The organism is Bacillus mojavensis (genome assembly GCF_012648005.1).
Lineage (GTDB): Bacteria > Bacillota > Bacilli > Bacillales > Bacillaceae > Bacillus > Bacillus mojavensis.
Genome location: NZ_CP051464.1, coordinates 115343 through 170000 on the forward strand (window position 1 = coordinate 115343; position 54658 = coordinate 170000).

General features: G+C 43.9%; 62 protein-coding genes, 6 tRNA genes, 5 rRNA genes, 1 pseudogene and 1 other annotated feature (2 of these 75 cut by a window edge). Of the genes and pseudogenes, 72 read left to right on the forward strand and 2 right to left on the reverse strand.

Annotated elements, in window-relative coordinates; translation table 11 throughout:
• The 60 genes and pseudogenes from rlmB to salA form a co-directional block, all read left to right on the forward strand.
• Positions 1–381, forward strand: the 3' portion of a protein-coding gene (gene rlmB, locus HC660_RS00625) for a 23S rRNA (guanosine(2251)-2'-O)-methyltransferase RlmB (RefSeq protein ID WP_168746775.1). Its footprint begins 369 nt before the window's first position; only the last 381 of its 750 coding nucleotides appear in the window; its start codon lies off the left edge, out of view; its stop codon occupies positions 379–381.
• A gap of 6 nt (positions 382–387) precedes the next feature.
• Complete coding sequence (gene rae1, locus HC660_RS00630; protein WP_010332760.1) at positions 388–900, forward strand: ribosome-dependent mRNA decay endonuclease Rae1/YacP; 513 nt, start codon at positions 388–390, stop codon at positions 898–900.
• Positions 901–962: 62 nt separating this feature from the next.
• Positions 963–1619: an RNA polymerase sporulation sigma factor SigH gene (gene sigH / locus HC660_RS00635; protein ID WP_003225758.1), complete on the forward strand. Its 657-nt coding sequence runs from the start codon at positions 963–965 to the stop codon at positions 1617–1619.
• Positions 1620–1711: 92 nt separating this feature from the next.
• Positions 1712–1861 carry a 50S ribosomal protein L33 gene (rpmG, locus tag HC660_RS00640; RefSeq protein ID WP_003156421.1) on the forward strand — a complete coding sequence of 50 codons (150 nt, stop codon included), beginning with the start codon at positions 1712–1714 and terminating at the stop codon, positions 1859–1861.
• Positions 1862–1894: 33 nt separating this feature from the next.
• A complete protein-coding gene (gene secE, locus HC660_RS00645; protein ID WP_010327716.1) occupies positions 1895–2074 on the forward strand; it encodes a preprotein translocase subunit SecE in 180 nt (59 codons plus the stop codon).
• Positions 2075–2257: 183 nt separating this feature from the next.
• Entirely contained in the window at positions 2258–2791 is a 534-nt protein-coding gene (nusG, locus tag HC660_RS00650; RefSeq protein WP_010332761.1) for a transcription termination/antitermination protein NusG, read from the forward strand.
• Between the two features lie 167 nt (positions 2792–2958).
• The gene (rplK, locus tag HC660_RS00655; protein ID WP_003156430.1) at positions 2959–3384 is read left to right on the forward strand and encodes a 50S ribosomal protein L11; all 426 of its coding nucleotides are present in this window, start codon (positions 2959–2961) and stop codon (positions 3382–3384) included.
• Between the two features lie 94 nt (positions 3385–3478).
• On the forward strand, positions 3479–4177 hold the full coding sequence (gene rplA / locus HC660_RS00660; protein WP_003225765.1) for a 50S ribosomal protein L1: 699 nt from the start codon (positions 3479–3481) through the stop codon (positions 4175–4177).
• Positions 4178–4225: 48 nt separating this feature from the next.
• Positions 4226–4365: a sequence feature (ribosomal protein L10 leader region), on the forward strand.
• 64 nt (positions 4366–4429) lie between these two features.
• Complete coding sequence (gene rplJ / locus HC660_RS00665; RefSeq protein ID WP_010332762.1) at positions 4430–4930, forward strand: 50S ribosomal protein L10; 501 nt, start codon at positions 4430–4432, stop codon at positions 4928–4930.
• Between the two features lie 44 nt (positions 4931–4974).
• A complete protein-coding gene (gene rplL, locus HC660_RS00670; RefSeq protein WP_003156436.1) occupies positions 4975–5346 on the forward strand; it encodes a 50S ribosomal protein L7/L12 in 372 nt (123 codons plus the stop codon).
• Positions 5347–5436: 90 nt separating this feature from the next.
• Positions 5437–6042 carry a class I SAM-dependent methyltransferase gene (locus tag HC660_RS00675; protein WP_244956479.1) on the forward strand — a complete coding sequence of 202 codons (606 nt, stop codon included), beginning with the start codon at positions 5437–5439 and terminating at the stop codon, positions 6040–6042.
• A gap of 245 nt (positions 6043–6287) precedes the next feature.
• Positions 6288–9869 (forward strand): DNA-directed RNA polymerase subunit beta, encoded by a 3582-nt coding sequence (gene rpoB, locus HC660_RS00680; protein WP_010332764.1) that lies wholly within the window; start codon positions 6288–6290, stop codon positions 9867–9869.
• 61 nt (positions 9870–9930) lie between these two features.
• Positions 9931–13530 carry a DNA-directed RNA polymerase subunit beta' gene (gene rpoC, locus HC660_RS00685; protein WP_010332765.1) on the forward strand — a complete coding sequence of 1200 codons (3600 nt, stop codon included), beginning with the start codon at positions 9931–9933 and terminating at the stop codon, positions 13528–13530.
• Between the two features lie 178 nt (positions 13531–13708).
• The gene (locus HC660_RS00690) at positions 13709–13957 is read left to right on the forward strand and encodes a 50S ribosomal protein L7ae-like protein (RefSeq protein WP_010332766.1); all 249 of its coding nucleotides are present in this window, start codon (positions 13709–13711) and stop codon (positions 13955–13957) included.
• A gap of 114 nt (positions 13958–14071) precedes the next feature.
• Entirely contained in the window at positions 14072–14488 is a 417-nt protein-coding gene (gene rpsL, locus HC660_RS00695; RefSeq protein ID WP_003156445.1) for a 30S ribosomal protein S12, read from the forward strand.
• 41 nt (positions 14489–14529) lie between these two features.
• Complete coding sequence (gene rpsG, locus HC660_RS00700) at positions 14530–15000, forward strand: 30S ribosomal protein S7 (RefSeq protein WP_003225784.1); 471 nt, start codon at positions 14530–14532, stop codon at positions 14998–15000.
• A 52-nt stretch (positions 15001–15052) separates the two neighbouring features.
• On the forward strand, positions 15053–17131 hold the full coding sequence (fusA, locus tag HC660_RS00705) for an elongation factor G (RefSeq protein WP_010332767.1): 2079 nt from the start codon (positions 15053–15055) through the stop codon (positions 17129–17131).
• A 119-nt stretch (positions 17132–17250) separates the two neighbouring features.
• A complete protein-coding gene (gene tuf, locus HC660_RS00710) occupies positions 17251–18441 on the forward strand; it encodes an elongation factor Tu (protein ID WP_010332768.1) in 1191 nt (396 codons plus the stop codon).
• 83 nt (positions 18442–18524) lie between these two features.
• Positions 18525–19463 (forward strand): alpha/beta fold hydrolase, encoded by a 939-nt coding sequence (locus HC660_RS00715; protein WP_168746776.1) that lies wholly within the window; start codon positions 18525–18527, stop codon positions 19461–19463.
• A 259-nt stretch (positions 19464–19722) separates the two neighbouring features.
• Positions 19723–20031 carry a 30S ribosomal protein S10 gene (gene rpsJ, locus HC660_RS00720; protein WP_003156464.1) on the forward strand — a complete coding sequence of 103 codons (309 nt, stop codon included), beginning with the start codon at positions 19723–19725 and terminating at the stop codon, positions 20029–20031.
• A gap of 39 nt (positions 20032–20070) precedes the next feature.
• A complete protein-coding gene (rplC, locus tag HC660_RS00725) occupies positions 20071–20700 on the forward strand; it encodes a 50S ribosomal protein L3 (protein WP_168746777.1) in 630 nt (209 codons plus the stop codon).
• A gap of 27 nt (positions 20701–20727) precedes the next feature.
• Entirely contained in the window at positions 20728–21351 is a 624-nt protein-coding gene (gene rplD / locus HC660_RS00730) for a 50S ribosomal protein L4 (protein ID WP_168746778.1), read from the forward strand.
• Complete coding sequence (rplW, locus tag HC660_RS00735; protein ID WP_003225793.1) at positions 21351–21638, forward strand: 50S ribosomal protein L23; 288 nt, start codon at positions 21351–21353, stop codon at positions 21636–21638. Before rplD ends, rplW begins: the two co-directional genes overlap by 1 nt.
• A 31-nt stretch (positions 21639–21669) precedes the next feature.
• On the forward strand, positions 21670–22503 hold the full coding sequence (rplB, locus tag HC660_RS00740; RefSeq protein ID WP_010332771.1) for a 50S ribosomal protein L2: 834 nt from the start codon (positions 21670–21672) through the stop codon (positions 22501–22503).
• Positions 22504–22560: 57 nt separating this feature from the next.
• Positions 22561–22839: a 30S ribosomal protein S19 gene (gene rpsS, locus HC660_RS00745; RefSeq protein WP_003156472.1), complete on the forward strand. Its 279-nt coding sequence runs from the start codon at positions 22561–22563 to the stop codon at positions 22837–22839.
• Between the two features lie 16 nt (positions 22840–22855).
• On the forward strand, positions 22856–23197 hold the full coding sequence (gene rplV, locus HC660_RS00750) for a 50S ribosomal protein L22 (RefSeq protein WP_168746779.1): 342 nt from the start codon (positions 22856–22858) through the stop codon (positions 23195–23197).
• Between the two features lie 3 nt (positions 23198–23200).
• Positions 23201–23857, forward strand: coding sequence for a 30S ribosomal protein S3 (rpsC, locus tag HC660_RS00755; RefSeq protein WP_010332773.1), 657 nt, complete (start codon positions 23201–23203; stop codon positions 23855–23857).
• A 1-nt stretch (position 23858) separates the two neighbouring features.
• The gene (gene rplP, locus HC660_RS00760) at positions 23859–24293 is read left to right on the forward strand and encodes a 50S ribosomal protein L16 (protein ID WP_003225801.1); all 435 of its coding nucleotides are present in this window, start codon (positions 23859–23861) and stop codon (positions 24291–24293) included.
• Positions 24283–24483, forward strand: coding sequence for a 50S ribosomal protein L29 (gene rpmC, locus HC660_RS00765; RefSeq protein ID WP_003156482.1), 201 nt, complete (start codon positions 24283–24285; stop codon positions 24481–24483). The genes rplP and rpmC overlap by 11 nt, the downstream gene beginning before the upstream one ends.
• 22 nt (positions 24484–24505) lie before the next feature.
• Complete coding sequence (gene rpsQ / locus HC660_RS00770) at positions 24506–24769, forward strand: 30S ribosomal protein S17 (RefSeq protein WP_003178345.1); 264 nt, start codon at positions 24506–24508, stop codon at positions 24767–24769.
• Between the two features lie 41 nt (positions 24770–24810).
• Positions 24811–25179 (forward strand): 50S ribosomal protein L14, encoded by a 369-nt coding sequence (gene rplN, locus HC660_RS00775; RefSeq protein WP_003225805.1) that lies wholly within the window; start codon positions 24811–24813, stop codon positions 25177–25179.
• 36 nt (positions 25180–25215) lie between these two features.
• Complete coding sequence (rplX, locus tag HC660_RS00780; RefSeq protein WP_003156486.1) at positions 25216–25527, forward strand: 50S ribosomal protein L24; 312 nt, start codon at positions 25216–25218, stop codon at positions 25525–25527.
• Between the two features lie 25 nt (positions 25528–25552).
• The gene (gene rplE / locus HC660_RS00785) at positions 25553–26092 is read left to right on the forward strand and encodes a 50S ribosomal protein L5 (RefSeq protein WP_010332775.1); all 540 of its coding nucleotides are present in this window, start codon (positions 25553–25555) and stop codon (positions 26090–26092) included.
• A gap of 22 nt (positions 26093–26114) precedes the next feature.
• The gene (rpsN, locus tag HC660_RS00790) at positions 26115–26300 is read left to right on the forward strand and encodes a 30S ribosomal protein S14 (RefSeq protein ID WP_003156488.1); all 186 of its coding nucleotides are present in this window, start codon (positions 26115–26117) and stop codon (positions 26298–26300) included.
• Positions 26301–26331: 31 nt separating this feature from the next.
• Positions 26332–26730 (forward strand): 30S ribosomal protein S8, encoded by a 399-nt coding sequence (gene rpsH / locus HC660_RS00795; RefSeq protein WP_010332776.1) that lies wholly within the window; start codon positions 26332–26334, stop codon positions 26728–26730.
• Positions 26731–26760: 30 nt separating this feature from the next.
• A complete protein-coding gene (rplF, locus tag HC660_RS00800) occupies positions 26761–27300 on the forward strand; it encodes a 50S ribosomal protein L6 (protein WP_010332777.1) in 540 nt (179 codons plus the stop codon).
• A 32-nt stretch (positions 27301–27332) separates the two neighbouring features.
• Entirely contained in the window at positions 27333–27695 is a 363-nt protein-coding gene (rplR, locus tag HC660_RS00805; protein WP_010332778.1) for a 50S ribosomal protein L18, read from the forward strand.
• 24 nt (positions 27696–27719) lie between these two features.
• The gene (gene rpsE / locus HC660_RS00810; RefSeq protein WP_003156493.1) at positions 27720–28220 is read left to right on the forward strand and encodes a 30S ribosomal protein S5; all 501 of its coding nucleotides are present in this window, start codon (positions 27720–27722) and stop codon (positions 28218–28220) included.
• Positions 28221–28233: 13 nt separating this feature from the next.
• Positions 28234–28413 carry a 50S ribosomal protein L30 gene (gene rpmD, locus HC660_RS00815; RefSeq protein WP_003156497.1) on the forward strand — a complete coding sequence of 60 codons (180 nt, stop codon included), beginning with the start codon at positions 28234–28236 and terminating at the stop codon, positions 28411–28413.
• A 30-nt stretch (positions 28414–28443) separates the two neighbouring features.
• Positions 28444–28884 (forward strand): 50S ribosomal protein L15, encoded by a 441-nt coding sequence (gene rplO / locus HC660_RS00820; RefSeq protein WP_003225819.1) that lies wholly within the window; start codon positions 28444–28446, stop codon positions 28882–28884.
• A 1-nt stretch (position 28885) separates the two neighbouring features.
• Positions 28886–30181, forward strand: coding sequence for a preprotein translocase subunit SecY (gene secY, locus HC660_RS00825; protein ID WP_010332779.1), 1296 nt, complete (start codon positions 28886–28888; stop codon positions 30179–30181).
• A 54-nt stretch (positions 30182–30235) separates the two neighbouring features.
• Entirely contained in the window at positions 30236–30889 is a 654-nt protein-coding gene (locus tag HC660_RS00830) for an adenylate kinase (protein WP_010332780.1), read from the forward strand.
• Entirely contained in the window at positions 30886–31632 is a 747-nt protein-coding gene (map, locus tag HC660_RS00835) for a type I methionyl aminopeptidase (RefSeq protein ID WP_168746780.1), read from the forward strand. The genes HC660_RS00830 and map overlap by 4 nt, the downstream gene beginning before the upstream one ends.
• Positions 31633–31696: 64 nt before the next feature.
• A pseudogene (locus HC660_RS20940) lies at positions 31697–31977 on the forward strand (KOW domain-containing RNA-binding protein).
• Positions 31955–32173 (forward strand): translation initiation factor IF-1, encoded by a 219-nt coding sequence (gene infA, locus HC660_RS00845; protein WP_003156508.1) that lies wholly within the window; start codon positions 31955–31957, stop codon positions 32171–32173. Before HC660_RS20940 ends, infA begins: the two are co-directional and overlap by 23 nt.
• A gap of 32 nt (positions 32174–32205) precedes the next feature.
• Complete coding sequence (gene rpmJ / locus HC660_RS00850; RefSeq protein WP_003156543.1) at positions 32206–32319, forward strand: 50S ribosomal protein L36; 114 nt, start codon at positions 32206–32208, stop codon at positions 32317–32319.
• Between the two features lie 22 nt (positions 32320–32341).
• On the forward strand, positions 32342–32707 hold the full coding sequence (gene rpsM / locus HC660_RS00855) for a 30S ribosomal protein S13 (RefSeq protein ID WP_003156545.1): 366 nt from the start codon (positions 32342–32344) through the stop codon (positions 32705–32707).
• Positions 32708–32727: 20 nt separating this feature from the next.
• A complete protein-coding gene (rpsK, locus tag HC660_RS00860) occupies positions 32728–33123 on the forward strand; it encodes a 30S ribosomal protein S11 (protein ID WP_010332782.1) in 396 nt (131 codons plus the stop codon).
• Positions 33124–33299: 176 nt separating this feature from the next.
• A complete protein-coding gene (locus HC660_RS00865) occupies positions 33300–34244 on the forward strand; it encodes a DNA-directed RNA polymerase subunit alpha (protein WP_010332783.1) in 945 nt (314 codons plus the stop codon).
• A 77-nt stretch (positions 34245–34321) separates the two neighbouring features.
• On the forward strand, positions 34322–34684 hold the full coding sequence (gene rplQ, locus HC660_RS00870; RefSeq protein WP_003225836.1) for a 50S ribosomal protein L17: 363 nt from the start codon (positions 34322–34324) through the stop codon (positions 34682–34684).
• 129 nt (positions 34685–34813) lie between these two features.
• Positions 34814–35659, forward strand: a complete 846-nt coding sequence (locus HC660_RS00875) for an energy-coupling factor ABC transporter ATP-binding protein (protein ID WP_010332784.1) — start codon at positions 34814–34816, stop codon at positions 35657–35659.
• Positions 35635–36504: an energy-coupling factor ABC transporter ATP-binding protein gene (locus tag HC660_RS00880; protein WP_168746781.1), complete on the forward strand. Its 870-nt coding sequence runs from the start codon at positions 35635–35637 to the stop codon at positions 36502–36504. The genes HC660_RS00875 and HC660_RS00880 overlap by 25 nt, the downstream gene beginning before the upstream one ends.
• Complete coding sequence (locus tag HC660_RS00885; RefSeq protein ID WP_168746782.1) at positions 36501–37298, forward strand: energy-coupling factor transporter transmembrane component T family protein; 798 nt, start codon at positions 36501–36503, stop codon at positions 37296–37298. Before HC660_RS00880 ends, HC660_RS00885 begins: the two co-directional genes overlap by 4 nt.
• Before the next feature lie 9 nt (positions 37299–37307).
• Positions 37308–38051 (forward strand): tRNA pseudouridine(38-40) synthase TruA, encoded by a 744-nt coding sequence (gene truA / locus HC660_RS00890; protein ID WP_168746783.1) that lies wholly within the window; start codon positions 37308–37310, stop codon positions 38049–38051.
• A 161-nt stretch (positions 38052–38212) separates the two neighbouring features.
• On the forward strand, positions 38213–38650 hold the full coding sequence (gene rplM, locus HC660_RS00895; RefSeq protein WP_003241966.1) for a 50S ribosomal protein L13: 438 nt from the start codon (positions 38213–38215) through the stop codon (positions 38648–38650).
• 20 nt (positions 38651–38670) lie between these two features.
• Positions 38671–39063, forward strand: a complete 393-nt coding sequence (rpsI, locus tag HC660_RS00900; protein ID WP_003225846.1) for a 30S ribosomal protein S9 — start codon at positions 38671–38673, stop codon at positions 39061–39063.
• A gap of 610 nt (positions 39064–39673) precedes the next feature.
• Positions 39674–40441 (forward strand): class I SAM-dependent methyltransferase, encoded by a 768-nt coding sequence (locus tag HC660_RS00905; protein WP_168746784.1) that lies wholly within the window; start codon positions 39674–39676, stop codon positions 40439–40441.
• Between the two features lie 208 nt (positions 40442–40649).
• On the forward strand, positions 40650–41093 hold the full coding sequence (locus HC660_RS00910) for a YbaK family protein (RefSeq protein WP_168746785.1): 444 nt from the start codon (positions 40650–40652) through the stop codon (positions 41091–41093).
• Between the two features lie 59 nt (positions 41094–41152).
• Positions 41153–41866: an N-acetylmuramoyl-L-alanine amidase CwlD gene (cwlD, locus tag HC660_RS00915; RefSeq protein ID WP_168746786.1), complete on the forward strand. Its 714-nt coding sequence runs from the start codon at positions 41153–41155 to the stop codon at positions 41864–41866.
• A gap of 95 nt (positions 41867–41961) precedes the next feature.
• Complete coding sequence (gene salA, locus HC660_RS00920; protein ID WP_168746787.1) at positions 41962–43020, forward strand: iron-sulfur carrier protein/transcriptional regulator SalA; 1059 nt, start codon at positions 41962–41964, stop codon at positions 43018–43020.
• A 36-nt stretch (positions 43021–43056) separates the two neighbouring features.
• On the opposite strand, the gene gerD is transcribed toward salA, so the two are convergent.
• On the reverse strand, positions 43057–43614 hold the full coding sequence (gene gerD / locus HC660_RS00925) for a spore germination lipoprotein GerD (protein ID WP_010332792.1): 558 nt from the start codon (positions 43612–43614) through the stop codon (positions 43057–43059).
• 109 nt (positions 43615–43723) lie between these two features.
• Here gerD and kbaA point away from each other — a divergent pair, with 109 nt between their 5' ends.
• Positions 43724–44320: a KinB-signaling pathway activation protein gene (gene kbaA / locus HC660_RS00930; protein WP_168746788.1), complete on the forward strand. Its 597-nt coding sequence runs from the start codon at positions 43724–43726 to the stop codon at positions 44318–44320.
• Position 44321: 1 nt separating this feature from the next.
• Here kbaA and pdaB read toward each other — a convergent pair whose 3' ends face one another.
• On the reverse strand, positions 44322–45086 hold the full coding sequence (gene pdaB, locus HC660_RS00935; RefSeq protein ID WP_168746789.1) for a polysaccharide deacetylase family sporulation protein PdaB: 765 nt from the start codon (positions 45084–45086) through the stop codon (positions 44322–44324).
• Between the two features lie 351 nt (positions 45087–45437).
• On the opposite strand from pdaB, the gene HC660_RS00940 reads away from it, so the two are divergent.
• From HC660_RS00940 to HC660_RS00990, 11 genes are all read left to right on the forward strand, one after another.
• Positions 45438–46987, forward strand: a 16S ribosomal RNA gene (locus HC660_RS00940).
• A 169-nt stretch (positions 46988–47156) separates the two neighbouring features.
• A 23S ribosomal RNA gene (locus HC660_RS00945) occupies positions 47157–50084 on the forward strand.
• A gap of 53 nt (positions 50085–50137) precedes the next feature.
• Positions 50138–50253, forward strand: a 5S ribosomal RNA gene (gene rrf / locus HC660_RS00950).
• Positions 50254–50298: 45 nt separating this feature from the next.
• Positions 50299–50373 (forward strand) — tRNA-Asn (locus HC660_RS00955).
• Positions 50374–50375: 2 nt separating this feature from the next.
• Positions 50376–50448: transfer RNA gene (locus tag HC660_RS00960), tRNA-Thr, on the forward strand.
• A gap of 65 nt (positions 50449–50513) precedes the next feature.
• Positions 50514–50588, forward strand: a tRNA-Gly gene (locus tag HC660_RS00965).
• Between the two features lie 37 nt (positions 50589–50625).
• Positions 50626–50702 (forward strand) — tRNA-Arg (locus tag HC660_RS00970).
• Positions 50703–50725: 23 nt separating this feature from the next.
• Positions 50726–50802: transfer RNA gene (locus HC660_RS00975), tRNA-Pro, on the forward strand.
• 7 nt (positions 50803–50809) lie between these two features.
• Positions 50810–50885 (forward strand) — tRNA-Ala (locus tag HC660_RS00980).
• Positions 50886–51059: 174 nt separating this feature from the next.
• A 16S ribosomal RNA gene (locus tag HC660_RS00985) occupies positions 51060–52609 on the forward strand.
• A 169-nt stretch (positions 52610–52778) separates the two neighbouring features.
• Positions 52779–54658: ribosomal RNA gene (locus tag HC660_RS00990) — 23S ribosomal RNA — on the forward strand; it runs 1048 nt beyond the window's last position.
• Together the 16S, 23S and 5S rRNA genes with 6 tRNA genes alongside form the textbook arrangement of a ribosomal RNA operon.

The window sequence follows — 54658 nt, forward strand, 5'->3', positions numbered from 1 at the left end:
CATGGCATTGTGATTCCAAAACGCAGAGCTGTCGGTCTGACAACTACGGTGGCGAAGGCTTCAACAGGCGCAATTGAGCATATTCCAGTGGCAAAGGTCACTAATTTGGCGCGAACACTAGAGGAAATGAAAGAGCGGGGAATCTGGGTTGTCGGAACGGATGCATCCGCGCGGGAGGATTACCGCACAATGGACGGCGGCATGCCTTTAGCTCTCGTCATCGGAAGTGAAGGAAAAGGAATGGGACGCCTGATTAAAGAAAAATGTGATTTTCTTATTAAACTCCCGATGGCCGGTAAAGTTACTTCACTCAATGCGTCTGTAGCGGCGGGGCTTTTGATGTATGAAGTCTACCGGAAACGAAATCCTCTGGGAGAATAATGATTAATGGATATCCTGTTAGTAGACGGATACAACATGATTGGAGCCTGGCCGCAGCTGAAGGATCTAAAAGCGAACAGTTTTGAAGAGGCGAGAGACGTACTGATTCAGAAAATGGCTGAATATCAATCGTATACAGGAAACAGGGTTATTGTCGTATTTGACGCACATCTTGTGAAGGGGCTTGAGAAAAAACAGACCAATCACAGAGTTGAAGTGATTTTCACAAAAGAGAATGAGACTGCGGATGAGCGGATAGAAAAGCTGGCACAGGCTCTGAATAACATTTCGACTCAAATTCATGTTGCGACCTCTGACTACACTGAGCAGTGGGCGATTTTCGGACAGGGGGCATTGCGAAAATCAGCCCGTGAGCTCTTGAGAGAGGTAGAAGCAATCGAAAGGCGAATCGAAAGGCGGGTAAGAAAGATCACTTCCGAAAAGCCAGCGGGTAAAATTGCTTTATCGGAAGAGGTTTTGAAAACGTTTGAAAAATGGCGGAGGGGCGACTTAGATTAAGTTGACGCTTTTTTGTCCAATAATGTATAATATTTCTATCTACGTGCGCCGGGGGGATCGGAGTGAATCTACAGAACAACAAGGGAAAATTCAACAAAGAGCAGTTTTGCCAGTTGGAGGACGAGCAGGTCATTGAAAAGGTTCATGTTGGGGACAGTGATGCGTTAGATTACTTGATTACGAAGTACCGAAACTTTGTTCGTGCAAAAGCGAGATCCTATTTTTTAATAGGTGCGGATAGAGAAGATATTGTTCAGGAAGGAATGATAGGCCTCTATAAGTCTATTCGTGACTTCAAAGAGGACAAGCTTACCTCTTTCAAAGCTTTCGCAGAATTATGTATTACCCGCCAAATTATTACCGCAATAAAGACAGCTACTCGCCAGAAACACATTCCTTTGAATTCCTACGTCTCATTAGATAAACCGATTTTTGATGAAGAATCAGACCGAACGCTGCTTGATGTTATTTCGGGAGCGAAAACATTAAACCCAGAAGAAATGATTATCAATCAGGAAGAATTTGATGATATAGAAATGAAAATGGGAGAACTTTTAAGTGATTTAGAGAGAAAAGTACTTGTATTATATCTAGACGGAAGAAGCTATCAAGAGATTTCAGATGAGCTGAACCGCCATGTGAAATCGATCGATAACGCTCTTCAGCGAGTGAAACGCAAGCTGGAGAAGTACCTGGAAATTCGTGAGATCAGTTTGTAATAGGTATTTATGGTATATTGACAGTATTTTTCCGACTATGATATGTTACTTAAGATAAGAACTAATGTCTATTTAGAAAAAGGTGTAATGACATGAGAAAAAAGATTACGTTAGCATGCAAGACATGCGGAAACCGTAATTATACGACAATGAAGAGCTCTGCATCAGCGGCTGAGCGATTAGAAGTAAAGAAATACTGCAGTACTTGCAATTCACATACAGCTCATCTTGAAACAAAATAGTGTTTGCGCTTTTAAATTGTGGAGGTCTTTTACATGCGTATTATGAGATTCTTTAAAGATGTTGGGAAAGAAATGAAAAAGGTAAGCTGGCCTAAAGGAAAAGAGTTAACTCGCTATACCATCACGGTTATTTCAACAGTTATCTTTTTTATTATCTTTTTTGCCCTCCTTGACACAGGAATTTCTCAATTAATTCGTTTAATAGTTGAATAATGATCAGCAATACGTGCTATAATAGATCATAATATCACTTGCCAAAACCCGTTCAGCGGGTTTTTTATTGTGGGTTAAAAATGAAAGTTATCATAGGCTTACCGCCTATTTTTTGCATGAAGCGTTATGGTAGTACACTAAAACCAAATGCGGGGAGGGAAGGACTGGACAGTCCTGAAGAGAATGGAAAAGAATTGGTATGTTGTTCACACGTACTCTGGTTATGAGAACAAAGTAAAAGCCAACTTGGAAAAACGTGTTGAATCAATGGGGATGCAGGATAAGATTTTTCGTGTAGTCGTACCTGAAGAAGAAGAGACGGATATCAAAAACGGCAAGAAAAAAGTCGTCAAAAAGAAAGTATTCCCTGGCTATGTCCTTGTTGAAATCGTCATGACGGATGATTCTTGGTATGTTGTCCGCAACACACCTGGTGTTACTGGATTCGTAGGTTCTGCCGGCTCTGGTTCAAAACCGACGGCGCTTCTTCCTGGCGAAGCAGAAACCATTCTGAAGAGAATGGGTATGGACGAACGCAAAACTGACATTGACTTTGAATTAAAAGAGACAGTGAAAGTGATAGACGGACCTTTTGCCAACTTTACTGGATCAATTGAAGAGATTGACTACGATAAAAGCAAGGTTAAAGTTTTCGTTAATATGTTCGGCCGTGAAACGCCGGTTGAGCTGGAATTTACCCAGATCGACAAATTGTAATGTGAAAAAACTTGAAATTGCTATATATAAATGATAATATAGCAAAGGTACGTCTTGGACTTATCCAAGGCAGCTAGCTTGATATTTCATCATTCATATAAAGAATGAAACCTTGAGTGGGAGGGTTTACCCTATTACCACATCACGGACTTAAGGAGGTGTGTCTCGTGGCTAAAAAAGTAGTAAAAGTTGTAAAATTGCAAATTCCTGCTGGAAAAGCTAACCCAGCGCCGCCAGTTGGACCTGCACTAGGTCAAGCCGGTGTTAATATCATGGGATTCTGTAAGGAGTTTAACGCTCGTACAGCTGACCAAGCTGGTTTAATCATTCCTGTTGAAATTTCGGTTTACGAAGACCGTTCATTTACATTTATTACAAAAACTCCACCTGCTGCAGTATTGCTTAAAAAAGCAGCTGGAATTGAGTCTGGTTCTGGTGAACCAAACCGTAATAAAGTGGCAACCGTTAAGCGCGATAAAGTACGCGAAATCGCTGAAACGAAAATGCCTGACTTAAACGCAGCAGACGTTGAAGCGGCAATGCGCATGGTTGAAGGTACTGCACGCAGTATGGGTATTGTAATCGAGGATTAATTTGTTTCTTGTCGGGTTGCGAGTTTTCACAAGTTCGCAACCCTTATTCGTGGGAGGTTATTCCGCTATAACCACATAAGGAGGAAATTTTAAAATGGCTAAAAAAGGTAAAAAGTACGCAGAAGCTGCTAAGCTTGTAGATCGTGCGAAAGCTTACGATGTTTCTGAAGCAGTAGCTCTCGTTAAAAAAACAAACACAGCTAAATTCGACGCTACAGTTGAAGTTGCATTCCGTCTAGGGGTTGACCCTCGTAAAAACGACCAGCAAATCCGCGGAGCAGTTGTGCTTCCAAACGGAACTGGTAAAACTCAGCGCGTTCTCGTTTTCGCAAAAGGCGAAAAAGCGAAAGAAGCTGAAGCTGCTGGTGCAGATTACGTTGGAGATACTGACTACATCAACAAAATTCAACAAGGCTGGTTCGATTTCGATGTAATCGTAGCTACACCTGACATGATGGGTGAAGTTGGTAAAATCGGTCGTGTGCTTGGACCAAAAGGTTTAATGCCAAACCCTAAAACTGGTACAGTTACTTTCGAAGTTGAAAAAGCAATCGGCGAAATCAAAGCTGGTAAAGTTGAATACCGCGTAGATAAAGCTGGAAATATCCATGTTCCTATCGGTAAAGTTTCTTTCGAGGATGAAAAACTTGTTGAGAACTTTACAACAATGTATGATACAATCCTGAAAGCAAAACCTGCTGCAGCAAAAGGTGTTTACGTGAAAAACGTTGCTGTAACTTCTACTATGGGACCTGGTGTCAAAGTAGACGCTTCAACTTTCAACGTAAAATAATATTTGACATGACATCAACATTCTGATATGATTCAAAATGTTGTAAAATATAATATATCATTTATACCGTAGACAGTAGGGGCTTAACAGCTTAATATCCTACCGAGGTGTATATTATCACAGCTATTACGTTACGTATGCTTGTATATACAGCCTCCATGTCTCATGGAGGCTTTTTATATGGAATCCGTTTCTCAGTCGTGATCACCTGACGGTATAAGTGTTACACAAGAATCTACAGGAGGTGTAACCATGAGCAGCGCAATTGAAACAAAAAAAGTTGTTGTTGAAGAAATTACTTCTAAATTAAAAGAAAGCAAATCAACGATCATCGTTGATTACCGCGGACTTAACGTTTCTGAAGTAACAGAACTTCGTAAACAGCTTCGTGAAGCTAACGTTGAGTTCAAAGTTTACAAAAACACAATGACTCGCCGTGCGGTTGAACAAGCTGAACTTGATGGTTTGAATGATGTCTTAACTGGACCGAATGCAATTGCATTCAGTACTGAGGATGTTGTCGCTCCAGCTAAAGTTATTAACGAGTTTGCTAAACAGCATGAAGCTCTTGAAATCAAAGCTGGCGTTATCGAAGGTAAAGTTTCTACTGTTGAAGAAGTGAAAGCTCTTGCTGAACTTCCATCACGCGAAGGCTTGCTTTCTATGTTGCTTAGCGTACTTCAAGCTCCAGTTCGTAACCTTGCTCTTGCTGCAAAAGCTGTGGCAGATCAAAAGGAAGAACAAGGCGCTTAATCTAATCAGTTTTTAAAAATCAAAACAAAATGGAGGAATTACAAATGGCTTTAAATATCGAAGAAATCATTGCTTCCGTTAAAGAAGCAACTGTACTTGAATTGAACGACCTAGTAAAAGCAATCGAAGAAGAATTTGGCGTAACTGCTGCTGCTCCTGTAGCTGTAGCTGGCGGAGCTGCTGCTGGCGGAGCTGCTGAAGAGCAAAGCGAATTCGACCTTATCCTTGCTGGTGCAGGTTCACAAAAAATCAAAGTTATCAAAGTTGTACGTGAAATCACTGGTCTTGGCTTGAAAGAAGCTAAAGAACTTGTTGACAACACTCCAAAACCTCTTAAAGAAGGTATTGCTAAAGAAGAAGCTGAAGAGCTTAAAGCTAAACTTGAAGAAGTTGGCGCTTCTGTAGAAGTTAAGTAATCTTCAATTGCCTGTAGGGGAAGCTCGCTTTTATGAGGCGGGCTTTTTCTTTGCCATTCTTTAAGTAATGAAAAAAAGGAGGTTCTAATAATGAGTGAGCACTATTATTCAGAAAAACCTTCAGTGAAAAGCAACAAACAAACATGGTCTTTTAGGCTTCGAAACAAGGAATTTACGTTTACCAGCGACAGCGGTGTTTTTTCTAAAAAAGAAGTCGATTTTGGCTCACGCCTGCTGGTCGAATCTTTTGAAGAGCCTGAAGTTAAGGGCAGCTTTTTAGATGTAGGCTGCGGCTATGGCCCGATTGGATTATCGCTGGCTAGTGACTTTAAAGACCGGACCATCCACATGATTGATGTTAATGAAAGAGCCGTAGAGTTATCAAATGAAAATGCAGAACAAAACGGGATAACAAACGTTGAGATTTACCAAAGCGATTTGTTTTCAAACGTAGACTCTGCTCAAACATTTGCTTCTATTCTTACAAATCCCCCAATCCGAGCCGGAAAAAAAGTTGTCCATGCTATCTTTGAGAAAAGCGCTGAACACTTAAAAGCTTCAGGTGAATTGTGGATCGTCATACAGAAAAAACAAGGTGCGCCTTCTGCCATTGAAAAGCTTGAGGAACTGTTCGAAGAAGTTTCTGTCGTTCAAAAAAAGAAAGGCTATTATATCATAAAAGCAAAAAAAGTTTGACTCGGTATTTTGGCTATGTTAATATTATAAAATGCCAATGTATATATTTAGATTGATATGATGAAATGTCAATATCTATGTATAAATTATACAAGTATGGAAATGCTAATAAAATCGGTATTTGTTTTTGGATGTGGTTTTCTTAATTAGAAACCCTTTTTTCTTTTGTCTTGTAAAAGTGTTTTCTTTCTTTGAAAGAGATGCTTATTACACATATAATACGCATGATTTGAGGGGTGAATCAGTTGACAGGTCAACTAGTTCAGTATGGACGACACCGCCAGCGCAGAAGCTATGCTCGCATTAGCGAAGTGTTAGAATTACCAAATCTCATTGAAATTCAAACCTCTTCTTATCAGTGGTTTCTTGATGAGGGTCTTAGAGAGATGTTTCAAGACATATCGCCAATTGAGGATTTCACTGGTAACCTCTCTCTTGAGTTCATTGATTACAGTTTAGGGGAGCCTAAATATCCAGTAGAGGAATCAAAAGAACGTGATGTGACTTACTCAGCTCCGCTAAGAGTGAAGGTTCGTTTAATTAACAAAGAAACTGGAGAGGTAAAAGACCAAGATGTCTTCATGGGTGATTTCCCTATAATGACAGATACAGGTACTTTTATCATAAACGGTGCGGAACGCGTTATCGTTTCCCAGCTTGTTCGGTCTCCAAGTGTATATTTCAGTGGTAAAGTAGACAAAAACGGTAAAAAAGGTTTTACCGCAACTGTCATTCCAAACCGTGGCGCATGGTTAGAATACGAAACTGATGCGAAAGATGTTGTTTATGTACGCATTGATCGCACACGTAAGTTGCCGGTTACGGTTCTTTTGCGTGCTCTCGGCTTCGGCTCCGATCAAGAGATTCTTGATCTCGTAGGGGAAAACGAATACCTGCGAAATACGCTTGATAAAGATAACACAGAAAACAGCGATAAAGCGCTGCTTGAAATCTACGAGCGCCTCCGTCCTGGAGAGCCGCCTACAGTGGAAAATGCGAAGAGCTTGCTTGATTCTCGTTTCTTTGATCCGAAACGATACGATCTTGCCAATGTAGGACGCTATAAAATTAATAAAAAGCTTCATATTAAAAATCGCCTCTTTAATCAGAGACTTGCTGAAACGCTTGTTGATCCTGAAACAGGAGAAATCCTGGCTGAAAAAGGTCAGATTCTTGATAGAAGAACACTTGATAAAGTACTGCCATACTTAGAAAACGGAATCGGCTTCAGAAAGCTGTATCCGAACGGCGGTGTTGTTGAGGACGAAGTAACGCTTCAATCCATTAAAATCTTTGCTCCTACTGATCAAGAAGGAGAACAGGTTATTAATGTCATCGGCAATGCTTACGTTGAAGAAGAGATTAAAAACATTACACCTGCTGATATTATTTCTTCTATCAGCTACTTCTTCAACTTGCTGCACGGAGTAGGCGACACAGATGATATTGACCATCTTGGAAACCGCCGTTTACGTTCTGTAGGTGAACTTCTCCAGAACCAATTCCGTATCGGTTTAAGCCGTATGGAGCGTGTGGTTCGTGAGAGAATGTCAATTCAAGATACGAATACAATTACACCTCAGCAGCTGATCAATATTCGTCCTGTTATTGCGTCCATTAAAGAGTTCTTTGGAAGCTCTCAGCTTTCTCAATTCATGGACCAGACGAACCCGCTTGCTGAATTAACACATAAGCGCCGTCTGTCGGCTCTTGGACCGGGCGGATTGACACGTGAGCGTGCCGGAATGGAAGTGCGTGACGTTCACTACTCCCACTATGGCCGTATGTGTCCGATTGAAACGCCTGAGGGACCGAACATCGGTTTGATCAACTCACTATCATCATATGCAAAAGTAAACCGTTTTGGCTTTATTGAAACGCCATATCGTCGCGTTGATCCTGAAACAGGAAAAGTGACGCCAAGAATCGATTACTTAACTGCTGATGAAGAAGATAACTACGTTGTCGCTCAGGCAAATGCACGACTCGATGACGAAGGTGCGTTTGTGGATGACAGCATTGTAGCCCGTTTCCGCGGAGAGAATACCGTTGTTCCTAGAAACCGTGTTGATTACATGGATGTATCGCCTAAGCAGGTAGTATCTGCTGCGACAGCATGTATCCCGTTCCTAGAAAACGATGACTCGAACCGTGCCCTAATGGGAGCGAACATGCAGCGTCAGGCTGTGCCTTTGATGCAGCCGGAAGCGCCATTTGTAGGAACTGGTATGGAATACGTATCAGGTAAAGACTCTGGTGCCGCTGTTATTTGTAAACACCCTGGTATCGTTGAACGTGTAGAAGCGAAAAACGTTTGGGTTCGCCGTTATGAAGATGTAGACGGTCAAAAAGTAAAAGGAAATCTGGATAAATACAGCTTGCTGAAATTTGTCCGCTCTAACCAAGGTACTTGCTACAACCAGCGTCCGATCGTAAGTGTCGGCGATGAAGTGGTAAAAGGAGAAATCCTTGCTGACGGTCCTTCTATGGAGCTTGGTGAACTTGCGCTTGGCCGTAACGTAATGGTCGGCTTTATGACATGGGATGGCTACAACTATGAGGATGCCATCATCATGAGTGAACGTCTTGTGAAAGATGATGTTTATACATCTATTCACATTGAAGAATATGAATCAGAAGCACGTGATACAAAACTTGGGCCTGAAGAAATCACTCGCGATATTCCAAACGTCGGTGAAGATGCACTTCGCAATCTTGATGACCGTGGAATTATCCGTATCGGGGCAGAAGTAAAAGACGGAGATCTTCTTGTTGGTAAAGTAACGCCTAAGGGTGTAACAGAACTTACTGCAGAAGAGCGCCTTCTTCACGCCATCTTTGGTGAAAAAGCCCGCGAGGTTCGTGATACTTCTCTTCGTGTGCCTCACGGCGGCGGCGGAATTATTCACGATGTTAAAGTCTTCAACCGTGAGGACGGAGACGAACTTCCTCCAGGTGTAAACCAGTTAGTGCGCGTATATATCGTTCAGAAACGTAAAATTTCTGAAGGGGATAAAATGGCCGGTCGTCACGGTAACAAAGGTGTTATCTCTAAGATTCTTCCTGAAGAAGATATGCCTTATCTTCCTGACGGCACACCAATTGATATCATGCTTAACCCGCTGGGCGTACCATCACGTATGAACATCGGGCAGGTATTAGAGCTTCACATGGGTATGGCCGCTCGTTACCTCGGCATCCACATTGCGTCACCGGTATTTGACGGAGCGCGTGAAGAGGATGTTTGGGAAACACTTGAAGAAGCCGGAATGTCTCGTGACGCTAAAACTGTTCTTTACGACGGACGTACCGGAGAGCCGTTTGATAACCGTGTATCTGTTGGTATCATGTACATGATTAAACTGGCTCACATGGTTGACGATAAACTTCATGCACGCTCTACAGGTCCTTACTCACTTGTTACGCAGCAGCCTCTTGGCGGTAAAGCTCAATTTGGCGGACAGCGTTTTGGTGAGATGGAGGTTTGGGCACTTGAAGCTTACGGTGCAGCGTACACTCTTCAAGAGATTCTGACTGTTAAGTCTGATGACGTGGTTGGACGTGTGAAAACATACGAAGCCATTGTTAAAGGCGACAACGTTCCTGAACCTGGTGTTCCGGAATCATTCAAAGTATTAATTAAAGAACTTCAAAGTTTAGGTATGGATGTGAAAATCCTTTCTAGCGATGAAGAAGAAATAGAAATGAGAGATTTAGAAGACGAAGAAGATGCAAAACAAGCTGACGGCCTGGCGTTATCAGGTGATGAAGAGCCGGAAGAAACAGCATCTGCAGACGTTGAACGCGATGTAGTAACAAAAGAATAATCTCTAGTTATAAAGGCAAGTGACATCGGTTAATCCGAAGATAAAAAGGGAGGTAGGCCCCTTGCTAGATGTGAACAATTTTGAGTATATGAACATCGGTCTTGCTTCACCGGATAAAATCCGTTCATGGTCTTTTGGTGAAGTGAAAAAGCCTGAAACGATAAACTATCGTACGTTAAAACCTGAAAAGGACGGTCTATTCTGCGAACGCATTTTCGGACCGACTAAGGACTGGGAATGTCATTGCGGGAAGTACAAGCGAGTTCGTTATAAAGGCGTAGTTTGTGACCGCTGCGGAGTTGAAGTAACACGGGCTAAAGTCCGTCGTGAGAGAATGGGGCACATTGAACTGGCTGCCCCAGTTTCCCACATTTGGTATTTCAAAGGTATTCCAAGCCGTATGGGTCTTGTGTTGGATATGTCGCCTCGTGCATTGGAAGAAGTTATTTACTTTGCTTCTTATGTTGTAACTGATCCGGCAAATACACCGCTTGAAAAGAAACAGCTTCTATCTGAAAAGGAATACCGTGCGTATCTTGATAAGTACGGCAATAAGTTCCAAGCATCTATGGGTGCTGAAGCGATTCATAAACTTCTTCAAGATATCGATCTTGTAAAAGAAGTTGATATGTTAAAAGAAGAGCTGAAAACATCTCAAGGACAGCGTCGTACTCGTGCGATCAAACGCCTTGAAGTGTTAGAAGCCTTCCGTAACTCAGGAAACAAGCCTTCTTGGATGATCCTAGATGTGCTTCCTGTTATTCCTCCTGAGCTCAGACCGATGGTTCAGCTTGATGGCGGACGTTTTGCGACTTCTGATTTGAACGACCTTTATCGTCGTGTCATCAACCGTAACAATCGTTTGAAACGCCTTTTAGACCTTGGTGCGCCTAGCATTATCGTTCAAAACGAAAAGCGTATGCTTCAAGAGGCTGTCGATGCTTTAATTGACAACGGCCGTCGCGGACGCCCTGTAACAGGTCCTGGTAACAGACCATTAAAATCTCTTTCTCATATGCTGAAAGGGAAGCAAGGACGTTTCCGTCAAAACCTTCTTGGTAAACGTGTCGATTACTCCGGACGTTCTGTAATCGTCGTTGGTCCTCATTTGAAAATGTACCAATGCGGATTACCGAAGGAAATGGCGCTCGAACTTTTCAAACCTTTCGTTATGAAAGAGCTTGTTGAAAAGGGTCTTGCTCACAACATTAAGAGTGCGAAACGTAAAATTGAGCGCGTACAGCCTGAAGTATGGGATGTACTAGAATCAGTTATCAAGGAGCATCCGGTACTTCTGAACCGTGCCCCTACGCTTCACAGATTAGGTATCCAAGCGTTTGAACCAACACTTGTTGAAGGACGCGCAATCCGTCTTCACCCGCTCGTATGTACAGCTTATAACGCTGACTTTGACGGTGACCAAATGGCGGTTCACGTACCATTATCTGCAGAAGCTCAAGCTGAAGCACGCATCTTGATGCTTGCCGCTCAAAACATCTTGAACCCTAAAGATGGTAAACCGGTTGTAACACCGTCTCAGGATATGGTACTGGGTAACTATTACCTGACTCTAGAGCGTGCCGGTGCTGTCGGTGAAGGTATGGTCTTCAAGAATACGGATGAAGCGCTTCTTGCTTATCAAAACGGATATGTTCATCTTCATACGAGAGTCGCTGTTGCAGCGAACTCCCTTAAGAACGTGACATTTACCGAAGAGCAGCGCTCAAAATTGTTAATTACAACTGTCGGTAAACTGGTCTTCAATGAAATTCTTCCAGAATCATTCCCTTACATGAATGAACCAACGAAGAGCAACATTGAAGAGAAAACACCTGACCGTTTCTTCTTAGAAAAAGGTGCCGATGTAAAAGCTGCCATCGCACAGCAGCCAATCAATGCACCGTTTAAAAAAGGTATTCTGGGTAAAATCATCGCGGAAATCTTTAAACGATTCCACATTACGGAAACGTCTAAAATGCTTGACCGCATGAAAAACCTAGGTTTCAGATATTCAACAAAAGCTGGTATTACAGTTGGGGTTTCTGACATCGTCGTTCTCGATGATAAACAAGAAATTCTTGAAGAAGCACAAGGCAAAGTTGATAACGTTATGAAGCAGTTCCGCCGCGGTCTGATCACTGAAGAAGAACGCTATGAGAGAGTCATCTCTATCTGGAGTTCTGCAAAAGATGTTATCCAAGGCAAACTGATGAAATCACTTGATGAGCTCAACCCGATCTACATGATGAGTGACTCTGGTGCCCGTGGTAACGCGTCTAACTTTACTCAGCTTGCCGGAATGCGCGGCCTGATGGCCAACCCGGCTGGACGTATCATTGAGTTACCAATCAAATCTAGTTTCCGTGAAGGTCTGACAGTATTGGAGTACTTTATCTCCACTCACGGTGCGCGTAAAGGTCTTGCCGATACCGCCCTTAAAACTGCTGACTCAGGTTACCTTACACGCCGTCTTGTTGACGTTGCACAGGATGTTATCATCCGTGAAACTGATTGTGGAACTGACCGAGGCATCCTTGCTCAACCGCTTAGAGAAGGCACTGAAATCATTGAGCGCTTAGAAGAACGCTTAATCGGCCGTTTTGCAAGAAAACAAGTGAAACATCCTGAAACAGGTGAAGTGCTTGTAAACGAAAACGAACTGATTGATGAGGATAAAGCGATTGAAATCGTAGAAGCCGGCATTGAAGAAGTGTGGATCCGTTCTGCCTTCACATGTAATACGCCTCATGGTGTATGTAAACGATGCTATGGCCGAAACCTTGCGACTGGTACCGATGTAGAAGTCGGTGAAGCAGTCGGCATCATCGCTGCCCAATCAATCGGTGAGCCTGGTACACAGTTAACAATGCGTACATTCCATACAGGCGGGGTTGCAGGAGACGATATCACACAAGGTCTTCCGCGTATCCAAGAGCTTTTCGAAGCGCGTAATCCAAAAGGTCAGGCAACAATTACCGAAATCGACGGTACAGTCGTTGAAATCAATGAAGTTCGCGACAAACAGCAGGAAATTGTGGTTCAAGGCGCAGTTGAAACACGCTCTTATACGGCACCATATAACTCCCGCTTAAAAGTAGCGGAAGGAGATAAAATTACTCGCGGCCAAGTGCTGACAGAAGGTTCAATCGATCCGAAAGAACTTCTTAAAGTGACTGACCTGACTACTGTTCAAGAGTATCTTCTTCATGAGGTTCAAAAGGTTTACCGTATGCAGGGTGTTGAAATCGGCGATAAACACGTAGAAGTAATGGTTCGCCAAATGCTTCGTAAAGTACGTGTGATTGATGCCGGTGATACTGATGTGCTTCCTGGCTCATTACTTGATATTCACCAATTTACTGAAGCGAACAAAAAGGTATTGCTGGAAGGCAAACGTCCAGCTACAGGCCGTCCTGTCTTACTCGGTATTACCAAAGCTTCTCTTGAAACTGATTCATTCTTATCTGCTGCTTCCTTCCAGGAGACAACACGTGTCCTTACAGACGCAGCGATCAAAGGTAAGCGTGATGAACTTCTCGGCCTGAAAGAGAATGTTATCATCGGTAAGCTTGTTCCGGCTGGTACTGGAATGATGAAATACCGAAAAGCAAAACCTGTTTCAAATGTTCAATCGACTGAGGACATGGTTCCGGTTGAATAACTGATATTATGCTGCTGAAAGACTGCAAAACAGTCTTTCAGCAGTCATATTTAAATAAAAAAATCACTCTATGAGAAGTTAGAAACTAAAAAATGTCATACCTTGTTGACATTCGTCTCCTAGAATGATAATATAACCAAGGTGCTCGAATAAACCTGTTACTTTGGAGGATATGTTTATGTCTTATGATAAAGTATCACAGGCCAAATCAATTATTATTGGTACGAAGCAAACAGTGAAAGCTCTAAAACGAGGTTCAGTAAAGGAAGTAGTCGTTGCAATAGACGCAGATCCTATTCTTACGTCAAGTGTAATAACACTAGCGAAAGATCAAGGGATTGCTGTCTCAATGGTTGAATCCATGAAAAAGCTCGGCAAAGCCTGCGGAATTGAAGTAGGAGCAGCAGCTGTTGCCATTATGTTATAACGTACTTTTTGTTTTTGCGTGAGATTTATTCTTGTGTAAAGACATTGTTTTTTGCCTATTGATGAACCACCTGGGTATGTGGGTTATAAAACGTAATGAAGGGAGGAACAAAACATGCCTACAATTAATCAGCTAATTCGCAAAGGACGCGTGAGTAAAGTAGAAAACTCAAAGTCTCCTGCACTTAACAAAGGATACAACAGCTTTAAAAAAGAGCACACTAATGTATCTTCTCCACAAAAACGCGGGGTATGTACTCGTGTTGGTACAATGACACCGAAAAAACCGAACTCAGCACTTCGTAAATATGCTCGTGTTCGTTTAACTAACGGAATTGAGGTTACTGCCTACATTCCTGGTATCGGTCACAACCTGCAAGAGCACAGTGTTGTACTTATCCGCGGCGGACGTGTAAAAGACTTACCAGGGGTACGTTACCACATCGTTCGTGGTGCGCTTGACACTGCTGGAGTTGAAAACCGTGCGCAAGGCCGTTCTAAATACGGTACGAAACGTCCTAAAGCAAAATAATAAACGAATAAACGTATAATTTGAGAAGGGAGGATATTCAGATGCCACGTAAAGGTCCTGTAGCAAAAAGAGACGTTTTACCTGATCCGATTTACAACTCTAAGCTTGTATCTCGTCTAATCAACAAAATGATGATCGACGGTAAAAAAGGTAAGTCTCAAACAATCCTATACAAGTCATTCGATATCATTAAAGAACGTACTGGCAATGATGCAATGGAGGTTTTCGAACAAGCATTGAAAAACATCATGCCTGTACTTGAAGTAAAAGCACGCCGTGTAGGTGGTGCGAACTACCAAGTTCCTGTAGAAGTTCGTCCTGAACGTCGTACTACTCTTGGACTTCGCTGGTTAGTTAACTACGCTCGTCTTCGCGGAGAAAAAACGATGGAAGAGCGTTTAGCTAACGAAATCCTTGACGCAGCTAACAACACTGGTGCTGCTGTTAAGAAACGTGAAGATACTCATAAGATGGCTGAAGCAAACAAAGCATTTGCTCACTATCGTTGGTAGGATTTATATACTAAAAAACACAATTTCCCAATAAGGAAGGAGAAATTACCCAATGGCAAGAGAGTTCTCCTTAGACAAAACTCGTAATATCGGGATCATGGCTCACATTGATGCCGGTAAAACGACTACTACAGAACGTATCTTGTTCTATACTGGTCGTATCCACAAAATTGGTGAAACTCATGAAGGAGCTTCACAAATGGACTGGATGGAGCAGGAACAAGAGCGTGGTATCACAATCACTTCCGCTGCGACAACTGCACAGTGGAAAGGATACCGCGTAAACATCATCGATACTCCAGGACACGTAGACTTCACAGTTGAAGTTGAACGTTCTCTTCGTGTACTTGATGGTGCTGTTGCTGTACTTGACGCACAGTCTGGCGTTGAGCCTCAAACAGAAACTGTTTGGCGTCAAGCAACAACTTACGGAGTACCGCGTATCGTTTTCGTTAACAAAATGGACAAAATCGGTGCAGACTTCCTTTACTCTGTAGGAACTTTAAGAGATCGTCTTCAAGCTAACGCTCATGCAATTCAATTGCCGATCGGTGCTGAAGACAACTTCGAAGGTATCATTGATCTAGTAGAAAACGTTGCGTATTTCTACGAAGATGACCTTGGAACTCGTTCTGACGCGAAAGAAATCCCTGAAGAGTACAAAGAGCAAGCTGAAGAGCTTCGCAACAGCCTCATTGAAGCTGTATGTGAGCTTGATGAAGAGCTTATGGACAAATACCTTGAGGGTGAAGAAATCACTATTGACGAGTTAAAAGCAGGTATCCGTAAAGGTACATTAAATGTTGAATTCTACCCTGTTCTTGTTGGTTCTGCCTTCAAAAACAAAGGTGTTCAATTAGTACTTGATGCTGTTCTTGACTACCTTCCTGCACCAACAGACGTTGCTGCAATCAAAGGTATACGTCCTGATACAAATGAAGAGATTGAGCGTCACTCTTCTGATGAAGAGCCATTCTCTGCACTAGCATTCAAAGTTATGACTGACCCTTACGTTGGTAAGCTGACGTTCTTCCGTGTGTACTCTGGAACACTTGATTCTGGTTCATACGTGAAAAACTCAACTAAAGGCAAACGTGAGCGTGTTGGACGTATCCTTCAAATGCACGCCAACAGCCGTGAAGAAATCTCTACTGTATATGCAGGAGATATCGCAGCTGCTGTAGGTCTAAAAGATACTTCTACTGGAGATACTCTATGTGATGAAAAGGATCTAGTTATCCTTGAATCAATGGAATTCCCAGAACCAGTTATCGACGTTGCAATTGAGCCTAAATCAAAAGCTGACCAAGATAAAATGGGTATCGCTTTAGCAAAACTTGCTGAAGAGGATCCAACTTTCCGTACTCAAACAAACCCGGAAACTGGTCAGACAATCATCTCTGGTATGGGTGAGCTTCACCTTGATATCATTGTTGATCGTATGAAGCGTGAATTCAAAGTAGAAGCTAACGTTGGTGCTCCTCAAGTTGCGTACCGTGAAACATTCCGTTCCGGTGCAAAAGTTGAAGGTAAATTCGTACGTCAGTCTGGTGGACGCGGTCAGTTCGGTCACGTTTGGATTGAATTCGAACCAAACGAAGAAGGCGCTGGCTTTGAATTCGAAAATGCGATTGTCGGTGGGGTTGTTCCTCGTGAATACATCCCAGCTGTTCAAGCAGGTCTAGAAGATTCACTTGAAAATGGTGTATTAGCTGGATTCCCGCTTATCGACATTAAAGCAAAACTTTTTGATGGATCTTACCATGATGTTGACTCAAACGAAATGGCGTTTAAAGTTGCTGCTTCTATGGCATTGAAAAATGCAGTCAGCAAATGTAACCCAGTTCTTCTTGAACCAATCATGAAAGTAGAAGTGGTTATTCCTGAAGAATACATGGGAGACATCATGGGTGATGTTACTTCTCGTCGCGGACGCGTAGAAGGTATGGAAGCTCGCGGTAACGCGCAAGTTGTTCGTGCGATGGTTCCTCTTGCTGAAATGTTCGGTTACGCTACTGCCCTTCGTTCTAACACGCAAGGTCGCGGTACGTTCACTATGCACATGGATCACTACGAAGAAGTGCCGAAGAGCATTGCTGAAGAAATTATCAAAAAAAATAAAGGCGAATAATTGATTTTGCCTCTTAACTCAAGTATAACTACTATTGTAAGATGAGGAAGTGAAAGCTTTCTTTCACTTCCTATCACTCTATACATTACTAATTAAAAGCTCTTAAGGAGGATTTTAGAATGGCTAAAGAAAAATTCGACCGTTCCAAATCACATGCCAATATCGGCACAATTGGACACGTTGACCATGGTAAAACAACTTTAACTGCTGCTATCACAACAGTACTTCATAAGAAATCTGGTAAAGGTACAGCTATGGCGTACGATCAAATTGATGGTGCACCAGAAGAACGTGAGCGCGGTATCACAATCTCTACTGCACACGTTGAGTATGAAACTGAAACTCGTCACTATGCACACGTTGACTGCCCAGGACACGCTGACTATGTTAAAAACATGATCACTGGTGCTGCGCAAATGGACGGAGCTATCCTAGTAGTATCTGCTGCTGATGGCCCAATGCCACAAACTCGTGAGCACATCCTTCTTTCTAAAAACGTTGGTGTACCATACATCGTTGTATTCTTAAACAAATGCGACATGGTAGACGACGAAGAGCTTCTTGAACTAGTTGAAATGGAAGTTCGCGATCTTCTTAGCGAATATGACTTCCCTGGTGATGATGTACCAGTTATCAAAGGTTCTGCTCTTAAAGCTCTTGAAGGAGATGCTGAGTACGAAGCTAAAATCTTCGAACTTATGGATGCAGTTGATGAGTACATCCCAACTCCAGAACGTGACACTGAAAAACCATTCATGATGCCAGTTGAGGACGTATTCTCAATCACTGGTCGTGGAACAGTTGCTACTGGACGTGTAGAACGCGGACAAGTTAAAGTCGGTGACGAAGTTGAAATCATCGGTCTTCAAGAAGAAAACAGCAAAACAACTGTTACTGGTGTTGAAATGTTCCGTAAGCTTCTTGATTACGCTGAAGCTGGAGACAACATTGGAGCCCTTCTTCGTGGTGTAGCTCGTGAAGATATCCAACGTGGTCAAGTACTTGCTAAACCAGGTACAATCACTCCACACAGCAAATTCAAAGCTGAAGTTTACGTTCTTTCTAAAGAAGAGGGTGGACGTCACACTCCATTCTTCTCTAACTACCGTCCTCAGTTCTACTTCCGTACAACTGACGTAACTGGTATCATCCATCTTCCAGAAGGCGTAGAAATGGTTATGCCTGGAGATAACACTGAAATGAACGTTGAGCTTATCTCTACAATCGCTATCGAAGAAGGAACTCGTTTCTCTATTCGTGAAGGCGGACGTACTGTTGGTTCAGGCGTTGTTTCTACAATCACTGAGTAATAGTATATTGAAAACGAGGCCCTTTGGGTCTCGTTTTTTTTGTTTTATAATAAAGGTTTATCCTATTTGAGGAGCTATGGGTTATGAGTGAAAACACATCAATTTCTTTCATGAAAGAACTGAGAATCGATAATACGAAGCAAATGCTCATGATCAATGGAAATGATATATCGAACCCATTGCTGCTTTTTTTACATGGTGGACCCGGAGCATCCCAAATCGGATTTATCAGGAACTTTCAAAGGGAACTGGAACAGCACTTTACAGTTGTAAATTGGGACCAGAGGGGTTCAGGTCTTTCCTATACTAAACAAATTCCACAAAGTTCAATGACAATCAGTCAAATCATTAAAGACACGATTCAAGTTACTGAATGGCTCTTAGATCATTTTTCAAAAACAAAAGTGTACCTTGCAGGACACTCCTGGGGTTCGCTGCTGGCTCTTCATGTACTGCAAGAGAGGCCGGATCTTTTTCACGCTTACTATGGAATCAGTCAGGTCACTAATACTAAGCTAGAAGAAAAAATGGCCTATCATTCTGTATGCAAGACAAATCGCTTTCTATCATTAACCTTAGGTTTACTTGGCCCGCCACCTTGGAATAAGAAGATTCATCATTTCATCTTTCGAGTCTGCATTGAATTGAGCAGGGGAGGATTCACTCATCATCGCCGACACATTCTTACAGTATTGTGTCAGTTGCTTGCTGGCAATGAGTATGGATTAAAAAACATCTTTCGTTTCATCAGGGGACATCGTTTCAGTGCGAAGAATTTATCTGATGATTTACATCGTTTTAATGCTTTTAAATCAGTTTCTTCTATTAAAGTACCGTGTTTCTTCATTTCAGGCAGTCATGATTTGATCGTTCCTGCTGAAATATCGAAACAGTATTATCGATTTGTTGATGCTCCTGAAAAGCACTGGCATTATTTTAAAAACTCCGCCCACACGCCGCATATCGAGGAGCCTTCATTATTTGCCAATACTCTGAGTAAACACGCAGTGTACCACTTATAATAGAAGAAAATTCCCTTATTCACTCGCTTCTTGATAAATAAGAAAAACACATGTATAATACTAAAAGTGTGCAAATCATGCATATTCTAAATAAGTCTTGCAACATACGTCTATTTTCTGTATAATGGTGTATGTTGGTCTTTGACTGCGATGAAGTGAGAGGTTGCTGACACACCCGGCCGCTTTGCCATGGCAAGGTGTTCAGGTTTTTCTCACGGAGAACTGTCTAACGTGAAGTAGGCGAAAAGGAGGGAAAATAATGGCAAAACAAAAAATTCGTATTCGTTTGAAAGCATATGATCATAGAATCCTTGATCAATCTGCAGAGAAGATTGTTGAAACGGCAAAACGTTCTGGTGCCAGCGTATCTGGTCCGATTCCGTTGCCAACTGAAAAATCAGTTTACACAATCCTGCGTGCGGTGCACAAATACAAAGATTCTCGTGAGCAATTTGAAATGCGTACACATAAACGTTTAATCGACATTGTGAACCCAACACCACAAACTGTTGATGCACTCATGCGATTAGACTTACCATCTGGTGTCGATATTGAAATTAAACTTTAATTCTAAAATATAGAATGATCTTAATAGGAGGTGTGACGAATGACCAAAGGAATCTTAGGAAGAAAAATTGGTATGACGCAAGTATTCGCTGAAAATGGTGATCTTATTCCGGTAACTGTTATTGAGGCTGCTCCGAACGTTGTTCTTCAAAAGAAATCAGCTGAAAACGATGGCTACGAAGCAATCCAGCTTGGTTTTGACGACAAGCGTGAAAAGCTTTCTAACAAACCTGAAAAAGGACACGTTGCAAAAGCGGAAACTGCTCCTAAGCGCTTCGTAAAAGAATTACGCGGAGTGGAAATGGATGCGTATGAAGTTGGTCAGGAAGTCAAGGTTGAAATTTTCTCTGCTGGAGAAATTGTAGATGTAACAGGAGTATCTAAAGGTAAAGGTTTCCAAGGTGCAATCAAGCGCCACGGACAATCTCGCGGACCTATGTCTCACGGTTCACGCTACCACCGTCGTCCTGGTTCAATGGGACCTGTAGATCCTAACCGTGTATTCAAAGGTAAATTATTACCTGGACGTATGGGCGGAGAGCAAATCACTGTTCAAAACCTTGAAGTCGTAAAAGTTGATGCAGAACGCAATCTTCTTTTGATCAAAGGTAACGTACCTGGTCCGAAAAAATCTTTAATCACTGTTAAAAGTGCTGTTAAATCTAAATAACTCTCTTAGGAAAGGAGGAAATTGATCATGCCAAAAGTAGCATTATACAACCAAAACGGTTCTACTGCTGGTGACATCGAATTAAACGCTTCTGTATTTGGAATTGAGCCAAATGAAAGTGTTGTATTCGACGCTATTCTTATGCAAAGAGCTTCCTTACGTCAAGGATCTCATAAAGTAAAAAATCGTTCTGAAGTACGCGGCGGAGGTCGTAAACCATGGCGTCAAAAAGGTACTGGACGTGCCCGTCAAGGTTCTATCCGTTCACCGCAATGGCGCGGAGGTGGTGTCGTATTCGGCCCAACACCACGCTGCTATTCTTATAAATTACCTAAAAAAGTTCGCCGCTTGGCAATCAAATCAGTATTGTCTTCTAAAGTGAACGACAACAATATCATCGTTCTTGAAGATCTTACTCTTGATACGGCTAAAACAAAAGAAATGGCAGCTATCCTTAAAGGGTTATCTGTTGAGAAAAAAGCTTTAATCGTAACTGCGGATGCTAACGAAGCAGTAGCTTTATCTGCTCGCAACATTCCTGGAGTTACTGTAGTTGAAGCGAACGGAATCAACGTTTTAGACGTTGTCAACCACGAGAAGCTTCTGATTACAAAAGCAGCGGTTGAAAAAGTAGAGGAGGTGCTTGCATAATGAAAGATCCTCGTGATGTTCTAAAGCGCCCCGTCATTACTGAACGTTCGGCTGATTTAATGGCTGAAAAGAAATATACTTTTGAAGTTGATGTAAGAGCTAACAAAACAGAAGTGAAAGACGCGGTTGAAAGCATCTTTGGTGTGAAAGTTGACAAAGTCAACATCATGAACTACAAAGGTAAATCAAAACGTGTCGGACGCTACACTGGTATGACTAGCCGTCGCAGAAAAGCGATCGTGAAACTTACTGCAGACAGCAAAGAAATCGAAATTTTTGAAGCTTAATTATCTGTAAAAAGAAGGAGGGAAATTCAAAATGGCGATTAAAAAGTATAAACCGACCTCTAATGGACGTCGTGGCATGACAACTTCAGATTTTGCTGAAATCACGACTGACAAGCCGGAAAAATCCTTGCTTGCTCCCCTTCACAAAAAAGGCGGACGTAACAACCAAGGTAAATTGACTGTACGTCACCAAGGTGGCGGACATAAACGCCAATACCGTGTTATCGATTTTAAACGCGATAAAGATGGTATACCTGGACGCGTTGCTACAGTTGAATACGATCCAAACCGTTCAGCTAACATCGCTCTAGTCAACTATGCAGACGGAGAAAAACGTTACATTCTTGCTCCTAAAGGAATTCAAGTGGGTACTGAAATCATGTCAGGTCCAGAAGCTGACATCAAAGTAGGTAATGCATTACCACTTATCAACATCCCTGTTGGTACAGTTGTGCATAACATTGAATTAAAACCTGGTAAAGGCGGACAGCTTGTACGTTCAGCTGGTACATCTGCTCAGGTCCTTGGTAAAGAAGGCAAATACGTTCTTGTACGTCTTAACTCTGGAGAAGTTCGCATGATTCTTTCTGCTTGCCGTGCTTCTATCGGTCAAGTAGGTAACGAACAGCATGAACTTATCAACATTGGTAAAGCTGGACGTTCTCGCTGGAAAGGCATCCGTCCAACAGTTCGTGGTTCTGTAATGAACCCTAACGATCACCCACACGGTGGTGGTGAAGGACGTGCGCCAATCGGACGTAAATCACCAATGTCTCCATGGGGCAAACCAACTCTTGGATTCAAGACACGTAAGAAAAAGAACAAATCTGATAAATTTATCGTACGTCGTCGTAAAAATAAATAACGGGGTTGTCTACGGTTCATATCGGACCGTAGTGCAATCACGAAGGGAGGTTCCAAAATGGCTCGCAGCTTGAAAAAAGGACCATTTGTCGATGGACACTTGATGACAAAAATCGAGAAATTAAATGAAACTGACAAGAAACAAGTCGTTAAAACTTGGTCTCGTCGTTCTACTATTTTCCCACAGTTTATTGGTCACACAATCGCAGTCTATGACGGACGTAAACACGTGCCTGTATTCATCTCTGAAGATATGGTAGGGCACAAGTTGGGTGAATTCGCTCCAACTCGTACGTACAAAGGTCATGCTAGTGATGACAAAAAAACAAGACGCTAAGAGAGGAGGCTTTTAAATGCAAGCTAAAGCTGTTGCAAGAACAGTCCGTATTGCTCCTCGTAAAGCACGTCTAGTAATGGACCTGATTCGAGGCAAGCAAGTAGGTGAAGCAGTGTCAATCTTGAACCTAACACCGAGAGCTGCTTCTCCAATTATCGAGAAAGTATTAAAATCCGCTATTGCAAATGCTGAGCATAACTACGAAATGGACGTTAATAGCCTGGTTATTACTCAAGCATTCGTTGACGAAGGCCCTACGTTAAAAAGATTCCGCCCACGTGCTATGGGACGTGCGAGCCAAATCAACAAACGTACGAGCCACATTACAATCGTTGTATCAGAAAAGAAGGAGGGATAAGTAGTGGGTCAAAAGGTAAATCCAGTCGGTCTTCGTATCGGAGTCATTCGTGATTGGGAATCTAAGTGGTACGCTGGTAAAGATTACGCTGACTTCCTGCACGAAGATTTAAGAATTCGTGAATACATTAGCAAACGACTTTCTGACGCTTCTGTTTCTAAAGTTGAAATCGAACGCGCAGCAAATCGTGTTAACATTACGATCCACACAGCTAAGCCTGGTATGGTTATCGGTAAAGGCGGTTCTGAAGTTGAAGCACTTCGTAAAGCCCTTAACAGCCTAACTGGCAAGCGTGTACACATTAATATTCTTGAAATCAAAAGAGCAGATCTTGATGCACAGCTAGTTGCTGACAACATCGCTCGTCAATTAGAAAACCGTGTATCTTTCCGCCGTGCGCAGAAGCAACAAATCCAACGCACAATGCGTGCTGGAGCACAAGGTGTGAAAACAATGGTTTCTGGTCGTCTTGGCGGTGCAGATATCGCTCGTTCTGAATACTACAGTGAAGGAACTGTTCCATTGCACACATTACGTGCGGACATTGACTATGCAACATCTGAAGCTGACACTACTTATGGTAAGCTTGGTGTGAAAGTCTGGATCTATCGTGGAGAGGTTCTTCCTACTAAGAAGAAAACTGAGGAAGGAGGAAAATAATATGTTATTACCTAAACGCGTTAAATATCGCAGAGAGCATCGCGGAAAAATGCGTGGCCGTGCGAAAGGCGGTACTGAAGTACATTTCGGTGAGTTCGGTATCCAAGCTTTAGAAGCTTCTTGGATCACTAACCGTCAAATCGAAGCTGCCCGTATTGCGATGACTCGTTACATGAAACGTGGCGGTAAAGTTTGGATCAAAATTTTCCCTTCTAAACCTTACACTGCTAAACCACTAGAGGTACGTATGGGATCCGGTAAAGGGGCTCCAGAAGGTTGGGTAGCTGTTGTAAAACCGGGCAAAGTTTTATTTGAAATTTCTGGTGTGTCTGAAGAGGTTGCTCGTGAAGCGCTTCGTCTTGCATCTCACAAATTGCCAATTAAAACGAAGTTCGTAAAACGTGAAGAAATTGGTGGTGAATCAAATGAAAGCTAATGAAATTCGTGACCTTACCACTGCTGAAATTGAACAAAAAGTAAAGTCTCTTAAAGAAGAACTTTTCAATCTTCGCTTTCAATTAGCGACAGGACAACTTGAAAATACTGCTCGCATTCGTGAAGTGCGCAAAGCTATCGCGCGCATGAAAACTGTGATTCGTGAAAGAGAAATTGCTGCTAATAAATAATCACTGAGGGGAGGTCGTGAGCATGAGCGAACGTAACCAACGCAAAGTTTACCAAGGCCGTGTTGTTTCTGACAAAATGGATAAAACCATCACTGTTGTTGTTGAAACATACAAGAAACATTCACTTTACGGTAAACGCGTAAAATACTCAAAGAAATTCAAAGCACATGATGAAAATAATCAAGCGAAAATCGGTGACATCGTAAAGATCATGGAAACTCGTCCATTGTCTGCAACTAAACGTTTCCGTCTAGTTGAAGTTGTCGAAGAAGCTGTTATTATCTAATAAAGTTCGGAATTCTTCTTTCCGAAGGGAGGTAACAAAAAATGATTCAACAAGAGACTCGTTTAAAAGTAGCTGACAACTCTGGCGCACGTGAAGTACTTACTATTAAAGTTCTTGGTGGTTCTGGTCGTAAAACAGCTAATATTGGTGATGTAATTGTTTGCACGGTTAAACAAGCAACACCAGGAGGCGTTGTCAAAAAAGGTGAAGTCGTAAAAGCTGTTATCGTTCGCACTAAAAGTGGAGCGCGCAGAAGTGACGGTTCATACATCAGCTTCGATGAGAATGCATGTGTTATCATCCGTGACGACAAGAGCCCGCGTGGAACTCGTATCTTCGGACCAGTTGCTCGTGAATTGCGTGAAAACAACTTTATGAAAATTGTTTCTCTAGCTCCAGAAGTTATCTAATGAAATAAATGCCTTACTCAAGGAGGTGCGATCAGGATGCATGTAAAAAAAGGCGATAAAGTTATGGTTATCTCTGGTAAAGATAAAGGTAAACAAGGAACAATCCTTGCTGCTTTCCCTAAAAAGGACCGCGTTTTAGTTGAAGGTGTTAACATGGTAAAGAAACACTCTAAACCAACTCAAGCTAACCCTCAAGGCGGTATTTCTAATCAAGAGGCGCCAATTCATGTATCAAACGTTATGCCGCTCGATCCTAAAACAGGTGAAGTGACTCGCGTAGGATACAAAGTGGAAGATGGCAAAAAAGTTCGTGTGGCAAAAAAATCTGGGCAAGTTCTAGATAAATAGTATTAAAGGAAGGGAGGTCTATCTCATGAACCGCCTTAAAGAAAAGTACAATAAAGAAATTGCACCTGCTTTAATGACTAAGTTCAGCTATGACTCAGTTATGCAAGTGCCTAAAATTGAAAAAATCGTAATCAACATGGGTGTTGGTGATGCTGTTCAAAACGCAAAAGCAATCGACAGTGCTGTTGAAGAATTAACGTTTATCGCAGGTCAAAAACCTGTCGTTACTCGTGCGAAGAAATCAATTGCTGGATTCCGTCTTCGTGAAGGAATGCCTATCGGTGCGAAAGTAACTCTTCGCGGAGAGCGCATGTATGATTTCCTTGATAAACTTATTTCTGTATCTTTACCGCGTGTGCGTGACTTCCGTGGGGTTTCTAAAAAATCTTTCGACGGTCGCGGTAACTACACACTTGGTATTAAAGAACAGTTAATCTTCCCTGAAATTGACTACGATAAAGTAACAAAGGTTCGCGGAATGGACATCGTTATTGTAACGACTGCTAATTCTGATGAAGAGGCTCGTGAGCTATTAACTCAAGTAGGTATGCCGTTCCAGAAATAATCAATGAAAGGGAGGCGAAATCGTGGCTAAGAAGTCAATGATTGCGAAACAACAACGTACACCAAAGTTTAAAGTACAAGAGTACACTCGCTGTGAACGCTGCGGACGTCCGCATTCAGTCATTCGTAAATTTAAACTTTGCCGTATTTGTTTCCGTGAGCTTGCATATAAAGGACAAATTCCTGGCGTGAAAAAAGCCAGCTGGTAATCCCCAAGAAAGGGAAGGAGGTAATTATATAATGGTTATGACAGATCCAATTGCAGATATGCTGACTCGTATTCGTAATGCAAACATGGTACGTCATGAGAAGCTTGAAATTCCTGCTTCTAAATTGAAAAGAGAAATTGCTGAAATTTTAAAGCGTGAAGGTTTCATTCGTGACGTTGAGTTCGTAGAAGACAGCAAACAAGGTATCATCCGCGTTTTCTTGAAATACGGACAAAACAACGAGCGCGTAATCACTGGTCTTAAAAGAATCAGCAAACCTGGTTTGCGTGTTTATGCTAAATCTAATGAAGTACCTCGTGTACTTAACGGTCTTGGAATCGCAATTCTTTCTACATCACATGGCGTTTTAACGGACAAAGAAGCCCGTGCAAAACAAGCTGGTGGAGAAGTATTAGCATACGTTTGGTAAAAAAGTTTAACATGAATGGAGGTGTTTGGTATGTCTCGTGTAGGTAAGAAGCTACTTGAGATTCCTTCTGATGTTACAGTAACGTTAAATGATAACAATACTGTAGCTGTGAAAGGACCAAAAGGAGAATTAACTCGTACGTTTCACCCTGATATGGAGATTAAAATAGAGGACAATGTGCTTACAGTCGCTCGTCCTTCTGATCAAAAAGAGCACCGTGCCCTGCATGGTACAACTCGCAGTCTGCTTGGCAACATGGTGGAGGGCGTATCTAAAGGATTTGAAAGAGGTTTGGAATTAGTCGGTGTCGGTTACCGTGCGTCTAAATCCGGAAATAAACTTGTTTTAAACGTTGGATACTCTCACCCTGTTGAGATCGTCCCTGAGGAAGGCATCGATATCGAAGTTCCTTCTCAAACGAAAGTAGTCGTTAAAGGTACAGACAAAGAACGCGTAGGAGCTATTGCTGCTAACATTCGCGCTGTCCGTTCTCCAGAGCCTTACAAAGGTAAAGGAATCCGCTACGAAGGTGAAGTTGTTCGCCGTAAAGAAGGTAAATCTGCTAAGTAAGATCGCTTAAAGTGAAGAAAGGAGTGACCTAGATGATTACGAAAACTAGCAAAAATGCTGCTCGTCTTAAAAGACACGCTCGTGTTCGCGCTAAACTTTCTGGTACTGCTGAAAGACCGCGTCTGAACGTTTTCCGTTCAAACAAGCACATTTACGCTCAAATCATCGATGATGTAAATGGTGTAACACTTGCTAGTGCATCTACTCTCGATAAAGACTTGAACGTTGAAAGCACTGGAGATACTTCAGCTGCTGCTAAAGTTGGAGAATTAGTTGCAAAACGCGCTGCTGAAAAAGGCATTTCTGACGTAGTATTTGACCGTGGCGGATACTTATACCATGGACGTGTAAAAGCTTTGGCTGATGCCGCTCGTGAAGCTGGACTTAAATTTTAATAAAAGAAGGAGGGACACATGATTATGCGTCGTATTGACCCAAGCAAATTAGAGTTAGAAGAACGCTTAGTTACGGTTAACCGCGTAGCGAAAGTTGTTAAAGGTGGTCGTCGTTTCCGCTTCGCAGCTCTAGTCGTTGTCGGTGACAAAAACGGACACGTAGGATTCGGTACTGGTAAAGCGCAAGAAGTACCAGAAGCAATCCGCAAAGCTGTTGAAGATGCGAAAAAGAATTTAATTGAAGTACCAATGGTTGGAACTACAATTCCACATGAAATCATCGGACGTTTCGGTGCAGGTAACATCTTGTTAAAACCTGCTTCTGAAGGTACTGGAGTTATCGCTGGAGGCCCTGTACGTGCGGTACTTGAGCTTGCTGGCGTAGCTGACATCCTTTCTAAGTCTCTAGGTTCTAACACACCGATCAACATGATTCGTGCAACACTTCAAGGCTTAAGTGAACTTAAGCGCGCTGAAGAGGTTGCGAAGCTTCGTGGAAAATCTGTAGAAGAACTGTTAGGATAAGGAGGGAATATTAATGGCTAAATTAGAAATTACCCTCAAACGAAGTGTAATCGGTCGCCCGGAAGATCAACGCGTTACTGTGAGAACACTTGGTTTAAAGAAAACAAACCAAACTGTTGTTCATGAAGACAACGCTGCGATTCGTGGTATGATTAATAAAGTATCTCATTTAGTTTCTGTTAAAGAACAATAAAAATAATTGATCGGATAAGGAGGTGTCCTAATGAAACTTCATGAATTAAAACCTTCAGAAGGTTCACGCAAAACGCGTAATCGCGTAGGTCGTGGTATTGGTTCTGGCAACGGTAAAACAGCTGGTAAAGGTCACAAAGGTCAAAACGCTCGTTCTGGCGGCGGTGTACGCCCAGGGTTCGAGGGGGGACAAATGCCTTTATTCCAACGTCTTCCTAAACGCGGCTTTACTAACATTAACCGTAAGGAATACGCTGTAGTCAACCTAGACAAATTGAACGGTTTTGCAGAAGGAACGGAAGTCACTCCTGAACTTCTTCTTGAGACTGGTGTTATAAGCAAACTTAATGCAGGAGTAAAGATTCTTGGCAACGGTAAATTAGAGAAAAAATTAACTGTAAAAGCCAATAAATTCTCTGCTTCTGCGAAAGAAGCTGTTGAAGCTGCTGGCGGTACAGCTGAGGTGATCTAACTTGTTTAAAACAATCTCCAACTTTATGCGTGTGAGTGATATCCGGAATAAAATCATATTCACTTTACTCATGCTTATCGTCTTTCGCATAGGTGCGTTTATTCCTGTGCCGTATGTTAACGCTGATGTGTTACAGGCACAGTCTCAAATGGGTGTATTTGATCTTCTTAATACATTTGGCGGCGGTGCGCTTTACCAATTCTCTATTTTCGCAATGGGGATTACTCCTTATATCACAGCTTCAATCATCATCCAGCTGCTTCAGATGGATGTTGTGCCGAAGTTTACAGAGTGGTCTAAGCAAGGTGAAGTTGGCCGCCGTAAATTGGCTCAGTTCACAAGATACTTTACGATTGTCCTTGGATTTATCCAAGCGCTGGGTATGTCATACGGATTTAACAATTTAGCTAATGGATTGCTAATTGAAAAATCCGGCGTATCCACATATCTGATTATCGCTTTAGTACTCACTGGCGGAACTGCCTTTTTAATGTGGCTTGGGGAACAAATCACATCTCATGGAGTAGGCAACGGAATATCGATCATTATCTTCGCGGGGATTGTATCTAGTATTCCGAAAACGGTTGGACAAATATATGAGACTCAATTTGTCGGCAGCGACGATCAGCTGTTTATTCATATTGTGAAAGTCGCTCTTCTTGTGATTGCGATTTTAGCAGTTATTGTTGGAGTTATTTTCATTCAGCAAGCCGTACGGAAAATTGCGATTCAATATGCTAAAGGCACAGGTCGTTCACCTGCTGGCGGAGGTCAGTCTACACACCTTCCATTGAAAGTGAATCCTGCCGGGGTTATTCCTGTAATCTTTGCGGTTGCGTTTTTAATAACGCCGCGTACGATCGCGTCATTCTTTGGAACAAACGATGTGACAAAGTGGATTCAAGCCAACTTTGACAATACACATCCGGTGGGTATGACTATATATGTTGCGTTAATTATTGCCTTTACGTACTTTTATGCTTTTGTCCAGGTTAATCCTGAACAAATGGCTGATAACCTTAAAAAACAGGGTGGCTATATCCCGGGGGTTCGTCCAGGGAAAATGACTCAAGATAGAATTACGAGCATTTTGTATCGACTTACGTTTGTGGGTGCTTTATTCTTAGCCGTGATTTCCATTCTTCCTATCTTTTTCATTCAATTCGCTGGATTGCCTCAAAGTGCACAAATTGGCGGAACATCTTTGTTAATTGTTGTCGGGGTAGCCTTGGAGACAATGAAACAACTAGAAAGCCAGTTGGTGAAACGAAACTACCGTGGATTTATGAAAAACTAGAGGAAATGGATTTATCCATTCCCTCTTAATTAAGAGAGGACGGGGGAAATCCGAATGAACTTAGTCTTAATGGGGCTTCCTGGTGCCGGTAAAGGTACACAGGGCGAACGAATTGTTGAGGATTATGGAATACCTCACATCTCAACAGGAGATATGTTCCGTGCTGCTATGAAAGAGGAAACATCACTCGGACTCGAAGCAAAATCTTATATTGATAAGGGAGAGCTCGTACCTGACGAAGTCACAATTGGAATTGTCAAAGAAAGACTTGGCAAAGATGATTGTGAAAGAGGTTTTCTTCTGGACGGATTTCCGCGAACAGTCGCTCAAGCCGAAGCTCTTGAAGAAATTCTTGAAGAATATGGCAAGCCGATTGATTATGTCATTAACATTAAAGTTGATAAAGATTCTTTAATGGAACGTCTGACTGGACGCAGAATTTGCAGTGTTTGCGGCACAACCTATCATTTAGTATTTAATCCGCCGAAAACGCCGGGTGTTTGTGATAAAGACGGAGGCGAACTCTATCAACGGGCAGATGATAATGAGGAAACAGTCTCTAAACGGCTTGAGGTAAACATGAAGCAGACTCAGCCTTTACTCGATTTCTATTCTGAGAAAGGTTATCTTGTAAACGTGAATGGCCAGCAGGACATTCAAGATGTTTATGCAGATGTGAAGGATCTTCTTGGAGGATTAAAAAAATGATTATCTGTAAAACCCCTCGTGAACTTGGTATCATGCGGGAAGCAGGGCGAATCGTGGCTTTGACTCATGAAGAGTTAAAAAAGCACATTAAACCAGGAATCTCGACAAAAGAATTGGATCAAATTGCCGAACGTTTTATTAAGAAGCAGGGTGCAATCCCATCTTTTAAGGGGTATAATGGGTTTCGCGGGAGCATTTGCGTATCAGTGAATGAAGAACTCGTTCACGGCATTCCTGGCAGCAGGGTGCTGCGTGACGGTGACATCATCAGTATTGATATCGGTGCTAAATTAAATGGTTATCATGGTGACTCTGCATGGACATATCCGGTAGGAACCATCAGCGATGATGATAAAAAACTTCTGGAAGTGACAGAGGAATCTTTATATAAAGCCTTGCAGGAAGCAAAACCAGGTGAACGTTTGTCGAATATTTCCCACGCAATACAAACGTATGTCGAAAATGAGCAGTTTTCAGTTGTTAGGGAGTATGTCGGACATGGTGTTGGTCAAGACTTGCATGAGGACCCGCAAATCCCTCATTACGGTCCGCCCAACAAAGGACCACGGCTCAAACCTGGCATGGTTCTCGCTATTGAACCTATGGTGAACGCTGGCAGCCGCTATGTGAAAACTTTGGCTGATAACTGGACGGTTGTAACGGTAGATGGGAAAAAGTGTGCTCATTTTGAACATACAATTGCGATTACGGAAACGGGTTTTGATATACTGACAAAGGTCTAGATGATAACATCATTCCGAAAGCAGATGTTTTTCCGGCTTGATAGGGCAGAAGGTTCGGTTTAACATTGGCAGGAACGAATTCATCTTGCCATTTTCGGTGGAATTGTTGATCATCATGTACTAATAGCAGACGGAGAAAAGCGTACATTTCATTCTCCTAAGAAAAAGAATATCAATCATTTTACCCTTTATGATTGCGTATCTCCGGAAGTTCAGAACAGTATAAACGAAACAGGGCGTGTGACAAACGGAAAACTGAGATTTTCTCTTTTGAAATTTGTCAGAAAGCAAGTTACTGATTTGAAGAAGGGAGAACACTTGAATGGCGAAAGACGATGTAATTGAAGTGGAAGGTACGATAGTTGAAACATTGCCAAACGCGATGTTCAAAGTTGAACTCGAAAATGGACACACTGTTTTGGCTCACGTATCTGGTAAAATCCGCATGCACTTCATTCGCATTTTACCTGGAGACAAAGTTACGGTAGAATTATCTCCATATGACTTAACTCGTGGCAGGATTACGTACCGTTACAAATAAGCACTCCGGAAACTGAAGGAGGTTGGAAACACATGAAAGTGAGACCATCAGTTAAACCAATCTGCGAAAAATGTAAAGTTATTCGCAGAAAAGGAAAAGTAATGGTGATCTGTGAAAATCCAAAGCATAAACAAAAACAAGGATAATTTATAAGGAGGTGCCCAGAGAATGGCTCGTATTGCTGGTGTAGATATCCCACGTGACAAACGTGTTGTTATTTCTTTAACATATGTCTTCGGAATTGGCCGCACAACGGCTCAGCAAGTCTTGAAAGAGGCTGGTGTTTCAGAAGATACTCGTGTGCGTGATCTTACTGAAGAAGAACTTGGTAAAATCCGTGATGTTATTGACAAACTGAAAGTAGAAGGTGACCTTCGCCGTGAAGTTTCTCTTAACATTAAGCGTCTGATCGAAATCGGAAGCTACCGCGGAATCCGCCATCGCAGAGGTTTGCCTGTTCGCGGACAAAACTCTAAAAACAATGCGCGTACTCGTAAAGGTCCGCGTCGTACTGTAGCTAACAAGAAAAAATAAGTAAGGGAGGTACCTAAACAATGGCTGCTGCTCGTAAATCTAACACGCGTAAACGTCGCGTGAAAAAGAATATTGAGTCTGGAATTGCTCATATTCGTTCAACTTTCAATAACACGATCGTTACGATCACTGACACTCATGGTAATGCTCTTTCTTGGTCTAGTGCCGGAGCTCTAGGATTCAGAGGTTCTCGTAAATCTACTCCTTTTGCTGCGCAAATGGCTGCAGAAACAGCTGCTAAAGGTTCAATCGAACATGGACTTAAAACTCTTGAGGTTACTGTTAAAGGCCCTGGTTCAGGTCGTGAAGCTGCTATCCGTGCGCTTCAAGCTGCTGGATTAGAAGTCACTGCTATCAGAGACGTAACTCCTGTTCCTCATAACGGATGCCGTCCACCAAAACGTCGCCGCGTGTAATTTGTTTGTATAGATTTTGTGTCCCTGTCAATAATGGGTTATGATACAGTTATTTATTAAACGAATGCACCGACTCGTTGCCTGAGCACATACGGGACTAAACAATGGGGAATTTCGGATGGAATCTCATATGATTCTATTCGAGGTTTCGACGTTTTGAAGGAGGGTTTTAAGTAATGATCGAGATTGAAAAACCAAAAATCGAAACGGTTGAAATCAGCGACGATGCCAAATTTGGTAAGTTTGTCGTAGAGCCACTTGAGCGTGGATATGGTACAACTCTGGGTAACTCCTTACGTCGTATCCTCTTATCCTCACTCCCTGGTGCCGCTGTAACATCAATCCAGATAGATGGTGTACTGCACGAATTCTCGACAATTGAAGGCGTTGTGGAAGATGTTACAACGATTATCTTAAACATTAAAAAGCTTGCATTGAAAATCTACTCTGATGAAGAGAAGACGCTAGAAATTGATGTACAGGGTGATGGAACTGTAACAGCAGCTGATATTACACACGATAGTGATGTAGAGATCTTAAATCCTGATCTTCATATCGCGACTCTTGGTGAGAATGCGAGTTTCCGAGTTCGCCTTACTGCTCAAAGAGGACGTGGGTATACGCCTGCCGACGCAAACAAAAGAGACGATCAGCCTATCGGCGTGATTCCGATCGATTCAATCTATACGCCAGTTTCTCGTGTATCTTATCAAGTAGAGAACACTCGTGTAGGCCAGGTTGCAAACTATGACAAACTTACACTTGATGTTTGGACTGATGGAAGCACTGGACCAAAAGAAGCAATTGCGCTTGGTTCAAAGATTTTAACTGAACACCTTAATATATTCGTTGGTTTAACTGACGAAGCTCAGCATGCTGAAATCATGGTTGAAAAAGAAGAAGATCAAAAAGAGAAAGTTCTTGAAATGACGATTGAAGAACTAGATCTTTCTGTTCGTTCTTACAACTGCTTAAAGCGTGCGGGTATCAACACGGTTCAAGAGCTTGCGAACAAGACGGAAGAAGATATGATGAAAGTTCGTAATCTAGGACGCAAATCACTTGAAGAAGTGAAAGCGAAACTAGAAGAACTTGGACTCGGACTTCGCAAAGACGATTGACTAGTTTCCCTTGTGAACTAGGATTTTCGTGTGTTTATAATTCAGAAAAAGCATTCCAATAAAGGAGGGGACATCATATGTCATACAGAAAACTAGGACGTACGAGTGCACAGCGTAAGGCTATGCTTCGTGATCTTACAACTGATTTGATCATCAATGAAAGAATCGAAACAACTGAAACACGTGCGAAAGAACTTCGCTCTGTAGTTGAAAAAATGATCACGCTTGGCAAACGCGGTGATCTTCACGCTCGCCGTCAAGCTGCTGCATACATCCGCAACGAGGTTGCTAACGAAGAAAATAACCAAGATGCACTTCAAAAATTATTCTCTGACATTGCAACTCGTTACGAGGAGCGCCAAGGTGGATACACACGTATTATGAAGCTTGGTCCTCGCCGTGGTGACGGAGCACCAATGGCAATTATCGAATTGGTTTAATCACATATTTTTGTGTATCTAAAGAAGGGCGGGACAGTTTCTAACTGGATCTATGCCCTTTTTTTAGATACTTCAACTTTTTCAATAGAGAGACAAGCAGAGTATGAGCTGAGAGGAGGCCGGTTGTCCGTGAATCAAAATCAGTTGATATCGGTAGAGGATATCGTTTTTCGATATCGGAAAGACGCAGAAAGACGAGCACTAGATAGCGTCTCCCTGCAGGTGTATGAGGGTGAATGGCTTGCAATTGTAGGTCATAACGGTTCAGGGAAATCAACACTGGCCCGGGCATTGAATGGTTTAATCCTTCCTGAATCAGGCGACATAAAGGTTGCTGGGATTCAACTGACAGAGGAGTCAGTGTGGGAAGTGCGTAAGAAGATTGGTATGGTCTTTCAAAATCCGGATAACCAATTTGTCGGAACGACAGTTCGCGATGATGTGGCTTTTGGTTTAGAAAACAATGGTGTACCGCGGGAAGAAATGATTGAGAGAGTAGATTGGGCTGTCAAACAGGTCAACATGCAGGATTTTCTTGATCAAGAGCCGCACCATCTCTCCGGAGGCCAAAAGCAGAGAGTTGCGATAGCAGGGATTATTGCCGCACGTCCTGATATTATTATCTTAGATGAAGCAACATCCATGCTTGACCCGATCGGGCGAGAAGAAGTGCTTGAAACAGTAAGACACTTAAAAGAGCAAGGTATGGCAACTGTCATCTCGATTACACATGATCTGAATGAGGCTGCAAAAGCTGACAGAATCATTGTCATGAATGGCGGTAAGAAATATGCCGAGGGTACGCCTGAAGAAATTTTCAAATTGAATAAGGAACTTGTTCGAATCGGGCTTGATTTACCCTTCTCATTCCAGCTCAGCCAGCTCTTAAGAGAAAATGGACTGGCTTTGGAAGAAAATCATTTGACTCAGGAAGGGCTGGTGAACGAGCTATGGACATTACAATCAAAGATGTAGAGCATCGCTATCAGATAAAGACGCCGTTTGAGCGCCTTGCCCTGTATGATATCAATGCATCGATTAAGGAAGGCAGCTATGTGGCCGTAATAGGGCATACAGGCTCCGGTAAATCCACTCTTCTTCAGCACCTGAATGGTCTCCTGAAGCCTACAAAGGGGCATATTTCATTAGGCAGTACTGTTATACAGGCAGGAAAAAAGAATAAAGACCTTAAAGCCCTCCGAAAAAAAGTCGGAATCGTTTTCCAATTCCCCGAACATCAATTATTTGAAGAAACAGTTCTCAAAGATATTTCATTTGGACCGATGAACTTTGGTGTGAAAAAGGAAGACGCTGAACAAAAAGCGAGAGAGATGCTGAAGCTTGTAGGTTTATCTGAAGAGCTCCTGGATAGATCCCCTTTTGAATTAAGCGGAGGACAAATGCGCAGGGTTGCAATTGCCGGGGTGCTTGCAATGGATCCTGAAGTGCTTGTTCTTGATGAACCGACAGCAGGGCTGGATCCAAGAGGGCGAAAAGAGATCATGGACATGTTTTATGAGCTCCACCAACGGGGAAACCTGACGACAATTCTTGTCACCCACAGCATGGAGGATGCGGCTGCCTATGCTGATGAAATGATCGTGATGCATAAAGGAACTATCCAGGCATCAGGCAGTCCGCGAGACTTGTTCTCAAAAGGGGAAGAGATGGCCGGCTGGGGGCTGGATCTTCCGGAAACGATTAAATTCCAAAGGCAGCTGGAAGCCGCACTTGGTGTCAGATTTAAAGAGCCTCTGCTCACAATAGAAGATGCAGCTGCTGAAATCCGTGCTCTTTTTCAGGGGGAAAAGACCTTATGATGGACAGCATGATTATCGGCAAGTATGTGCCGGGTTCTTCACTTGTGCACCGGCTTGATCCACGAACAAAACTGGTTACGATCTTTTTGTTTGTCTGTATCGTTTTCCTAGCCAATAATGTGCAGACCTATGCGCTGCTTGGTTTATTTACAGCAGGCGTTGTTTCCTTAACAAGGGTTCCTTTTTCCTTTTTGATGAAAGGGCTAAGGCCTATCATCTGGATTATTCTTTTTACGTTCCTGCTCCATATTTTCATGACACATGAAGGGCCGGTTATTTTTGAACTTGGCTTTTTCAAGATCTATGAGGGCGGTTTGGTACAAGGGATTTTCATTTCCCTTAGGTTCGTCTATCTGATTTTAATGACCACTCTATTAACGCTGACAACAACACCTATTGAGATTACCGATGGTATGGAACGGCTGCTCAACCCATTTAAAAAATTAAAGCTTCCTGTTCACGAGCTGGCTCTTATGATGTCGATCTCTTTGCGGTTTATCCCAACCTTGATGGAGGAGACAGATAAGATTATGAAGGCTCAGATGGCGCGAGGCGTTGATTTTACAAGCGGACCGCTTAAAGACAGAGTGAAGGCAATTGTGCCGCTACTAGTCCCTCTCTTTGTCAGTGCGTTTAAGCGTGCTGAAGAGCTTGCGGTTGCAATGGAAGCAAGAGGCTATCAAGGCGGAGAGGGACGCACTAAATACAGAAAGCTTGTATGGACGGCAAAGGATACTTCTGTCATTGTCAGCTTGTTCATATTGGCTGCTCTGTTATTTTTCTTAAGGGCTTAGAGGTGCTTTATGAGACTGAAATGCACGATTTCTTATGACGGACATTTGTTTAATGGATACCAAGTACAGCCGGGTAAAAGGACGGTTCAGGATGAGCTTGAGAAGGCGCTGGCTGTGCTGCATAAGTCAAAAGACAGAATTCCTGTCGTTTCCTCTGGACGGACGGACAGCGGGGTTCACGCGGCTGGACAGGTGATTCATTTTGATACACCGCTCTCTATTCCGGCTGAGAGATGGCCGTATGCTTTAAATGCACTGCTTCCGGATGATATTGCAGTCAAAACGGCAGAAATTGCGGATGATGGGTTCCATGCACGATTTAGCGCAGTTAAAAAGGAATATCGCTACTTTGTATACACGGAGAAACACCCGGACGTATTTAAACGGCATTACGCTTACCATTTTTCATATCGCCTCAATGTGCAGAACATGAGAGAAGCGGCAAAGCATCTTTTAGGAACACATGATTTTACAAGCTTTTGTGCGGTTAAAACGGAAGTGCAGGACAAAGTGAGAACGATTTATGAACTCGATTGGACTGAGACTGATGACGGCCTGCAAATGCGGATCACAGGCAGCGGTTTCCTATATAATATGGTCAGAATTATTGCAGGTACTTTGCTGGATGCAGGTATTGGAAAAATTTCTCCCGATGATGTGAAATCCATGCTGGAAGCGAAGGATCGCGAAGCAGCAGGGCGTACAGCACCGGGGCATGGGCTATATTTATGGAACGTTTACTATGACAACTAAACCAGGTGTATAATATTTTCTTGACAGAGTCTGCATAAAGTTATAAGATATCATATGGTATGTATTTCAACCCCACGATAAGCCCCGGAACTTATTGTGTTGTGAAATAGAACGTAATCGAAGTTTATTGAAAATGACAGATCATTTAGGAGGGAAATTCAATGCGTACAACACCTATGGCTAACGCAAGTACTATTGAACGCAAGTGGTTAGTTGTTGATGCTGCTGGCAAGACTTTAGGTCGTCTTTCTTCAGAAGTTGCAGCTATCCTTCGCGGAAAACACAAACCAACTTACACACCACACGTTGATACTGGAGATCATGTGATCATCATCAACGCTGAAAAAATCGAGTTAACTGGTAAAAAGTTAACTGACAAAATCTACTACCGTCACACTCAACATCCAGGCGGATTAAAATCAAGAACTGCTCTTGAAATGCGTACAAACTACCCTGAGAAAATGCTTGAGCTTGCTATCAAAGGCATGCTTCCAAAAGGTTCTCTAGGTCGTCAAATGTTCAAAAAATTGAACGTATACCGTGGTTCTGAGCATCCACATGAAGCACAAAAACCTGAAGTTTACGAACTTCGCGGTTAATTAAAAAGGAGGTTACCAATTTGGCACAGGTTCAATATTACGGTACTGGCCGTCGTAAAAGTTCTGTAGCGCGTGTGCGCTTAGTTCCAGGAGAAGGTCGTATCGTCGTTAATAATCGTGAAATCAGCGAGCACATCCCATCTCCAGCTCTAATCGAAGATATCAAACAACCATTAACTTTGACTGAAACAGCTGGCACTTATGATGTTTTAGTAAACGTACATGGAGGCGGCTTATCTGGTCAAGCTGGAGCAATCCGTCATGGTATCGCTCGTGCTTTGCTTGAAGCAGATCCAGAATACCGTGCAACACTTAAACGTGCAGGTCTTCTGACTCGTGACGCTCGTATGAAAGAACGTAAAAAATACGGTCTTAAAGGCGCTCGTCGTGCACCTCAGTTCTCAAAACGTTAATTTTACGTTTCAAAGCTCTCAACTATGGGTTGGGGGCTTTTTTTTATTTTCTTTTCAGAATAAAAGCAGAAGTGATGAAACAGGCATCTGTTTTTGGCTATTAAAATGACCCTTTTTTCATTGCTGGTCTTTCTCACAAGGTTTCGCAATCGTGTATGCTTTTAACAGTTCTCAGCACAAAATGTATCACTTTTTCAATTCAATGCTTAATGATCTATCTTAAGCGCCTGTAAACGAACGATGAGTTCAATATATCCAAAAGTCCTTTGCAAATGGTATACGCATTTATCGCTTGTAATCAAAACTAAAAAATTTTCCTTCGTTGTTGGAAATACAAAACCTTGTTTAACAAAGGGCCTATTACATCATAGGCATTCTTACAAAAGTGTCAAATGGCATAGGGCAATGCAAAGCGTAATGCCGGCATCAAGTGCTCTACCATTAATTTGATTTGAAAAAGTGATATTATATTCACTAGCCATAAAATCACACATCTCCTTTGTGAATTTATTGCGGTTTTATGAATTTTTTTCTGGATATGCAAAGGGAAAGCGGTATCAATATAGAAATATTTGTTATACTCTAAACATTAAAGTAAGGAGAACGATTCATGAATGCGTTAGTAGATCATAATAGCAAAGCCTGGGATCAAAAAGTAGAAACAGGCAATGAATGGACTGTTGCTGTAGAACGGCATGTCATTGAACAAGCAAAAAGAGGGAATTGGGATATCAGGTTAACCCCTATTAAAAATGTGCCAAAGGAATGGTTTCCTCCTGTAAAAGGCTTGAAGGTGCTTTGTTTGGCCTCAGGAGGTGGACAGCAGGCCCCGGTTTTGGCGGCAGCCGGAGCGGATGTCACAGTCTTAGATAACTCAGAACAGCAGCTGGAGCAGGACAGAATGGTTGCTGATCGCGACGGCTTGACCATACGTACAGTTAAAGGAAGTATGGATGATCTCAGTCAATTTGAAAATGAATCATTTGATTTCATCGTACACCCAGTTGCCAATGTTTTTGTTGAAAATATCCTGCCGGTCTGGAAAGAAGCGCACCGCGTGCTGAAAAGAAATGGCACTTTAATCTCGGGGTTTGTTAATCCAGTTGTTTTTCTGTTTGACATTGAATTAGAAGAGCAGGGCGTTTTAAAAGTAAAGCACTCCATTCCATACGCCGACTCAGAAGATCTTCCAAAACATAAGGTGAAAAAGCTGATTGAAAATAATGAAGCGCTGGAATTCGGGCATTCCTTAGAAGACCAAATTAAGGGACAGCTCGACGCCGGTTTTATCGTCACAGGTTTTTATGAAGATAAAGGCGGTTTTGTGCTGGATCAATACATTAATACATATTCTGCAACAAGAAGCATTAAAGTATGAAGGCAGCGACCTATTAGAGGGAGCTGCTTTTTATTATTGTGATGCCTCTGCACTTACAAGCGAACACACGTTCCTTCCCCCGCAGAAAGCTGCTTTTTTTAGATGTTCAAGTTATCAACACCTTCATTTGGGCGAATTTCCAACCGTATTCGGGCATGGTTTCACCTCCCAAACCTCAAAATAACCGGTAAAAGGAGAGTGAATTTGTATGGCAGAGGTACTGTCTTTTATGGATGTGAAACGGCAAAAGGATTTTGAATTAGAAAAAAACTTGCTTAAAGAACTCTCACTTAGACAAATCATTCAGTCTGTAAAGGCCTGTCTTACTCCGTTATTTCCATTTTTGCAGGATGAAAGGGACGTTATGACTGAAGGCTGTATTGATTTTGCGATAGAAGCCTATTTGTTAGGAGGGCGTTTTGGGGTTTTCGGGTATTATGGAGAATCTATGCAAAGTGTTAGTGCCCGCTCTGCAAGGGAAGAAGAAGAGCTTCGTATGGAGTTTTTTGAATATCTTTATCATTGGACACATGAGCAATACACAACATTTGATAAAAACACAGTATATGAAGCAGCGCGAAAATTCATCAAAGATTGGTGGACAGAAGGGTTTGTCCAAAGAGAAAAACAATGTAAGCTTCGTATGCGTTAATCATATTTCCCACCCCTGTCCCATACTTATGTAATAACGGACAAGCGGGAGGGGAAGGGATGAGGAAAAAGCTTAAATGGCTTAGTTTTATGCTAGGCTTTATCGTATTACTGTTTCTATTCAAGTATCAATTCAACAATAGCGATTCTTGGAATCCGTGGAGTCTGCCTTTGAGCGGGAAAATTATTTACCTTGATCCAGGTCATGGCGGGCCGGACGGAGGAGCAGTAGGCGGCAAGCTGTTAGAGAAGGATATAACTCTGGAGGTGGCCTTCAGAGTCAGGGATTATCTTCAGGAACAAGGGGCCCTAGTGGTGATGACTAGAGAAAGTGACACCGATCTAGCTCCTGAAGGGACAAGAGGCTATAGTAAGCGAAAAGGGGAAGACTTAAGACAGCGAGTGAAATTAATTAACAACTCAGAGGCTGAGCTCTACCTTAGCATTCATCTTAATGCAATCCCGTCACAAAAATGGAGCGGAGCCCAAAGCTTTTATTACGGAAAATACGAGGAAAACGAGAAAATTGCAAAATACATTCAGGATGAGTTGAGAACAAACCTAGAGAATACAACCCGAAAAGCAAAGCGAATCCATGGAATTTACTTAATGCAAAACGTCACAAAACCAGGTGCGCTTGTAGAAGTCGGTTTTTTATCCAATCCTGGCGAAGCTAAGATGCTGGGAAAACCAAAATATCAGGACAAAGTGGCATCTTCCATATATAAAGGAATATTGAGATACTTTACAGAAAAAGGCGACCCTCCGGAGTAAAGGAGGGTTTTCTCATGGTTCTAAGCATAAGACACCCGCTGTTTATGTATGATATAATACTGTTTGTAAACGAATACACAAAAGGGTGAGGTTCGATGATAAGAGAAGATGAAGTAAGAAAACTAGTCGGTGAAATGCGCGAACCTTTTCTTCAAAGACCTCTGGGAGAATTGGATGCCGTTAAGGAAGTAAAAATAAAGCCTGAAAAACGGCATGTCAGTGTGAAAGTGGCTCTTGCAAAAACCGGGACAGCAGAACAAATGCAGGTTCAGCAAGAAATCGTAAACGTCTTAAAAGGGGCAGGCGCTGAGACGGTAGGCCTTCGATTTGAAGAGCTGCCTGAAGAAACAGTTGCGAAATTTCGGGCGCCGTCAACTGAGAAAAAAACATTGTTAACTATGGATAACCCGCCGGTCTTCCTTGCTGTAGCAAGCGGAAAAGGTGGAGTAGGCAAATCAACTGTGTCAGTGAACCTTGCTATTTCTCTGGCTCGGCTTGGGAAAAAGGTCGGTTTAATTGACGCGGATATCTATGGCTTTAGTGTGCCGGATATGATGGGTATTACAGTGCGTCCAACAATTGAAGGAGACAAACTGCTTCCTGTTGAACGCTTCGGTGTAAAGGTCATGTCGATGGGCTTCTTCGTTGAAGAAAATGCTCCTGTCGTCTGGAGAGGGCCAATGCTGGGCAAGATGCTCAACAACTTTTTCCACGAAGTAGAATGGGGAGAAGTAGACTATATCGTTCTCGATCTTCCGCCTGGAACAGGGGACGTCGCACTTGATGTACATACGATGCTTCCGAGCAGTAAAGAAATTATCGTGTCAACGCCGCATCCGACTGCAGCCTTTGTTGCGGCCAGAGCGGGATCTATGGCTATTAAAACAGATCATGAGGTCGTTGGCGTCATAGAGAACATGGCTTATTATGAAAGTGCAAAGACTGGGGAAAGAGAATATGTCTTTGGCAAAGGCGGCGGAGATAAACTTGCTGAGGAGCTTAAAGTGCCTTTGCTCGGCAGAATACCGTTAAAGCAGCCTGATTGGGATAAAGACCAATTTGCTCCGTCTGTTTATGACGCAAGCCATCCAATCGGTGAGATATATCATGACATTGCAAGTAAAGTTGTTGAAAAAATGGAAGTGCAAATATAAAAAGGCGAACCGGGATTTTTTGATCCCGGCTTCCCTTTACTCACCTTCTTTAGCGGTTTCTGCTGCTGCTTTTTTCAGTTCATCTTCGAACTGTTTTTTGTAAAGCGGACTAGAAAGTGTTTCGGTAATTACTTGTTCTAAATAACTGCGGAATTCTTGGCTTTTTGCCAGTTCGCTGTATTTTTTATTCATTCCAGGGTCCTGCATAACACTCATCAGCATTTTCTGATAATCCGGATCCTTCATCAGCTTTTTAATTACTTTTTCATGCTCTGTTTGAAGGGTTTTAGCAAAGCTTTCCGCAAATTCAGTGTCTTCAAAGATGTTTTTCCAAAAATCCGCACCTTTTTTAGAGGTGAGTGTTTTTTCTATTGTTCCTTTAATGGCATCCTGATCAATCACCAGTGCTTCATTCATCGCATCATCGTTCAATAATTCCTTAATTGCTTTCTTTCCATCATCTGTTTTTAATATATCAACAACCATTTTTTTGGTCTGATCATAATCCATATCCGCTGCTTGGTCTTTTGGAGCGCAAGCTGTTACAGATAATATCAAAAAACAGCCCATCAATAGCGTTTTGGCTTTTGACATGCTTAAGCTCCTTTCACATACTTATCTTACTTTTAATATGATTCATCCGGTTGGAATTATACATAACAAAATATCGCGATGTGCGATTTTTGAGGGGTTGAATAAAGAAATGAAAAGCCGTGGCTTAGTTCGTTTTTTCTTTTCTATTTTAGCTGTTGGAGCGGTTGTCACGAGTATTGTGGGTTTTGCTTTAAAATGGGGGGAGTATAAGGAGCTGTTTCTGAATTTTGAAGCGGGCCAGATTTTCTCTGTTTTATTTTGGTTTATCGGTGTCGGCATGATTTTTAGTGTCATCAGTCAAATGGGCTTTTTCGTGTTTTTAACAGTCCACCGGTTTGCTCTCGAAATATTAAGATCTTCATCTTTATGGAATTTACTGCAGCTGTTTTTAATCCTGTTTGTCGCTTTTGATTTAATGTACGTGCGGTTTTTATTTTTTGGAGATAGCGGAGAATCAATGGCTGGCTATGCTTGGCTGCCGCTATTTTTAATGATCTTCGGTTTGCTTACCGCGTATATAAAACAAAAGCAGTCCTCAAAGAAAACGTTTGTGTCATCTTTATTTTTAATGGTTGTGATTACTGCATTGGAATGGTTTCCTGCGCTCAGAGTAAATGATGAGGACTGGCTTTACTTAATGCTCTTTCCGTTAATGGCGTGTAATGCTTTTCAATTACTGATGCTGCCGAAGTTTGCAGCGAAATGATTTATTTTACCTCGGCGGATTTAGCATCTGTGTTTGCTATGAGATCTCCCACGTTGACATTTTTTAACCCTTTTTCTCTTATATGATGGATAATCTCAGGCAGGGCTTCTTCTGTTTGTTTAGCTGAGTCTGAGGCGTGTAAAAGAATAATGTCTCCTCCTGAAACTTGACGGTTTATATTATCGACGATTTTTTCAACACCTGGATTCGTCCAGTCATGGGAATTCACACTATAGTGAACGACTGTATAGTTGTACTGCTTTGCGATTGATAGGACATTTTTATTGAACTGACCGGTAGGAGGTCTTAATAGCCGTATGTCTTTAATTCCTAATTTTTCAAAGGCGGTCTGCGCACGATTAATGTCCTTTTTTATTTCACTATCCTCTAGATTTGCATAGTTTTTATAAGCATAACCCATACTCCCTATTTGATGGCCGTCCTTTACAATGCGAGCCACCGTGTCCGGGTGGCGTTCGGCCCAAGAAGCGGAAAGAAAAAATGTCGCGTTTTTGATGCCGTTGGCTTTCAGGGTATTAAGAATAGGCTCGGCTTTTTTATCGCCCCAGCTGATATCAAAGGTAAGAGCAATGTCTTTTGAATCTGTTTCTCCTTTATAAATGGCTTTCGGTCCGCTGTCAGTCGAAAACACAGGGAGCGGCACAGCTCTTTGAATATAAAAAAAGCTGGCTGCAGCAAATGCGGCGATAAGTATAATAATCAATTGTTTAACGCGTTTTATGTGCCACACATAGAAGTGATTCACTGATGATGCCTCCTTATCTTGTCCATCATTCTTGTGTTACATCTTATGTGCCTGGCCAAATGAATATAACTGTTAAAAGTCTCTTTAAAACCAGATTAATTTAGTTATTGACCTTTTAATAGTAACCATGTTATATTATTATTCGTCGCTGATGAACAGCTGACAACAAATAAAAGCTTCATTAACCTTTTAAAAAAGGTGTTGACTTAAAAGAAGCTGAATGTTATAGTAATAAAGCTGCTTCGTTAAGCAGCATGATGATCTTTGAAAACTAAACAAGACAAAACGTACCTGTTAATTCAAGTTTTATTATAAAATCGCACAGCAATGTGCGTAGTCAGTCAAACTACTTTATCGGAGAGTTTGATCCTGGCTCAGGACGAACGCTGGCGGCGTGCCTAATACATGCAAGTCGAGCGGACAGATGGGAGCTTGCTCCCTGATGTTAGCGGCGGACGGGTGAGTAACACGTGGGTAACCTGCCTGTAAGACTGGGATAACTCCGGGAAACCGGGGCTAATACCGGATGCTTGTTTGAACCGCATGGTTCAAACATAAAAGGTGGCTTCGGCTACCACTTACAGATGGACCCGCGGCGCATTAGCTAGTTGGTGAGGTAACGGCTTACCAAGGCAACGATGCGTAGCCGACCTGAGAGGGTGATCGGCCACACTGGGACTGAGACACGGCCCAGACTCCTACGGGAGGCAGCAGTAGGGAATCTTCCGCAATGGACGAAAGTCTGACGGAGCAACGCCGCGTGAGTGATGAAGGTTTTCGGATCGTAAAGCTCTGTTGTTAGGGAAGAACAAGTACCGTTCGAATAGGGCGGTACCTTGACGGTACCTAACCAGAAAGCCACGGCTAACTACGTGCCAGCAGCCGCGGTAATACGTAGGTGGCAAGCGTTGTCCGGAATTATTGGGCGTAAAGGGCTCGCAGGCGGTTCCTTAAGTCTGATGTGAAAGCCCCCGGCTCAACCGGGGAGGGTCATTGGAAACTGGGGAACTTGAGTGCAGAAGAGGAGAGTGGAATTCCACGTGTAGCGGTGAAATGCGTAGAGATGTGGAGGAACACCAGTGGCGAAGGCGACTCTCTGGTCTGTAACTGACGCTGAGGAGCGAAAGCGTGGGGAGCGAACAGGATTAGATACCCTGGTAGTCCACGCCGTAAACGATGAGTGCTAAGTGTTAGGGGGTTTCCGCCCCTTAGTGCTGCAGCTAACGCATTAAGCACTCCGCCTGGGGAGTACGGTCGCAAGACTGAAACTCAAAGGAATTGACGGGGGCCCGCACAAGCGGTGGAGCATGTGGTTTAATTCGAAGCAACGCGAAGAACCTTACCAGGTCTTGACATCCTCTGACAATCCTAGAGATAGGACGTCCCCTTCGGGGGCAGAGTGACAGGTGGTGCATGGTTGTCGTCAGCTCGTGTCGTGAGATGTTGGGTTAAGTCCCGCAACGAGCGCAACCCTTGATCTTAGTTGCCAGCATTCAGTTGGGCACTCTAAGGTGACTGCCGGTGACAAACCGGAGGAAGGTGGGGATGACGTCAAATCATCATGCCCCTTATGACCTGGGCTACACACGTGCTACAATGGACAGAACAAAGGGCAGCAAAACCGCGAGGTTAAGCCAATCCCACAAATCTGTTCTCAGTTCGGATCGCAGTCTGCAACTCGACTGCGTGAAGCTGGAATCGCTAGTAATCGCGGATCAGCATGCCGCGGTGAATACGTTCCCGGGCCTTGTACACACCGCCCGTCACACCACGAGAGTTTGTAACACCCGAAGTCGGTGAGGTAACCTTTATGGAGCCAGCCGCCGAAGGTGGGACAGATGATTGGGGTGAAGTCGTAACAAGGTAGCCGTATCGGAAGGTGCGGCTGGATCACCTCCTTTCTAAGGATATTTACGGAATATAAGACCTTGGGTCTTATAAACAGAACGTTCCCTGTCTTGTTTAGTTTTGAAGGATCATTCCTTCGAAACGTGTTCTTTGAAAACTAGATAACAGTAGACATCACATTCAATTAGTAACACAAGATATCACATAGTGATTCTTTTTAACGGTTAAGTTAGAAAGGGCGCACGGTGGATGCCTTGGCACTAGGAGCCGATGAAGGACGGGACGAACACCGATATGCTTCGGGGAGCTGTAAGCAAGCTTTGATCCGGAGATTTCCGAATGGGGAAACCCACCACTCGTAATGGAGTGGTATCCATATCTGAATTCATAGGATATGAGAAGGCAGACCCGGGGAACTGAAACATCTAAGTACCCGGAGGAAGAGAAAGCAAATGCGATTCCCTGAGTAGCGGCGAGCGAAACGGGAACAGCCCAAACCAAGAGGCTTGCCTCTTGGGGTTGTAGGACACTCTATACGGAGTTACAAAGGAACGAGGTAGATGAAGAGGTCTGGAAAGGCCCGCCATAGAAGGTAACAGCCCTGTAGTCAAAACTTCGTTCTCTCCAGAGTGGATCCTGAGTACGGCGGAACACGTGAAATTCCGTCGGAATCCGGGAGGACCATCTCCCAAGGCTAAATACTCCCTAGTGACCGATAGTGAACCAGTACCGTGAGGGAAAGGTGAAAAGCACCCCGGAAGGGGAGTGAAAGAGATCCTGAAACCGTGTGCCTACAAGTAGTCAGAGCCCGTTAACGGGTGATGGCGTGCCTTTTGTAGAATGAACCGGCGAGTTACGATCCCGTGCAAGGTTAAGCAGAAGATGCGGAGCCGCAGCGAAAGCGAGTCTGAATAGGGCGCATGAGTACGTGGTCGTAGACCCGAAACCAGGTGATCTACCCATGTCCAGGGTGAAGTTCAGGTAACACTGAATGGAGGCCCGAACCCACGCACGTTGAAAAGTGCGGGGATGAGGTGTGGGTAGGGGTGAAATGCCAATCGAACCTGGAGATAGCTGGTTCTCTCCGAAATAGCTTTAGGGCTAGCCTCAAGGTAAGAGTCTTGGAGGTAGAGCACTGATTGGACTAGGGGCCCCTACCGGGTTACCGAATTCAGTCAAACTCCGAATGCCAATGACTTATCCTTGGGAGTCAGACTGCGAGTGATAAGATCCGTAGTCGAAAGGGAAACAGCCCAGACCGCCAGCTAAGGTCCCAAAGTATACGTTAAGTGGAAAAGGATGTGGAGTTGCTTAGACAACCAGGATGTTGGCTTAGAAGCAGCCACCATTTAAAGAGTGCGTAATAGCTCACTGGTCGAGTGACTCTGCGCCGAAAATGTACCGGGGCTAAACGTATCACCGAAGCTGCGGACTGTTCTTCGAACAGTGGTAGGAGAGCGTTCTAAGGGCTGTGAAGCCAGACCGGAAGGACTGGTGGAGCGCTTAGAAGTGAGAATGCCGGTATGAGTAGCGAAAGAGGGGTGAGAATCCCCTCCACCGAATGCCTAAGGTTTCCTGAGGAAGGCTCGTCCGCTCAGGGTTAGTCGGGACCTAAGCCGAGGCCGAAAGGCGTAGGCGATGGACAACAGGTTGATATTCCTGTACCACCTCCTCACCATTTGAGCAATGGGGGGACGCAGGAGGATAGGGTAAGCGCGGTATTGGATATCCGCGTCCAAGCAGTTAGGCTGGGAAATAGGCAAATCCGTTTCCCATAAGGCTGAGCTGTGATGGCGAGCGAAATTTAGTAGCGAAGTTCCTGATTCCACACTGCCAAGAAAAGCCTCTAGCGAGGTGAGAGGTGCCCGTACCGCAAACCGACACAGGTAGGCGAGGAGAGAATCCTAAGGTGATCGAGAGAACTCTCGTTAAGGAACTCGGCAAAATGACCCCGTAACTTCGGGAGAAGGGGTGCTCTGTTAGGGTGCAAGCCCGAGAGAGCCGCAGTGAATAGGCCCAGGCGACTGTTTAGCAAAAACACAGGTCTCTGCGAAGCCGTAAGGCGAAGTATAGGGGCTGACGCCTGCCCGGTGCTGGAAGGTTAAGAGGAGCGCTTAGCGTAAGCGAAGGTGCGAATTGAAGCCCCAGTAAACGGCGGCCGTAACTATAACGGTCCTAAGGTAGCGAAATTCCTTGTCGGGTAAGTTCCGACCCGCACGAAAGGCGCAACGATCTGGGCACTGTCTCAACGAGAGACTCGGTGAAATTATAGTACCTGTGAAGATGCAGGTTACCCGCGACAGGACGGAAAGACCCCGTGGAGCTTTACTGCAGCCTGATATTGAATGTTGGTACAGCTTGTACAGGATAGGTAGGAGCCTTGGAAACCGGAGCGCCAGCTTCGGTGGAGGCATCGGTGGGATACTACCCTGGCTGTATTGACCTTCTAACCCGCCGCCCTTATCGGGCGGGGAGACAGTGTCAGGTGGGCAGTTTGACTGGGGCGGTCGCCTCCTAAAAGGTAACGGAGGCGCCCAAAGGTTCCCTCAGAATGGTTGGAAATCATTCGCAGAGTGTAAAGGCACAAGGGAGCTTGACTGCGAGACCTACAAGTCGAGCAGGGACGAAAGTCGGGCTTAGTGATCCGGTGGTTCCGCATGGAAGGGCCATCGCTCAACGGATAAAAGCTACCCCGGGGATAACAGGCTTATCTCCCCCAAGAGTCCACATCGACGGGGAGGTTTGGCACCTCGATGTCGGCTCATCGCATCCTGGGGCTGTAGTCGGTCCCAAGGGTTGGGCTGTTCGCCCATTAAAGCGGTACGCGAGCTGGGTTCAGAACGTCGTGAGACAGTTCGGTCCCTATCCGTCGCGGGCGCAGGAAATTTGAGAGGAGCTGTCCTTAGTACGAGAGGACCGGGATGGACGCACCGCTGGTGTACCAGTTGTTCTGCCAAGGGCATCGCTGGGTAGCTATGTGCGGACGGGATAAGTGCTGAAAGCATCTAAGCATGAAGCCCCCCTCAAGATGAGATTTCCCATTCCGCAAGGAAGTAAGATCCCTGAAAGATGATCAGGTTGATAGGTCTGAGGTGGAAGTGTGGCGACACATGGAGCTGACAGATACTAATCGATCGAGGACTTAACCTAATTTCTAATGATGTCACACCTGTTATCTAGTTTTGAGAGAACACTCTCAATTGTTTGGTGGCGATAGCGAAGAGGTCACACCCGTTCCCATACCGAACACGGAAGTTAAGCTCTTCAGCGCCGATGGTAGTCGGGGGGTTCCCCCTGTGAGAGTAGGACGCCGCCAAGCAGTTTTATCTATTTCTACCATGTTTGTTTATGAAGCTTATATCATTCCGCAGTAGCTCAGTGGTAGAGCTATCGGCTGTTAACCGATCGGTCGTAGGTTCGAATCCTACCTGCGGAGCCATTGCTTCCATAGCTCAGCAGGTAGAGCACTTCCATGGTAAGGAAGAGGTCAGCGGTTCGAGCCCGCTTGGAAGCTTTATTTAAATGCATTACTCTTACCAAGGTTTCTCAAAAAAGAGAAAGCTTTTTTTATTGCGATATGCGGAAGTAGTTCAGTGGTAGAACACCACCTTGCCAAGGTGGGGGTCGCGGGTTCGAATCCCGTCTTCCGCTCCATTATTTCATCCCAACGGGATTCGATACAAGTGAAAGTGCGCCCGTAGCTCAATTGGATAGAGCGTTTGACTACGGATCAAAAGGTTAGGGGTTCGACTCCTCTCGGGCGCGCCATATATTATTTTAATATGAGAAATCGGGAAGTAGCTCAGCTTGGTAGAGCACATGGTTTGGGACCATGGGGTCGCAGGTTCGAATCCTGTCTTCCCGACCATTTTTATGGGGCCTTAGCTCAGCTGGGAGAGCGCCTGCTTTGCACGCAGGAGGTCAGCGGTTCGATCCCGCTAGGCTCCACCAAAAAAGATTCAAAAAAAGTTGTTGACTTTGAGAAAGCGACGTTGTATACTAATAAAGTTGCTTTAACAAAGTGATAAACAAAATGATCTTTGAAAACTAAACAAGACAAAACGTACCTGTTAATTCAAGCTTTAAATAAATCGCACAGCAATGTGCGTAGTCAGTCAAACTACTTTATCGGAGAGTTTGATCCTGGCTCAGGACGAACGCTGGCGGCGTGCCTAATACATGCAAGTCGAGCGAACAGATGGGAGCTTGCTCCCTGATGTTAGCGGCGGACGGGTGAGTAACACGTGGGTAACCTGCCTGTAAGACTGGGATAACTCCGGGAAACCGGGGCTAATACCGGATGCTTGTTTGAACCGCATGATTCAAACATAAAAGGTGGCTTCGGCTACCACTTACAGATGGACCCGCGGCGCATTAGCTAGTTGGTGAGGTAACGGCTCACCAAGGCAACGATGCGTAGCCGACCTGAGAGGGTGATCGGCCACACTGGGACTGAGACACGGCCCAGACTCCTACGGGAGGCAGCAGTAGGGAATCTTCCGCAATGGACGAAAGTCTGACGGAGCAACGCCGCGTGAGTGATGAAGGTTTTCGGATCGTAAAGCTCTGTTGTTAGGGAAGAACAAGTACCGTTCGAATAGGGCGGTACCTTGACGGTACCTAACCAGAAAGCCACGGCTAACTACGTGCCAGCAGCCGCGGTAATACGTAGGTGGCAAGCGTTGTCCGGAATTATTGGGCGTAAAGGGCTCGCAGGCGGTTCCTTAAGTCTGATGTGAAAGCCCCCGGCTCAACCGGGGAGGGTCATTGGAAACTGGGGAACTTGAGTGCAGAAGAGGAGAGTGGAATTCCACGTGTAGCGGTGAAATGCGTAGAGATGTGGAGGAACACCAGTGGCGAAGGCGACTCTCTGGTCTGTAACTGACGCTGAGGAGCGAAAGCGTGGGGAGCGAACAGGATTAGATACCCTGGTAGTCCACGCCGTAAACGATGAGTGCTAAGTGTTAGGGGGTTTCCGCCCCTTAGTGCTGCAGCTAACGCATTAAGCACTCCGCCTGGGGAGTACGGTCGCAAGACTGAAACTCAAAGGAATTGACGGGGGCCCGCACAAGCGGTGGAGCATGTGGTTTAATTCGAAGCAACGCGAAGAACCTTACCAGGTCTTGACATCCTCTGACAATCCTAGAGATAGGACGTCCCCTTCGGGGGCAGAGTGACAGGTGGTGCATGGTTGTCGTCAGCTCGTGTCGTGAGATGTTGGGTTAAGTCCCGCAACGAGCGCAACCCTTGATCTTAGTTGCCAGCATTCAGTTGGGCACTCTAAGGTGACTGCCGGTGACAAACCGGAGGAAGGTGGGGATGACGTCAAATCATCATGCCCCTTATGACCTGGGCTACACACGTGCTACAATGGACAGAACAAAGGGCAGCGAAACCGCGAGGTTAAGCCAATCCCACAAATCTGTTCTCAGTTCGGATCGCAGTCTGCAACTCGACTGCGTGAAGCTGGAATCGCTAGTAATCGCGGATCAGCATGCCGCGGTGAATACGTTCCCGGGCCTTGTACACACCGCCCGTCACACCACGAGAGTTTGTAACACCCGAAGTCGGTGAGGTAACCTTTATGGAGCCAGCCGCCGAAGGTGGGACAGATGATTGGGGTGAAGTCGTAACAAGGTAGCCGTATCGGAAGGTGCGGCTGGATCACCTCCTTTCTAAGGATATTTACGGAATATAAGACCTTGGGTCTTATAAACAGAACGTTCCCTGTCTTGTTTAGTTTTGAAGGATCATTCCTTCGAAACGTGTTCTTTGAAAACTAGATAACAGTAGACATCACATTCAATTAGTAACACAAGATATCACATAGTGATTCTTTTTAACGGTTAAGTTAGAAAGGGCGCACGGTGGATGCCTTGGCACTAGGAGCCGATGAAGGACGGGACGAACACCGATATGCTTCGGGGAGCTGTAAGCAAGCTTTGATCCGGAGATTTCCGAATGGGGAAACCCACCACTCGTAATGGAGTGGTATCCATATCTGAATTCATAGGATATGAGAAGGCAGACCCGGGGAACTGAAACATCTAAGTACCCGGAGGAAGAGAAAGCAAATGCGATTCCCTGAGTAGCGGCGAGCGAAACGGGAACAGCCCAAACCAAGAGGCTTGCCTCTTGGGGTTGTAGGACACTCTATACGGAGTTACAAAGGAACGAGGTAGATGAAGAGGTCTGGAAAGGCCCGCCATAGAAGGTAACAGCCCTGTAGTCAAAACTTCGTTCTCTCCAGAGTGGATCCTGAGTACGGCGGAACACGTGAAATTCCGTCGGAATCCGGGAGGACCATCTCCCAAGGCTAAATACTCCCTAGTGACCGATAGTGAACCAGTACCGTGAGGGAAAGGTGAAAAGCACCCCGGAAGGGGAGTGAAAGAGATCCTGAAACCGTGTGCCTACAAGTAGTCAGAGCCCGTTAACGGGTGATGGCGTGCCTTTTGTAGAATGAACCGGCGAGTTACGATCCCGTGCAAGGTTAAGCAGAAGATGCGGAGCCGCAGCGAAAGCGAGTCTGAATAGGGCGCATGAGTACGTGGTCGTAGACCCGAAACCAGGTGATCTACCCATGTCCAGGGTGAAGTTCAGGTAACACTGAATGGAGGCCCGAACCCACGCACGTTGAAAAGTGCGGGGATGAGGTGTGGGTAGGGGTGAAATGCCAATCGAACCTGGAGATAGCTGGTTCTCTCCGAAATAGCTTTAGGGCTAGCCTCAAGGTAAGAGTCTTGGAGGTAGAGCACTGATTGGACTAGGGGCCCCTACCGGGTTACCGAATTCAGTCAAACTCCGAATGCCAATGACTTATCCTTGGGAGTCAGACTGCGAGTGATAAGATCCGTAGTCGAAAGGGAAACAGCCCAGACCGCCAGCTAAGGTCCCAAAGTATACGTTAAGTGGAAAAGGATGTGGAGTTGCTTAGACAACCAGGATGTTGGCTTAGAAGCAGCCACCATTTAAAGAGTGCGTAATAGCTCACTGGTCGAGTGACTCTGCGCCGAAAATGTACCGGGGCTAAACGTATCACCGAAGCTGCGGACTGTTCTTCGAACAGTGGTAGGAGAGCGTTCTAAGGGCTGTGAAGCCAGACCGGAAGGACTGGTGGAGCGCTTAGAAGTGAGAATGCCGGTATGAGTAGCGAAAGAGGGGTGAGAATCCCCTCCACCGAATGCCTAAGGTTTCCTGAGGAAGGCTCGTCCGCTCAGGGTTAGTCGGGACCTAAGCCGAGGCCGAAAGGCGTAGGCGATGGACAACAGGTTGATATTCCTGTACCACCTCCTCACCATTTGAGCAATGGGGGGACGCAGGAGGATAGGGTAAGCGCGGTATTGGATATCCGCGTCCAAGCAGTTAGGCTGGGAAATAGGCAAATCCGTTTCCCATAAGGCTGAGCTGTGATGGCGAGCGAAATTTAGTAGCGAAGTTCCTGATTCCACACTGCCAAGAAAAGCCTCTAGCGAGGTGAGAGGTGCCCGTACCGCAAACCGACACAGGTAGGCGAGGAGAGAATCCTAAGGTGATCGAGAGAACTCTCGTTAAGGAACTCGGCAAAATGACCCCGTAACTTCGGGAGAAGGGGTGCTCTGTTAGGGTGCAAGCCCGAGAGAGCCGCAGTGAATAGGCCCAGGCGACTGTTTAGCAAAAACACAGGTCTCTGCGAAGCCGTAAGGCGAAGTATAGGGGCTGACGCCTGCCCGGTGCTGGAAGGT

Bases quoted from the DNA above. Each gene is read 5' to 3' on its own strand.
- secE (WP_010327716.1), top strand. From the start codon at position 1,895: ATGCGTATTATGAGATTCTTTAAAGATGTTGGGAAAGAAATGAAAAAG.
- rpsQ (WP_003178345.1), top strand. From the start codon at position 24,506: ATGAGCGAACGTAACCAACGCAAAGTTTACCAAGGCCGTGTTGTTTCT.
- rplA (WP_003225765.1), top strand. From the start codon at position 3,479: ATGGCTAAAAAAGGTAAAAAGTACGCAGAAGCTGCTAAGCTTGTAGAT.
- HC660_RS00905 (WP_168746784.1), top strand. From the start codon at position 39,674: ATGAATGCGTTAGTAGATCATAATAGCAAAGCCTGGGATCAAAAAGTA.
- rpsM (WP_003156545.1), top strand. From the start codon at position 32,342: ATGGCTCGTATTGCTGGTGTAGATATCCCACGTGACAAACGTGTTGTT.
- rpmD (WP_003156497.1), top strand. From the start codon at position 28,234: ATGGCTAAATTAGAAATTACCCTCAAACGAAGTGTAATCGGTCGCCCG.
- rplC (WP_168746777.1), top strand. From the start codon at position 20,071: ATGACCAAAGGAATCTTAGGAAGAAAAATTGGTATGACGCAAGTATTC.
- gerD (WP_010332792.1), bottom strand. From the start codon at position 43,614: ATGTCAAAAGCCAAAACGCTATTGATGGGCTGTTTTTTGATATTATCT.
- rpsJ (WP_003156464.1), top strand. From the start codon at position 19,723: ATGGCAAAACAAAAAATTCGTATTCGTTTGAAAGCATATGATCATAGA.
- rplB (WP_010332771.1), top strand. From the start codon at position 21,670: ATGGCGATTAAAAAGTATAAACCGACCTCTAATGGACGTCGTGGCATG.
- rpsS (WP_003156472.1), top strand. From the start codon at position 22,561: ATGGCTCGCAGCTTGAAAAAAGGACCATTTGTCGATGGACACTTGATG.
- rplE (WP_010332775.1), top strand. From the start codon at position 25,553: ATGAACCGCCTTAAAGAAAAGTACAATAAAGAAATTGCACCTGCTTTA.
- HC660_RS00690 (WP_010332766.1), top strand. From the start codon at position 13,709: ATGTCTTATGATAAAGTATCACAGGCCAAATCAATTATTATTGGTACG.
- rpmC (WP_003156482.1), top strand. From the start codon at position 24,283: ATGAAAGCTAATGAAATTCGTGACCTTACCACTGCTGAAATTGAACAA.
- HC660_RS00715 (WP_168746776.1), top strand. From the start codon at position 18,525: ATGAGTGAAAACACATCAATTTCTTTCATGAAAGAACTGAGAATCGAT.
- rplM (WP_003241966.1), top strand. From the start codon at position 38,213: ATGCGTACAACACCTATGGCTAACGCAAGTACTATTGAACGCAAGTGG.
- cwlD (WP_168746786.1), top strand. From the start codon at position 41,153: ATGAGGAAAAAGCTTAAATGGCTTAGTTTTATGCTAGGCTTTATCGTA.
- rplJ (WP_010332762.1), top strand. From the start codon at position 4,430: ATGAGCAGCGCAATTGAAACAAAAAAAGTTGTTGTTGAAGAAATTACT.
- rplL (WP_003156436.1), top strand. From the start codon at position 4,975: ATGGCTTTAAATATCGAAGAAATCATTGCTTCCGTTAAAGAAGCAACT.
- infA (WP_003156508.1), top strand. From the start codon at position 31,955: ATGGCGAAAGACGATGTAATTGAAGTGGAAGGTACGATAGTTGAAACA.
- rplX (WP_003156486.1), top strand. From the start codon at position 25,216: ATGCATGTAAAAAAAGGCGATAAAGTTATGGTTATCTCTGGTAAAGAT.
- rplO (WP_003225819.1), top strand. From the start codon at position 28,444: ATGAAACTTCATGAATTAAAACCTTCAGAAGGTTCACGCAAAACGCGT.
- rplD (WP_168746778.1), top strand. From the start codon at position 20,728: ATGCCAAAAGTAGCATTATACAACCAAAACGGTTCTACTGCTGGTGAC.
- HC660_RS00910 (WP_168746785.1), top strand. From the start codon at position 40,650: ATGGCAGAGGTACTGTCTTTTATGGATGTGAAACGGCAAAAGGATTTT.
- HC660_RS00865 (WP_010332783.1), top strand. From the start codon at position 33,300: ATGATCGAGATTGAAAAACCAAAAATCGAAACGGTTGAAATCAGCGAC.
- rpsL (WP_003156445.1), top strand. From the start codon at position 14,072: ATGCCTACAATTAATCAGCTAATTCGCAAAGGACGCGTGAGTAAAGTA.
- HC660_RS00675 (WP_244956479.1), top strand. From the start codon at position 5,437: ATGAGTGAGCACTATTATTCAGAAAAACCTTCAGTGAAAAGCAACAAA.
- rplR (WP_010332778.1), top strand. From the start codon at position 27,333: ATGATTACGAAAACTAGCAAAAATGCTGCTCGTCTTAAAAGACACGCT.
- HC660_RS00885 (WP_168746782.1), top strand. From the start codon at position 36,501: ATGATGGACAGCATGATTATCGGCAAGTATGTGCCGGGTTCTTCACTT.
- tuf (WP_010332768.1), top strand. From the start codon at position 17,251: ATGGCTAAAGAAAAATTCGACCGTTCCAAATCACATGCCAATATCGGC.
- rpmG (WP_003156421.1), top strand. From the start codon at position 1,712: ATGAGAAAAAAGATTACGTTAGCATGCAAGACATGCGGAAACCGTAAT.
- rplW (WP_003225793.1), top strand. From the start codon at position 21,351: ATGAAAGATCCTCGTGATGTTCTAAAGCGCCCCGTCATTACTGAACGT.
- rae1 (WP_010332760.1), top strand. From the start codon at position 388: ATGGATATCCTGTTAGTAGACGGATACAACATGATTGGAGCCTGGCCG.
- rpmJ (WP_003156543.1), top strand. From the start codon at position 32,206: ATGAAAGTGAGACCATCAGTTAAACCAATCTGCGAAAAATGTAAAGTT.
- kbaA (WP_168746788.1), top strand. From the start codon at position 43,724: ATGAAAAGCCGTGGCTTAGTTCGTTTTTTCTTTTCTATTTTAGCTGTT.
- rplP (WP_003225801.1), top strand. From the start codon at position 23,859: ATGTTATTACCTAAACGCGTTAAATATCGCAGAGAGCATCGCGGAAAA.
- nusG (WP_010332761.1), top strand. From the start codon at position 2,258: ATGGAAAAGAATTGGTATGTTGTTCACACGTACTCTGGTTATGAGAAC.
- rpsH (WP_010332776.1), top strand. From the start codon at position 26,332: ATGGTTATGACAGATCCAATTGCAGATATGCTGACTCGTATTCGTAAT.
- rpsK (WP_010332782.1), top strand. From the start codon at position 32,728: ATGGCTGCTGCTCGTAAATCTAACACGCGTAAACGTCGCGTGAAAAAG.
- rpsE (WP_003156493.1), top strand. From the start codon at position 27,720: ATGCGTCGTATTGACCCAAGCAAATTAGAGTTAGAAGAACGCTTAGTT.
- rpsG (WP_003225784.1), top strand. From the start codon at position 14,530: ATGCCACGTAAAGGTCCTGTAGCAAAAAGAGACGTTTTACCTGATCCG.
- rplN (WP_003225805.1), top strand. From the start codon at position 24,811: ATGATTCAACAAGAGACTCGTTTAAAAGTAGCTGACAACTCTGGCGCA.
- rplV (WP_168746779.1), top strand. From the start codon at position 22,856: ATGCAAGCTAAAGCTGTTGCAAGAACAGTCCGTATTGCTCCTCGTAAA.
- HC660_RS00880 (WP_168746781.1), top strand. From the start codon at position 35,635: ATGGACATTACAATCAAAGATGTAGAGCATCGCTATCAGATAAAGACG.
- map (WP_168746780.1), top strand. From the start codon at position 30,886: ATGATTATCTGTAAAACCCCTCGTGAACTTGGTATCATGCGGGAAGCA.
- rplQ (WP_003225836.1), top strand. From the start codon at position 34,322: ATGTCATACAGAAAACTAGGACGTACGAGTGCACAGCGTAAGGCTATG.
- salA (WP_168746787.1), top strand. From the start codon at position 41,962: ATGATAAGAGAAGATGAAGTAAGAAAACTAGTCGGTGAAATGCGCGAA.
- fusA (WP_010332767.1), top strand. From the start codon at position 15,053: ATGGCAAGAGAGTTCTCCTTAGACAAAACTCGTAATATCGGGATCATG.
- HC660_RS00830 (WP_010332780.1), top strand. From the start codon at position 30,236: ATGAACTTAGTCTTAATGGGGCTTCCTGGTGCCGGTAAAGGTACACAG.
- truA (WP_168746783.1), top strand. From the start codon at position 37,308: ATGAGACTGAAATGCACGATTTCTTATGACGGACATTTGTTTAATGGA.
- rplF (WP_010332777.1), top strand. From the start codon at position 26,761: ATGTCTCGTGTAGGTAAGAAGCTACTTGAGATTCCTTCTGATGTTACA.